The following is a 57,671-nucleotide window of genomic DNA, read 5'->3' as shown; positions in this document are numbered from 1 at the left end:
TGCTGGCTCCGGCACTGATCTACATCCTGATCATCGTGGCCTATCCACTGGTCGACACGATCATCCTCTCGTTCACCAATGCCTCGTTGCGCGCCACCTACGATTTTGTCGGTTGGGCCAATTACGAGCGCATCTTTGGGGCCGGAAATTTCACCGAGGTAATCATCCGCACCTTCGTGTGGACCTTCTTCTCGGTGTCGATGAAAATGATCATCGGCATGTGCGGCGCTGTGCTGCTCAATGCCGCCATTCCCGGCCAGATGGTCTTCCGCATCCTCACCATGCCGCCCTGGATCGTGCCCATGGCCATCGGCATCTTCATGTGGGGCTGGATGTATAACGGCCAGTTCGGCATGATCTCGGGCCTGTTGCAGAACTTCGGCGTCATCGACCGCCCCGTGGCGTGGCTCGCCTATGGCGACACTGCCTTCTGGGCCACCATCGTCACCGACGTTTGGATCGGCGTGCCCATGGTCACCATCTATTTCCTGGCCGCCATGCAGTCGATCCCGCGCGATCTGCATGAGGCCGCCTGGACCGATGGCGCTGGCCGCTTCTATCGCTTCCGCCGCATCACCGTGCCGCTGATGGTACCGGCAATCATCACGATGAGCCTGCTTTCGCTCATCGCCACCTTCAATTCCTTCGACATCATCTGGATCCTGACCCAGGGCGGTCCGTCCGGCTCGACCACCACGATGATTATCGACACCTACAAGACTGCCATGGGCTCTCGGAAGTATGGCGAAGGCGCTGCCCGCGCCGTGGTCATCTCGATCTTCGTGACCATGTTCTGCATCGTTTACTTCCGCGCCGTGCGCAAGCTCCAGCAGGGAGAGGCCAAATGAGCGACGTCGCCCGCACCACCGAAGTTGCCGCCGCCGAGAGCAAGGTCAGCATCAAGCCACAGGTCAAAACCCGGCGTGGCATGTGGTCTGCTTCCCGCCCGATGATCGACCGCTATCGCCTGATCGAGGTGATCGGGCTCTATGCCGGCATTGCGGTATTCCTGTTCTTCGTGCTGGCGCCCTTTATCGAAGGGTTCCTGGTGTCCCTGAAGCCTTTGGCGCAACTGTTCTCGACGCCCTATAGCTTCATTCCCAAGACATGGTCCTTCGATTCCTACGTCAATATGTGGACGTCGGTCCCCATGCTGGGCATGCACATTTTCAATTCCTTCTTCATCTCCACCGTTGTGACCATGATCGTGGTCGCCGTGGTGGTGCCGGGCGCCTACGCCTTCGCCCGCTTCAACTTTGCCGGGGCGGGCCTGCTGCTCGCCGGGTTCCTCGCCGTCAACATGTTCTCGGGCGCCGTGCTGCTGATCCCGCTGTTCCGCCTGATGCGGACCCTGGGGCTGCTCAATACTTATTGGGCCATGATCGTGCCGGGCGCCGCCTTTCTCATTCCCTCGTCTATCTGGCTGTTGCGCACCTATATGATGCGCATTCCGCGCGAGCTGGACGAGGCCGCCTGGGTCGACGGAGCATCGCGCCTCTATACCCTGCGTCGTGTCATCCTGCCGCTGGCCATGCCGGGCATCGTGGTGGTCGCCATCATGACCTTCATCGGCGCCTACGCCCAGCAGTTCATCTTCGCGCTGACCTTCAATTCCAAAACCGAATTCATGCCGCTGCCGATCGGGCTGTTCGCCTTCTTCGGCAAGCAGGAAGTGGTCTGGAATGAGCTGATGGCAGCCTCGTTCGTCGGAATCCTGCCGGTCATGATCGTCATCGTGTTCCTGCAGCGCTATCTCGTCGCCGGCCTGACCGCTGGTGCCGTGAAGCAGTAGAGAGCGTTTCCACTTCGGAAACAGGATCAACAAGGAGTTTGGAGCTGGTCGGGTGTTTCGGTGAAACACGAGGCAGCTTCGGAAAGGGCCGAGGGGCCCACATCAAGGGAGACTACCAAGTGAAAAAGACAATCGGTTTGATGGCCGTGTCCATGCTGGCTCTGGCCGGCGCCGCCCCGGCGGCCTTTGCCCAGGACAAGGAAATCACCTTCATCAACTGCGGTGACGAGCTGACTGCAGGCTATGCCGAACACTTCGCCGAGTGGGAAGCTGCCAATCCCGGCTTCAAGGTCGTGCCCGAAATCGTGGGCTGGGGCCAGTGCCAGGACAAGGTGACCACGCTGGCCGCTGCCGGCACCCCGGTCGCGCTGGCCTATGTCGGCTCGCGTACGCTCAAGCAGTTCGCCCAGAACGACCTGATCGTCCCGGTCCCGATGACCGAAGAAGAAAAGGCCGCCTACTACAACTATGTGCCCGACACCGTGACCTTCGATGGTACCCAGTGGGGCGTTCCGGTGGCCTTCTCGACCAAGGCGCTGTTCTGGAACAAGGACCTGTTCGAAGCTGCTGGCCTCGATCCGGAAACCCCGCCCAAGACCTGGGAAGAAAAGATCGCTTTCGCCAAGCAGATCACCGAGAACACCGATGCCGCCGGTTATGGCGCCGTCGCCAAGACCTTCGACAACACCATGCACCAGTTCCTGCACTGGGTTTACACCAATAACGGCCAGGTGATCGATGCCGATGGCAACATCACACTGAACTCGCCGCAGGTTCTGGCGGCCCTGACCGCCCTCAAGGACATCATTCCCTACTCGGAAGAAGGCCCGACCGCTTACGAGCAGAACGAAGTCCGTGCCATCTGGCTGGACGGCGGCGTCGCCATGATCGAAGCCTCCCCGGGTGCTGCCCTTCGTGCCGAAGAAGCCGGCATGAATTGGGGCGTTGCCAACCTGCCACTTGGGCCCGACGCCAAGGGTCCCGGCACGCTGCTGATCACCGACGCGCTGGCCGTGTTCAAGGGCACCGGTGTTGAAGAGCAGGCCATCAGCCTTGCCAAGTACATCACCGACGGCGACCGTCAGTGGGATGCGGAAATGGCACAGGGCCTGACCCCGCTGCGCCCGCTTCACTCCGATGAACTGGTTGCCGAAAAGCCCTATTGGGCGCCCTTCCTGGACGGCATCGAGTTCGGTGGCCCCGAGCCGCTGCTGACCGACTATATCGGCCTGCAGAACGTGATGATCGAAATGGTCCAGTCCGTCGTGACCGGCGCCGCCGAGCCTGCCGCTGCCCTTGAAAAGGCCGCTGCTGAACTCGAGCAGTACAAGTAACTTCGAGCCGGCCGAAAGGCACAATCGCTCCGGTGGAGCGATTGTAGGCGAGAAGGCCATGAGAGCTATGCTCGAATGGCACCTCCCGACCTCTAGCCGTCGCCCCTCGGGGCGGCGGCTTCCCAAACAAGCGTTTCCAGCAAAAGTTGCCACCGGTTTGCGGTTCGGAAACGCGACAACGAGATTTCATTCGCCGGAGACGCGAACCATGTCGCAGCTGAGCCTCAAGCACCTCGAAAAGAGCTTCAACGAAGCGCGCATTATCAAGGGCATCGACCTGGATGTGTCCGAGGGCGAGTTCGTGGTCTTCGTCGGTCCATCCGGTTGCGGCAAGTCGACCTTGCTGCGCATGATCGCCGGCCTCGAAGACGTCACCGCCGGTGAGATCGAAATTGGCGGCAACGTCGTCAACGACCTGCCGCCCGTGCAACGCGGCATCGCCATGGTGTTCCAGTCCTATGCGCTCTATCCGCATATGAGTGTCTATGAGAACATCGCCTTCCCGTTGCGCGTTGAGAAACTGCCCCAGGCCGAGGTCGAAAGCCGCGTCCAGGCCGCCGCCAAGGTGCTCCAGCTCGAAAGCCGTTTGCAGCACCGTCCCGGCCAGCTCTCAGGGGGCCAGCGCCAGCGCGTTGCCATCGGCCGCGCCATCGTTCGCCAGCCCAAGATTTTCCTCTTCGACGAGCCGCTGTCCAATCTCGACGCCGCCCTGCGCTCGGAAATGCGCATTGAACTGATGGAGCTGCACAAGCGCCTCGGTTCGACCATGATTTATGTGACCCACGACCAGATCGAAGCCATGACCATGGCTGACAAGATCGTGGTGCTCAATGCCGGCGAAATCAGCCAGATTGGTTCGCCCTTGCAGCTTTACCACAAGCCCGACAATCTGTTCGTCGCCGGCTTCATCGGTTCGCCCAAGATGAACTTCATCTCCGGCAAGGTGCGTGCCGCCGACGGCACCAAGGTTACCGTTGACCTGGGGACCCTGGGCGTCATCGAAGTGCCGCGTGCCAGCACCGAAGTGGCCGGCCAGGACGTGACGCTGGGTATCCGTCCCGAACACCTGACCCTCAACCAGGGCGAGTTCATCATCCAAACCACGCCAAACATCGTCGAGCACCTGGGCATCCACACGATTTCCTACTCGACGTTGCCGGGTGGCGAGAACTTCATTGGCCTGTTCGAGGGCGCACCCGACATCCAGGATGGCAAGCCGGTCCGTGTCGGCTTTGATGTCGCACAGGCGCATTTGTTCGACGCCCAGGGCCTGGCGGTCTACTAATCCGGTCGCACCGGTTGAGGGGGACGCGCGATGCTGGATATTGTTGGGCTGCTGCAAACCGAGAAGGACGCATTCACGCGTTCCGAACGGGCCCTCACCGAAATCGTGCTGGCCGATGTCGATAGCGTGCTCAAGATGAGCATTGTCGATCTTGCGGCGCAGGCGGAAGTGTCTCCGCCCACCGTCACCCGCTTTTGCCGGCGCCTTGGCTGCGACAGCTATGCCGATTTCAAGGTGCGACTGGCTCAGTCCCGCTTTGTCGGGCAACGTTATTTCGCCCCGGCGTCCGGCCCATCCAGCGTCCGCGAGATCGCCCAGGGCGTCGTCAACGGCATCCAGTCCACCATCTATGACGCCTTTGATCGCATCGATTTTGACGCCATCGAACGGGCGGCGGAATCGCTGTGCAAATCCAGCTTCGTGCTCAGCTTTGGCTCGGGCGGCTCGTCATCCATGATGGCCAATGAAGCCGAAGCGCGCCTGTTCCGTCTGGGGCTCAAGGTCACGGCATCGACCGACCACCAGGTGCAGATGATGCGCGCCGCCTCGGCGCCATCGGGCACGGTGCTCATCGCCTTCTCGCTCTCGGGCAATAATGTGCCCTTGGTCAAGGCGCTGTCGGTGGCCGGCGAATATGGCATGACCCGCATCGTGGTGACACGCCCCGGCTCGGTGCTGGCCGAGCAGGCTGATATTTTGCTGCCCGTACAGTGGCGCGAGAACCAGGACATCCTGCGTCCCACGCCCGGCCGCTACGCCTTCCTGGCGACGCTGGACATCCTCAGCCAGACTATTGCTGCCCGCCTCGGCTCCTCCGCCGTCGCCAGCATGCGCCGTATTAAACACCAGCTCGTCGTCAACCGTGACGGCGACGACGCCCAGCCGCTGGGGGATTGATGCAACGTGGTTCGGGGGTGCTTGCAGCCCGAAATCCATTCTGCGGCCCCACCCCACCCTCAATCCCTCCCCATCAAGGGGAGGGAGGCGCAGGCTGAGGCGCCAATGCTCATCGTCTCCCTCCCCCTTGTAGGGAGGGACCAAGGGTGGGGGTGTTGCGCCCGCCACCGTGCTCAGACTTCAATGACAGAGTTATTTCAATGGCTTTTTCCTTCTCCCTCGTCACCACCTGGTCCCCCGCAACCGATAGCGAGCCGCTTGGCTATGGTCTGGAGCTGACCAATACGGGCGATGCACCCGTCGCCAATTTTCAACTCGGTTTCTCCGGCCCTGCCCGTATCGATCCGCATGCAACGCTCGAGAACGGCAAGCTCCTGAGGCGTCTTTCCAACCACACGATGATCGCACCGCCCGACGGCTACGTGCTGCGGCCGGGTGAAACCTGGACCGCCACCGCCCGCGGCCTCTCTTATGGCCTCCGCCACTGGAGCGACGGCGCCAATTCAGCCTATGTTGTTCTCGAAGGTGGCGAGATCATCGCCATTCCGACGGCGCCGACCCAGGGCAAGGGCCACAATTCGCCCCTGCTCAAGGGTGCGGCGCGTTTCCCGGTTCCGGCCAAATCGCCAGCCCCGCATTCGATCATTCCCTGGCCCCGCCATGTCGATACCAAGGGCAGCCGCATTGCCCCGGTCGGTTTTGATTTGATGCCCGATGGCGAACTGGCGACCCGCGCCGCCGCCGCCTTTGCCAATCTCACCGCCGAACTGTTCCCGGTCGAGGCCATCGTCCGTCCGGCATCCGAAGCCGGCATGCCGGTTCATGTCATGGAAAAAGCAGGTTTCGGTCCCGAAGCCTATGAAATCACGTTTGCCGAAAACAGCGCCACGGTTTCGGCGACCACCCGCGCGGGTCTCTTTTATGGCCTCGTGACCCTGGGCCACATGCTGCGCGGCGCGCGGCAATATCCGGGCACCTTCACCTTCCCCACCGGCGGCGTGATCAGCGACGAACCGGGCTTTGAATTCCGCGGCAGCCATCTCGACGTGGCGCGCCAGTTCTATACCGGTGCCGAAGTCAGCCGTCTTATCCGGCTCATGGCCTGGAACAAAATGAACAAGTTCCACTGGCACCTGACCGAGGATGAAGCCTGGCGGCTTGAGATCGACGCCTATCCGGCGTTGACCGAAATCGCTGCCTGGCGCGGTCACGGCAAGGCCCTGCCGCCGCTGCTCGGCTCCGGTCCGCAGCCCACCGGCGGCTTTTACAGCAAGAAGGTTGTGCGCGAGATCGTCGCCCTGGCCGATGATCTGGCTATTGCCGTCATTCCCGAAATCGATATGCCGGGCCATTTCTACGCGGCGCTGCAGGCGCTGCCCGAATTGCGCGACCCCGATGAAAAGGGCGAGTACCAGTCGGTCCAGGGGTTCCCAAACAATAGCCTCAACCCGGCCCACGAGCCGGTCTATCGCTTCGTCGAAAAGGTCGTGGACGAAGTGCTCGAGCTGTTCCCCGCTGGCATTTTCCATCTCGGCGCGGACGAGGTGCCGCTGGCCGCCTGGTCCGGTTCGCCGCTCGCTCTCGATATGATCGAGAAGATGGCGGGCCCCGCCATGCGCAAGAAGCACGAAGCCCAGTTCAACCAGCTCGGCAACCACCATGGCGCCGACGAAATCGAGGGTTCGCCCACAGCCGTCATCCAGGCCGAGTTCATCCGCCGCGTCCACAAATATATCGCGTCCAAGGGCGCGGTGACCGGTGGATGGGAAGAAGCGGCGCATGGCGACGCGGTCGACAAGGCCACCTCCTATGTCATCGGCTGGCGCAATGTGGAGATCAATGCGGCGCTGGCCGAACGCGGTTTCGACATCGTCGTCTCGCCCGGCCAGCGCTACTATCTCGACATGGCCAATGGCGTCAGCTGGGCCGAGCCCGGCGCCGGCTGGGCCGGCTGGTCCGGGCCGCAGGAAACCTATGAGTTCGAGGCTCGCGCTGGTTTCTCCGATGAGGGCCTCAAGCATTTGAAGGGCATCCAGAGCTGCATCTGGTCGGAGAGCATGACCGACCGCGCCATCTTCGACCGCCTGGTCTTCCCGCGCCTCTCGGCCATCGCCGAAGCGGGCTGGACCCTGCCCGAACGCAAGAGCTGGGACCGTTTCAAGTCCATGGTCGGGCTGATGCCGATCATGTACGGCCACTGGTCTGCGGAGTAGGCACAGCTTTCCCTTCTTCCCTTGTGGGAGAAGGTGCCCGCAGGGCGGAGGAGGGGGCCGCAACACCCACAATGCCGCAAATGTTTGAAGCCACCGTGCAGAGCACTCGCCACTTATTCCTCTCCCCATCGGGGAGAGGGTGGATCGGGCGAAGCCCGAGACGAGTGAGGCGTATGTCGCCCGAGGCGCGAAGCCACTCAAAAGCCCTGCAATTCGAGCACAGCGCGCATGGCCTTGTCGTTTCAAATCTCTCCGCCGGGGAGATTTGCCCGGCGGGACAACGTCAAGCCCAGGGGTTCTCCACCATCGGCCAGATATCCTTGCGCGCCTTGCGGTAGTCCGTTTCCGCCGGCCTGTTGGGATAGGGTTTCCCCGCCGAGCAATAGACGATCTCCGAGGCGATCCTGGAAAACGAGTCGTAAAAATGGTTGGTCGACTTGATCAGCAGGATTTTGCGCGATTTCGGATCTATACCCAGGGCTGAAAACAGGCTCGGGTCAAAGCTTTGCGCCCGGGTGGAATTGAGGATCACATCGATCCCGTCGAAATGCACCCATGCGGCGTCGCCAAAAGGTGCGAAACTGTCGCCGAACTTCATCTCGGCATTGCGTTTGAGCCGCTTGACCGTGACACGCTTGTCGATGGGCTGACCGGTCATCGGTGCCGACTTGGCCCCGAAGCGCAATGGCACCACCGCGCCTTCGCCGGCGGCAAAACAAATCTGCACCGCAATCGGGTCCCAGATGGTGCCCACGGCAACATCGGTCGCGCCGCGCGCGATCAGTTCAGCAAGGATCACCGTGGCATCGCCCGCCGTGCCGCCGCCCGGATTGTCCCACACATCGGCAATGACAACCGGCCCTTTGGGCGCGGCCAGCGCGGCGTCCACGGCAACCACCTCATCCACCTGGCTGACCATGAAGGTGCCGCGCATGGCAAAGAGTTCGCGCCCGAGCTTTTCGGCCAGCGCCGCGCCCATATCGGCCCGATCATCAGTGATGGCAAGCAGTTTGGTGCCCATTGCCGGCACGTCACCGGCCATGAAGCCGTGCACCACCGAAAGTGAGAGCAGGCCCGGCTCGGACTTTTCGAGCGCCATGAGATTGTCGACGAACCCCCGCATCGGCTGCTTGGAGGTGGGAAAAACATCGATCATCCGGCAGTCGAAAATGCTCATCACCGGCTTGATCTCGCCTTTCAGCGCCCGCACGGCTATCGACCACAGGTCGCGCGCGCGGTCGACGAAATCGGTGTGCGGGAACTCCTTGAAATAAACAAAGAAGTTCGCGGCATCCGCCCGTTTGGCGGTGAGATGACTATGCGGATCAAGCTCGGCGCAGACCAGCACGTCCGGGCCGACAATGGCGCGGATACGGCTCAGCAGGTCCCCCTCGGGATCGTCATAGCCTTGCGCGACCATAGCGCCATGCAGGCCCAGCACCACCCCATCCACCGGCATGGCGGCGTGCAATTGGCCGATGATTTCGTCGCGCAGCTCCTCATAGGTTGCCTGCGCCACCAGTCCCGCCGGGTCGGCCCAGCTGGCCGTGCCCTCGATCAGGGTCCACCCTTCGCGGGCGCACACTTCTCGCCCGACGGTGATCGGCGCGGTGCACAGCGTTGGCGTTGCCGGATGCTGCCCCGGCTTGGCGTGCAGCGAGGCTTCGAACGCCCGCTTGTCGATGGCAATGGGCGAAAACGTATTGGTTTCGGTGGCAAGGGCAGCGGTGAAAATGCGCAAGGCTCTGAATTCCGAACTGAAATGGCGCAGAAGGATACCCCACGCTACACCAGTGGCCACGTAAGTTCACGTAAGAAATTTACATTTTGGGGCTGCATGGCCGCTGAAAATATGAAATTCTGGCGATAAATAGCATCGCAAAAGAAATTCACTTTCATAGGTGCCGAGATGGAGATGGAAATGCCGATCAAACGCTATGGCGCAGAAAAGTCCGGGGCCGGTGGCCAAAACCTGCCCTTCGCCCGGGCCGTCGAGGCCGGTGGCTGGCTCTATGTCTCGGGCCAGGTGCCCATGAAGGATGGCGAGATTGTCGGCACTGGCATCATCGAGCAGACGCACCTGACCATTAAGAACGTCATCGCCATTCTCGAAGAGGCCGGTTATGGGCTGGAGCATGTGGTGCGCTGCGGCGTCTGGCTCGATGACCCGCGCGACTTCTGGAGCTTCAACGCGGTCTACAAGTCCTACTTCGGTGAGCACCCGCCGGCCCGTGCCTGCGTGCAGAGCCATATGATGGTCGACTGCAAGGTCGAAATCGAATGCGTGGCCTATAAGGGGCCGTGAGGGTAGCGCACGCGGCCCCACCCCACCCTCATTCCCTCCCCATCAAGGGGAGGGAGGCGCAGGCGCCGGGCCAGTGTTCATCGTCTCCCTCCCCCTTGTGGGGAGGGATCAAGGGTGGGGGTTCTTATTGTGCAGGTGAACGACCAATGACAGCCAGTCCCTTCCGCCTCGACGGCAAGACAGTTCTGATTTCCGGCGCTGGTGGCGGCATTGGCCGCACCCTGGTGGAGACCTTTCATGCCGCAGGCGCCGAGGTCGTCGGCGCGGACCGAGACGCAACCCTGCTCGACGGACTGCCGCTCCTCCGCACGGTCCTCTTCGATCAGGCCGATGCCAAGGCCACCCGCGCCGCAATCGATGCCGACATTGCCGCCCATGGCGTGGTCGACGCCGTCATCGCCAATGCCGGCTTCACCCGCGCCGAACATCTGGGCCAGCTAAACGACGATATCTGGGCTAGCGAAATGGCCATCAATCTCGGTGGCGCCTATGCGCTGGTCGACTCGATCACCGCAGCCATGGCCGCGCGCGGCGCGGGCAATGTAGTGTTCATTTCCTCGGTCAACGCGCTCGCCCATTTCGGCAATCCGGCCTATTCGGCAGCCAAGGCCGGGCTGATTGCCTATGCCAAAGCCATCGCCGTCGAGCGTGGCGGGCAGGGGGTGCGCGCCAATGTGGTGGCGCCCGGCTCGGTCCGCACCCCAGCCTGGGATCACCGTCTCGCCGCCAATCCGAACCTGCTCGATAATGTGCTGCCGCACTATCCTCTGGGCCGCATGGTCAGCCCGGCTGAAGTCGCCAACGCTGCTCTGTTCCTTGCCTCCGACGCCGCTTCCGGCGTCACGGGTGTCACCATACCCGTGGATGCCGGTCTCACCGCCGGAAACCTTCGGTTCGTCAATGAAGTGCTGAGGGCGCAATGACCCATTTTTCCGAACTCGACACGCCCGCCGTCCTCATCGACCTCGACCGCGCCGACGCGAATCTCAAAAAGGCCCAGGCCGCTGCCGACAAGGCCGGCATCGCCTTGCGCCCCCATATCAAGACCCACAAGTTGCCGTTCTTCGCCAAGCGCCAGGTCGAATTGGGCGCCGTCGGCATCACCGTGCAAAAGCTGGGCGAAGCCGAGGTCATGGCCGACGCTGGCCTTTCCGACCTGCTGCTGACGTTCAACATCATCGGCGCAGCCAAGCTCCAGCGCCTCAAGGCCCTGCATGAGCGCGTCACCATCCGCACCGTCGCCGATAGCGCCGCCTGTGTCGCTGGCCTTGCCGGAACCTTCACCGATCCGGCCCGCCCTCTTGGGGTTTTCGTCGAATGCGACACCGGCATGGGCCGCTGTGGTGTGCAATCGCCCACTGCCGCGCTGGATCTGGCCCGCGGGATCATCGCCGCGCCGGGCCTGGCTTTCGCCGGGCTGATGACCTACCCCGCCGCCGGCAAATACCAGGCAGCAGCCCAATGGCTGGCCGACGCCAAAGCCTTGTTCGCCAGCGAAAACGTCGATCTGCCCACCATCACCACTGGCGGTACGCCTGACATATGGCACATGGACGAGGCGGCCCGCGTCGCCACCGAATATCGCCCCGGCACCTATATCTATATGGACCGCTCGCAGGTCGCCGCCGGTGCTGCCGACTTCGACGATTGCGCCCTGACGGTGCTGGCCACTGTCGTCTCGCGCCCCACCGAAACGCGCGTCATCATCGATGCCGGCTCCAAGGCGCTGACCAGCGATCTGCTCGGTCTCACCGGCCACGGCCATGTCGTCGAATACCCCGATGCGAAAGTGGTGGGTCTCAGTGAAGAACACGGCACGCTTGACGTTTCCGCCTGCGCCACCAAGCCCGAGATCGGCGACAGCATCCGTATCATCCCCAATCACTGCTGCCCGGTCACCAACCTCTTCGACCGCATCAATCTGATCCGCAACGGCGAACTGGTGGAGACTGTCGCGGTGGCCGCGCGTGGCAGGGTGGACTAAGTCCTCCGCTCCCTCCCGTGCGCCACCGCAAATTCCTCCTCCGGTGACAGAATAAGCTGATGGCGTCCGAAAAGGGCGAAATAGGCGATGCAAACGCCGAACCACAGCGCCACGCCGAATATGCCGGCACGATAAGTCGGGTCGCCCAGCTGGAACCACAGGGTAACTGCGGCGATCGTCATGGTCACGACCGCGCCGGCAATGCCGAAGGGATTGCGGAAGGGGCGTTCGATTTGGGGGAAGTTGCGGCGCAACAGGATGAAGCTCAGTGCCTGCATGATATAGCTCAGCATGGCGCCAAAGACGGCCATGTTGAGCAGCGTAAAGCCAATGATCGAGCCGCGGCTGTCTTCACCCGCGAGGAACCAGATAGCGCCGAGCACGCCCAGTCCGACGAGCGCCCCGAACACCATGGCCAGATGTGGGGTGCGGCGCTGGTCATGGGTGAGCGAGAGGAATGTTGGGAAATAGCCGGCGCGGCTCAGCGAATAGATTTGCCGCCCCTGGGCAAAGACCACCGTGTGGAAAGAAGCCACCAGCCCCATCACGGCCACCAGCGCCAGCACTTTGGCGAGGCCATCGCCATAAATGGCGCGGAAGCCGTCGAGCAGCGGTTCGCCCGAGCCGCCCAGCGCAAACGAGCCGACCCCGACCACCGCGGGATTGAGCGTCAGCACGGCCAGTGCTGACACCGAGAGCGTCAGGAAACCGAGGATAATGCCGCGCGGCATGTCGCGCTTGGGGTCCATGCTTTCCTCGGCAGCCAGTGGCAATTGCTCGATGGCAAGGAACAGCCAGACCGCGAAGGGCATGGCCATGAACACACCCATGATCCCATTGGGCAGCAGCGGCCCATTGCCCTCGGGCAATTCGACGCCGCCTGGCCCCACATTGAGCGCATAGCGGGCAAAGTCGATATTGGGCAGGGCGGAGATCCAGAACACGACGAGGCACGCCAGCGCCAGCAGGGTCACCAGCACGGTGACGCGAAAGCTCAGCGCCACGCCCCACATGTTGAGGCCCACGAACACAAGGTAGCACCCCACCCACCAGGCCGGCTGCCAGGCTTCGGGTGTCTCGAAAATGCCGGTCATATAGGAGCCGATGAAGAATGCGATGACCGCCGGGGCCAGCACATATTCGACATTTTCCGTCAGCCCGGTGAGGAACCCGCCCCAGGGGCCCATGGCAGTGCGGGCAAAGGAATAGGCGCCCCCGGTATGGGGCAGGGCCGGACTCATTTCGGCAATGGCAAACGTCAGGCCCAGATACATCAGCCCGACGATCAGCGTCGCCAGCAGCATGCCGCCCCAGCCACCCTGCAGCAATCCGCCGTTCCAGCCGGAAAAGTGCCCCGAGATCACGGCGCCGACGCCCAGCGCCCAGAGGTGCCAGGCATTGGCGTGGCGCACGAGTCCTCGCCTGTCGAAATAGGCCTTTTCGCGGTTGGCATAGGCCACGCCGCCTCTTCCGGTCTCAGTCATCGCCCTGCCCCCATTGCGTCCCGATGAGGGCAGGTGGCGCAAGCACGCCGCCCAAGTCAACGATTATTCCACCGCCTTGCGCGGCGCGCAGGGTCGTGGAACTCTCAAGACAAAAGAGGAGTCTTCAATGGCCGACCCGAACCAGCGCATCGCCGTATCCACCTGGTCCCTGCACCGCTATCTGGGCACGATCTACCCCCACGACTTGACCACCGATGCGATTGGCGACGGCGATGATACCTATGGCGAGGGCGAAGAATCCCTGCTTGGCCTGCCATCGGTCCTCGCCAATCATGGCTACAACCGCCTCGAACTGGTGTCCTTCCACCTGCGCAGCCGCGATCCGGTCTATCTGGGCGAATTGCGCGACCAGCTTCGTGTGTCGGGCGTGACCCTTCAGACCCTTCTCATCGACGCTGGCGACATGACCGACCCTGTCCATGGCGAGCGTGACACGCGCTGGATTGCCGGTTGGGTCGATGTCGCCAACGCGCTTGGGGCCGAAAATGCCCGCATCATTGCCGGCAAGCAGCGGCCGACCCCGCAAACCATCGCCCGCTCGGTGGCCGGCTTCAAGGAACTGCTGGCGGTCAATGCCGGCTCCCCGCTCAAGCTATTTACCGAAAATTGGTTCGACCTGCTCTCGACGCCCGATGCGGTGCACGAACTGCTGGACCGGCTCGAAGGGCAGGTCGGCCTATTGGCCGATTTCGGCAATTGGACCGGGCCGGACAAATATGAAGGGCTCAAGTCCATCTTCCCCCGGGCGGCGCTCTGCCACGCCAAGGCAAGCTTTGCCCATGGACAGCTCGACGAGGCCGATTATGGCCTCTGTGTCGCGGCGGCCGAGGAGGCAGCCTATGTCGGCCCCTATACGCTGATTTTTGATGCCGACCATCCGAGCGAATGGCAGGGCCTGGCGCTGGAACGCGATTTTATCTTCTCGCGCCTGGGGTAGGGCGAGGCCGCGCAAATGTGATCGCCGCGAAGCCAGTTGTTAAGGCTCGCGGGCGAATATGACGGCATGGTAACGGCGCCAAAACTCGACGCGATGACCGGACTTGCCCGCATTCCGCGGGCCGGTTCCGCATTGGTGCGCCTGCTCGACGCTACCCCCATCGGCATGATCCTCGCCTGCGAGGATGGCCGCATCATCTATGCCAATAGGGCCTTTGCGGCTGTGATGGGCTATCGCTGGAGCGAGGCCGCCCCGCTCAATGTGTTCGATCTTGTTCACCCCGACAATCGCAGCGACGCACGATTGCATTTTGACCGGCTGGCGCGGGGCGAGACGGATCAATACCGAGGCGAGCATCGCTGGCACCATGCTGATGGCACCGTGCTTTGGGTCATGGTGGCGGCAACCCTGTTCGAGGATCGGCCCGGCGCGCCGCGCCAACTCATCATCCAGATCACCAGCATCGAATTGCAGAAGAAGGCCGAGGAGGCGCTGGCCTATTCGGAAAGCCGCTGGAACTTCGCGCTGGAAAGCGCCCGGCAGGGCGTTTGGGACCACGACATTCGCAACGACACCATGTTCTATTCGCGCATGTGGCGCGTCATGCGCGGCATTCCACCCGAGGAAGAAGTGGATGGCGACCAGCAGCGATGGCTCGAGCGGGTGCATCCCGAAGATCGTCCGCACATCCTGGCCAATGTCGACAGGCAGGACATGGGCGACAGCGATTTCGACGCGCTTGAATATCGTGAGCGCAAGCGCGATGGCAGCTACGTCTGGATATTGAGCCGCGGCAGGCCAGTCGAGTGGGACGCAGAGGGTAACCCCATCCGCACCATCGGCACCGATACCGATATCACGCGCCTCAAGGTGATGGAGCAGGAGCTGGCGGCTGAAAAGGAAAGGCTGCGGGTGACGCTCGAAGCCATGGCCGATGGCATGATTTCCACCGATCTCAATGGCCAGGTCGTCTTCATGAATCCGGCCGCTGAAAAGCTCACCGGCCTGCGGGCATCGCTGGCCGTCGGCCGCGCCGTCAGCGATGTGTTCCGCCTGCGCAGCGAGCGTGACGATGGCGAATTGCCCTGTCCGGTGCGTGCCTGTCTCGACAGTGCCACCCAGATCAAGGCCGATGACGACAGCGTTCTTTGCGCCCATGATGGCCCGCAGCGCGATATTCGCTGTACCGCCTCTCCGGTGATGAGCGAGAATGGCGAGTTGAGCGGCGCCGTGCTGGTGTTCCAGGATGTCACCCAGAGCCGCGCCCTGCAGCGCCAACTGGCCCATTCTGCGGCCCATGATGACCTCACCGGCTTGCCCAATCGCGCCGCCTTCGAGCGCGCATTGTCCGATGCCATCGCGGCCGCGCGCCATGGTGCACGCGAGCATTGCCTGGTCTATCTCGACCTCGACCACTTCAAGCCCGTCAACGATACGGCGGGTCACGCCGCCGGCGACGCCTTGCTGCGCCAGGTAGCCCAGACCATCAAGGGCGTCTGCCGCAGCCACGACATGGCGGCGCGCATCGGCGGCGACGAGTTTGCGGTGATCCTTGAGGATTGCCCGATCAGCAATGGCCGCCAGGTTGCCGAAAAGATCGTCCGGGCCATTGGCGCGCTGGTGTTTTCCTGGGCCGGTCGCGAGTATCAGATCGGCGCCAGCGCCGGGGTGACCGTCATCGGTGGAACTCCTGCGTCGCCCCTTGGCTTCATGGGCGAGGCCGACGCCGCTTGCTACGCTGCCAAGGCCCAGGGCCGCAGCCGCGTCGTCGCCTTCCCGGATATGGGCTGAAGCGCCCTCAGCCGTAGTAGACGCTGATCAGCTGCCCGCCGATCTCATGCACCTTGATGTCCATCTCATAAATGCCGGAAAGCACGTCCGGCCGGATCATCTCCGAGGCGCTGCCCTGTGCGGCCACCTTGCCGTGCTTCATGGCGACGATATGGTCAGAATACCAGGAGGCGAAATTGATGTCGTGCAGGACAAGAACGATGGTCTTGCCCAACTCGTTCGCCGCCTGCCGCATCAGTTTCATCATGCCCATGGCATGACGCATATCCAGATTGTTGAGCGGTTCGTCGAGCAGCACATAGTCGGTGTCCTGCGCCAGCACCATTGCCACAAAAGCCCGCTGCCGCTGCCCGCCCGATAACTCGTCGAGAAAGCGGCCGGAGAGATCGCCGAGGTCGAGATAGTCGATGGCGCGATCGATATGCGCCTTGTCCGCCACAGTGAGCCGGCCTTTGGAATAGGGATAGCGCCCGAAGGAGACGAGATCGCGCACGGTGAGGCGCGCGGTCATGTGATTGTCCTGCCGCAGGATCGACATGCGCCGAGCCAGTTCGTCGCTTGGCGCGGTGGTGACATCGAGCCCGCCCACGGTCACGGTGCCCTTGTCCATGGCCATCAAGCGGCTGACCATGGAGAGCAGGGTCGACTTGCCCGCGCCATTGGGGCCGATGATCGAAGTGATCCCGCCCTGCGGCAGCTTGAGCGAGACGCCATCGACCACGCAGGACGCGCCGTAATTCTTGGTGACATTGCTGGTGACGATCATCGCGCCGACCTCCGCATGACAAGGGCGATAAAGACGATGCCGCCCAGAAATTCGATGATGATGGAGAGCGCCGTATCGAAGGCAAAGACTCGCTCCAGCAGGGTCTGTCCGCCGACCAGCGCAATGATGCCGAGCAGTACGGCAGCCGGTAGCACATACCGATGCTGCGACTGTCCGATCAGCGAATGGGCGAGGGTTGCGACCAGGAGACCAAAAAAAGTCACGGGGCCGACCAAAGCCGTCGAAACTGAAACCAGTACTGCCACCAATGAGAGAATGATGACCACCATGCGCTTGTAGTCGACGCCCAGATTGATCGCCTGGGCACGCCCGAGCGAGAGCACATCATAGGTATGCATGATCCTGAGACCCACGGCGCTGACCGCCAGCATGATCACGCAGGAAATACCCAGAAGCGTCGGATCGGTGGTGGCGAAACTGGCGAACATCGTGTCCTGCAACACGTTGAAGGCGCCGGGATCGAGCATGCGCTGCATCAACTGGCTGAGCGAGCGGAACAGCACGCCAAAGATGATGCCGACCAGCACCAGCAGATGCAGGCTCCGCTCCTCACCGAGAAACAGCCAGCGGAAGAGAAGGCCGGAGAACGCGACCATGACCAGCACTTCGACGACAAACTGCAATTGGCTGTCGATAGCGGTGAGGGCCCCCACGCCGAGGAAGAAGACGATGGCGGTCTTGATCAGCACATAGAGCGCGTCAAAACCCATGATCGATGGGGTGAGAATGCGATTATTGGTGACGGTCTGGAACAGCACGGTCGAGACGGCGACCGCATAGGCCACCAGGATCAGCCCCAGCAATTTCTTGCCGCGGAACGAGAGGACAAAGCTCCAGCTGCCCTTGGCGCCCAGCGTCATGAAGAGGGCAATGGAAATAAGCGTCAGGAACGTGAGGCCGATCAGCACGAGGGCCGGGCGACCGAGGCGCAGGCCCGAGGTGGACATCACTTGCTCGGTCATGACGCGCCCCGCGGGGTGCGCAGCAGCAGGTAGAGGAACATGGCGCTGCCCACCACACCCATGACTACCGCGATCGGGATTTCATAGGGGAAGCGGATGAGGCGCCCGGCAATGTCGCAAGCCAGAACCATGCCCGCGCCGCCGACTGCCACCCAGGGTACGGTGCGGCGCATGTTGTCGCCGATCATCAGGCTGACGAGATTGGGCACGATCAGCCCAAGGAAGGGGATGGAGCCCACCGAGACCAGCACCACAGCGCTAACCAGCGAGACGATGACGAGGCCCAGCATCATGACGCGCTGGTAGTTGAGCCCCAGATTGGTGGTGAAATCCTTGCCCATTCCGGCCACGGTAAAACGGTCGGCAGCGATATAGGCGGCAACGCAGCAGACGAGGCCAATCCAGAGCAGTTCGTAGCGGCCGCGCAGGACGCCGGAGAAGTCGCCCATATTCCACGCCAGCATCGAAGCCATGAGATTGGCGCGGTAGGCGATGAAGGCCGTGAGCGCGCCAATAATGCCGCCGAGCATGATGCCGACCAGCGGCACCAGCAGCACGTCGCGGAGCGGTACGGCACGCAGGACGCGCAGAAAGAGGGCGGTTCCCCCAAGCGCAAAGAGAGCTGAAACACCCATCTTGGCCATCAGCGGCCAGCCGGGCGCGAGGAGCGTGACGACAAGAAAGCCAAGAGCCGCGGATTCGGTGGTCCCGGTGGTCGATGGTTCGACAAAGCGGTTGCGCACCACCATTTGCATGACCAGGCCCGCAATGGCCATGGAGGCGCCGGCAAGGACGAGCGCGAGGGTGCGGGGAACACGGCTGATCAGCAGCACCTCCATGGCGCGCGAGTCGATGCCCCCGGCCAGAAGGCTTGGGATCGAGACGTCACTGACGCCGACAAAGACGCTCACCACGGCCAGGGCCAAGGTGGCGGCGAGGGCAAGTATGAGAGTGCGCAAGGTGGGGCCTTGATACGTCGAGGGCAATTGGGCAGAGCGGTCCTGCGCCCCCTCCCCCTTGAGGGGAGGGAATGAGGGTGGGGGTGTCGATGCACAGACTTGGCGTTTGTCCAAGGTTCCGACACCCCCACCCCAGTTCCGCTAAGTCCTGCGGACCAAGCTTCACCACCCTCCCCTCAAGGGGTGAGGGTGTGCAGGAGCCAATGACTTAGCCGTTGAGGCCAGCAAGGACCTGGTCGAGCAGCAGCATCACACCTTCGTAGCCATGCATCGAAATATAGGACGCCTGCGGATCGAGATTGACGATCTGGCCTTCCTTGGCGGCAGTGGTCTGGTTGAACAGTTCGTTGTCGAGCAAGGCTGCGGCGGCGCCGGCATTCTCGCCGGTGCCGGCGTCACGGTCGACCACGAAGACCCAGTCGGGGTTCACTTCGAGCAGGAATTCAAACGACACGGCGTCACCGCCATGGTCGCCATCGGCCACATCAGCCAGAGCGGAAGGCATGCCGATATTGTTGTAGATCCAGCTGACGCGCGAATCCGGGCCATAGACGCCGAGCTTGCCGGCATTGGTGACCAGAACCAGGGCGGTACCCTTGCCTTCGGCGGCTGCGGTTACTTCGGCCACCTTGGCGTCGAGAGCGGCATTGAGTTCGGTGGCCTTGTCGGTGAGACCAAAGATGTCGCCCAGCTTGGTCATGTTGCCCTTAACGCCGGCGACGATGTCGGCATTGTCGATCGAAAGATCGATTGTGGGCAGAATGTCCTTGGCGGTTTCAAATGCTTTGGCCGACCGCGCCGCGACAAAATAGACGTCGGCTTCGGAGGCTGCGATGCCTTCGAAATCGGGCTCGAACAGCGAGCCGATTTGCAGCGCATCGGCCGGGATACTGTCGGCGAGATAGCTTGGCGCATTCGACGACGGCACGCCAGCCACGGCAACGCCGAGCGCGTTGAGGTTATCAAACACCGCCCAATCCTGAGTGAGCACCTTGGCCGGCACACCCGGCAGGGTGACCTCGCCCTGCGGCGTCGCCACAATTTTCTCCTGCGCGAAGATTGCGGGAGCAAGAGCCAGCGAACTGGCAAACAGGGCTGCCACTAGGGCAGAAGTGCGCAAAAGCAAGGTCATCAGGTCAATCCGTTCCAGGGTTGGCGGTACTCGCGCCAAACTTGATGGCGCTTGTCCGGTTTCCTAGACTCGGAGTGTCCCTGCTGTCAAAAGAAAATATGACGGTGGAAGTCTGATTATTAGGCGGAGGGCAGGTAGGTCTCGCTTGCCAAGGCCACAAAGCTCTTCATGGCCGCAGAAAGCGGGCTCGACTTGCGCCGTGCAACGAGAAGCTGGCGCATGGCCCATGGCTCGGCCAGCGGCGCACAGACAAGGTCGGTGCCGGCCAGCAGATGCAGGCTTGTGGAGCGCAGGAAGCCAATGCCAAAGCCTGCTTCCACCATTCGCACCAGCGCCGGAAAGCTTTCCACGCGCAGCGCTTCGATCAGCGGATTGCCCTGCTTTTCGGCGGCTTCACTGAGTAGGCGATCAAGCGAGCCGGCGTGGTGGATGCCGACAATGGGATGCGGAATGACCGTGGCAAAGGCCACGGACTTGCGCGGCTCGATGGCGCTGGCCAGCGGGTGTTCGGGCGGCACCAGCACCCAGACCCTTTCGTCCTCGAAGGGTCGGATGTCGAAACGGGAGAAATCGTAATTGTCCGAAACAATGGCGATATCGGCCTGGCCCTCGTCCAGTGCCAACAGCGCTTTTGCCGCGCCCATTTCGGCAATGGCGATTTCGATGCCGGGATATTTTGCGGCAAACTTGGCGAGCAATTCAGGCAGTCGCCCGGTCAGCGCCGAGCTGGTGCAGGCCAGCCTGAGGCTTCCGCGCTGGCCAGAACCGAAATCATCCATGATGGCATCGAGGTCAGCAATCGAGCGCAGCACCGTGCGGCATCCCTCGGCATAGGCCTCACCCGCCTTGGTCAGCTTCACCCCATGCGCCGAGCGGTCGAACAGCACGACGCCCAACCGTCCTTCAAGGTCCGACACCCGGCGGCTGACGGCGGAAGAAGCGATACCTTCCCGCTCAGCCGCGCGGCCGATTGAGCCGGTTTCGGCCAAAAGCAGAATGAGGCGCGCCGTAACGCTATCGAATGATGCCATGTCGTCTCCCAGAGGCAACATAGCGATCAAGCGCCAAGGAGCAAGGACAAGCCGCGGGCGAAATAGAATAATCCAATGACGGTAACCACCCAGCGGGTCCAGGCCTTGAAGCCGTCGTCGCTCATGCGCTGCAGGATGTGATAGCCCAGGTTCGTGCCGGCAATGGCAAAGGGGGCCGCGACCAGCACCATCATCCACTCGCGGCCGCCCATGGCCGTGGCCAGCCCGCCATAGAATACCACCTTGGCAGCATGTGAGATCACCTGCGTTGCCGCCTTGGTGGCAATGATCTTGCGCCGGTCCATGGCGGTGCGGATGAAAAAGATATCGACCGCGGGGCCAGAGGCGCCCACCGCCAGGTTCAGCCCACCGCCCAGGAAGCCGCAGAGAAAGGCGTGATGTGGCTTGCTCGCATCAAGCGCCAGCCAGCCCTTGGGTATCCACACAAGGATCGGCATGAGGCCGATGGCAATGCAGACGGTCGCCAGGTCGGGGGTATATCGCAGCACAAACAGCGCCAGTGCCGCTGCGCCCAGCCCCAGGCAGATCACGCCCAGCACGTTCCAATCGATGTAGGTGCGCGAGAACCAGGCCCGCGATCCATTGGCGACGATCTGGATGGCACCCTGCACGGCAATGGCTGTGGTGACTGGCAGCGTGGCGAGCAGAATGGCCAGCAGCACCAGCCCGCCGGCCATGCCGAAAACGCCCGAAAGCGTCGAGGTCAGGAAAACGGAAAGGGCAACGAGCGCCAGGGTCAGCAGCGGGAACATGAATGGATCTCCTGCCATAGTCATGGGCCGACCGGGCGATTTCGCCTATCGCCGGTTCGGCATGGGGTCATGCCAGTGTCGTCTTTCTGTTGTAACGTTGCATTTTTTGCGCAATTTGCATCTTGAATGGAACGCGCAATGCGTTTTTTATGGTCGGGCGAGTTTTTTGATTTGCCCGATTGCCGGTCGACGGACCTCCCGCCTCCCCTATCGGGGCCCACCTAACTGAAGTCTGGATACTTCCTTGATTACCCTCAAGGCTGGCCGCGAGCGTTCGCGCGGCGATGCTCGGGACCATGTTGCAGCAGCCCATGCCGGCATTGGCATGGGGCCGCTCAAGCGCATCTCCCTCTACTCCCTGCGGCACCCGTTTCAGGCAAGCCTGGCCATCGGCGCAACAATCGTCGCCTCGATCCTGCAATTGTCCATTCCCCGCCTGCTTGGCCAGGCCATCGACCAGACGCAGACCGTGCTCAGCGTTGCCGGCGAGGGCGCACAGGAGGCTCTGATTTGGACCGCGGCTATCCTGCTGCTGGTGTCGGTGGCCCGCGGCGGCTTTACCCTGGTGCAGAACTACTTTTCGGAAAGCGTCGGTCACCACGTCGGCTACGAGCTGCGGCTGGCCTTCTACGACAAGGTGCAGCGGCTCTCCTACTCCTATCATGACCGGGTGCATTCGGGTGATCTGATCACCATTGGCCTGCTCGATCTCGATGGCTTGCGCATGTTCTTTGCCACCGGTCTTGTACGCACCGTGCTGCTGGCGGTGCTGATCGGGGTCGGCGCCTGGATGCTGCTCAGCACCGATCTGCTGCTGGGCTTTCTTGCCCTGAGCTTTGTGCCCTTTGTCGCCTGGCGCTCTTCGGTCGCGCAACTGACCCTGCGCGCCACCTGGTTGATTTTGCAGGAAAAGCTCTCGGTACTGACCCGGGTGATGGAAGAAAACCTCGGCGGCATTCGCGTCGTGCGCGCCTTTTCCGGCCAGAAGTTCGAGCTGCGCAAATTCGACGTGGCTTCAACCGATGCGCTGGAGCTGGCCCACCAGCGGGTGATGGTGCGCGTCAAGAACACCTCGATGATGACCTTTTCCTTCTTCGTCGCCATGGGCCTGGTGCTCTGGGTTGGCGGCAACAAGGTCATCGCCGGGGAGATCAGCGTCGGCACGCTGGCGAGCTTTCTGACCTTTATGACCATTCTGCAAATGCCCGTCCGGCAACTGGGGCTGATGGTCAATTCCTATGCCCGCGCCTCGACCTGCGGCGAACGCTTCTATGCCTTCCTCGATGCGCCCGTCGAAATCGAGGACAAGCCTGAGGCCGTGCCCCTCGAAATCTCCAAGGGCGTTCTGCGCTTCGAGGACGTTCATTTCACCTATCCTGGCGCCTCCGTGCCGACGCTGAACGGCATCAGCTTTGAGGCTCACGCCGGCCAGACGATTGGCATTGTCGGCGCGCCGGGCAGCGGCAAGTCGACCCTTGCCCACCTCATTCCGCGCTTTTACGACGTCACCGCCGGGCGCGTGACCCTCGACGGGCAGGACGTGCGCGATGTGACCCTGGCCAGCCTCCGCCGCTCGGTTGCCGTGGTGCAGCAGGATACATTCCTCTTCACCACCACCATCGAAAACAATATCGCCTATGGCGACCCCTGGGCGAAGGATCGCAAGATCGAACGTGCCGCCGAAAGCGCCCAATTGCATAATTACATCATGGGCTTGCCGGCCGCCTACGACACCGTCGTGGGCGAACGGGGTGTCTCGCTGTCGGGCGGCCAGCGCCAGCGCCTCTCCATAGCTCGGTCCCTCGTGCTCAAGCCCGCCGTCATGGTGTTCGATGACTCGACCGCCGCTATTGATGCCGGCACCGAACACCGCATCCGCTCGGCCATCCGCCGCTTTGCCAGCGACCGGGTGACCATGATCATCGCCCACCGCCTGTCTTCGCTCATGCATGCCGATACCATCCTCTTCCTCGAGGACGGCCGCATTGTCGAGCGCGGCAGCCACGAGGAACTGCTGGCCCTGGGCGGTAAATACCGCGCCCTCTACGATCTGCAGACCCGGCCCACCGACGATCTGGAGGCAGCCCAATGAGCGTGGTTCAAGAAGACGAACGCGACGTCGCGGCCTTTCCGGGCCAGCGCCCGCCACGCGCCTCCGTTGGCAGCCACCGCGTCGAGGAAGAGGTGTTCGGCAAGGCCTATGATCCCAAGACCGTGCGCCGCATCTGGGCCTATGTGAAACCTTACCGCCTCAAGATCTACCTCTCGGTGGCGGCGGTGCTGGTCTTTACCGCCACCCAGCTCGCCATTCCGCTCATCATCGGCAACGCCATCGACACGGGCCTTGTCGCCGGCGGCGATCCCGCCGCATTGACCTGGGCCGTTGGCGCCTTCGCCATAGCGGTGTTGTTCAATTTTGCCGCCTCCTGGGTACAGGAAACCCAGGTGGGCCAGGTGGCCGAGCATGTCCTGTTCGACATGCGCCGCGCCATGTTCGCCCAGCTCCAGGCCGTCTCGCTGAGCTATATGGACAAGACCGAGGTGGGCCGGTTGATGAGCCGCCTGCAGGGTGACGTCAATTCCATGCAGGAATTCCTCGAAACCTCCGTGATCTCGGTGGGCGATCTGGTGCTGCTGTTTGGCATCGTCGCGGTGCTCCTGAGCCTCGACCCCTGGCTGGGCCTTCTCACGCTCATCACCATGCCGGTGCTCTTCATCATCCGTATTTTTTGGCTGCCACCGGCCAAGCGAGCCTTCTGGGCGGCGCATGAAACCAATTCATTGACGGCCGGGGCCATGGCCGAGGGCATCAATGGCGTGCGCACGGTGCAGAACCTGGACCGCCAGAAGGTCAATTTCGACCTTTATGACGACAAGGCCTATCACAACCTGCGCACCCAGCTGACCGGCTCAAAATACGCTCAGGTCATGGTGCCCATCGTGGATAGTCTCACCGGCATTTCCATGGCCACGGTAGTGGTCGTGGGTGGCGCCATGGTGCTCAATGGCAATCTTCAGGTTGGCGTCATCGTTGCCTTCCTGTTTTACATCCAGCGCTTTTTCGATCCGATCCGCTCGCTCACCATGCAATATTCCATCATGCAGCGCGCCATGACCTCTGGCCGCCGTATCATCGAAGTGATGGACCTGCCGACGGTCATCGAGGACAAGCCCGGCGCCATCAGCCTGACTGGTGCCATGGACGGCTCGGTCGAATTCCGCGACGTCGTCTTCGGCTACGACCCGAAGCGCCCGGTGCTGAAAAACGTCTCGTTCAAGGTCAATCCGGGCGAAACGGTCGCCGTCATCGGCCCCACTGGCTCGGGCAAGACCAGCGCCATGGCGCTCGTCCATCGCTTCTATGAAGTCCAGTCCGGCGCCGTGGTCGTTGGCGGGCATGATGTGCGCGACATCACCCAGGAGAGCCTGGGTGAACAGGTGGCCATGGTGCTTCAGGAGCCGTTCCTGTTCACCGGCACCATTTTCGAGAACATCCGCTACAACAAGGCCTCGGCCACCCGCGACGACGTCATCGCGGCCGCCAAGGCGGTGGGCGCGCATGATTTCATCGCCCGTTTCGCCAATGGCTATGACACCATGCTCGAACAGCGCGGTTCCAACCTGTCGCTGGGCCAGCGCCAGCTCCTCAGCTTTGCCCGCGCGCTGGTGGCCGATGCAAAGATACTGGTGCTCGATGAGGCCACCGCCAATATCGACAGCTATACCGAGCGGCAGATCCAGAAGGCGTTGGAAATCCTGCTCGCCGGGCGCACCGGCATGGTCATTGCCCACCGTCTCGCCACCATCCGCGGCGCGGACCGCATCATCGTTCTGCAAAACGGCGAAAAGATCGAAGAGGGCAATCACGACCAGCTCATGGAACTGGGCGGGCTCTATTCCAAGCTCTACAACATGAACTATTCCAGCTTCGACGATATCCCCGACGAAATGGTAGCCCAGGCCAACGCCAAGGCGGCCAGTACTTAGCGGTATGAACCGCTCTTCTCCTCCCCTTCTCAGGGGGAGGCCGGGTGGGGGTTCTTGCTCTGCTCAACCCCACCCGTTTCGCTCATGTCCCATTCTGCCAAACCTGCTAGAAAGGCGCAAAACGGGAGTTCCGCCCATGCGCTTTGCCCTCGTCTGCGCCGCTGCCCTCTTTGTCTTCCCGGCCCATGCCGTCGATGTCCTGACCTTGGTCGGCAAGCTGGGCAGTCGCGACATCGTGGTAGAACTGACCCCGCCCGAGGCCGGCGCGGTGGCCGGTCGCTACACTTTCATGGATACAGGCGGTGATATTCCGCTGGTGGCCGTGTCTCACGATGCCAAGGGCTGGGTACTGCATGAAGAAGCCGAATGCGGCGAGGCCGATTGCACGCTCGATGACGCCGGCAAGGTCGTTGAGGCACCCACCGCCGCCGTCTGGACGCTCAGCTATGACCCGGACGCCTATGTCGCCGCGGGCACTCGCGCCGTGACCACTGGCAAGGCCAAGAGCCAGAAGCTCGAACTGATGGTCATGGCCTGGCGCGAACTGGGCCCGAGCGAAGAGACAACCGCCTTTGGCCTCCACGACCGTTCGGCCCAGTTCTCCTACATGCACGACTGGCCGCTCGACTGGAGCGGCGCCCCCTATGAGATGACCCTGCTCGACGTGCCGCTCGAGGAGGGTCCGGCCGAGGCCTTGGGCGATGCGACCTTCCGCATGGTCACCGACCCCCGCACCAAAGTCGCCTTCCCACGCGCCGTGGCGCTACCCGATGGCAGCCCGGTGGACCCGGCCAATGCCATCCTCGCCGACCGGCACTACCGGATGAACCTGGCCGCCATGGATTGCCTGGCGCTACGCTTTGCCAGCTATGGTATCGATAGCGAATGGGGCATGCGCGGCGGGTTTCTGGCCGACTACGACAATGAGACGGTGACCCTGTCCTACCTCTCGCCGCGTCTCGTCAGTTGGACCCAGTCCGGGAGCCTCTGGTGTACCGGCGCCCATCCCTACAATCACTTCGATAGCGACACTTACGACCTGAAAACTGGAAAGCCGCTCGACCTGCGGACCCTGTTCTCCGCCTGGGTGCCGCGCGAATATGGCGCCACGCCAGACCAGATCGCGGACACCGACCTCGCCCAGGAAAATCCCGATGCCTACCAATGGGGGCCGGACTTGGATCTCATCGCCTTTGTGCGGCAGCGCATGACAAGCGACATTTTAATGGGGGACGCCGAATTTGACGAGGCCTGCTACGGCGAACAGGCGATTGCCGAACATCTCGACATCCGCTTCGCCCCCGGCCCGTCAGCTGTGCTCACGGTCTCGGGCTACCCCCACGTCATGTCGGCTTGCACAACCGATCTGTTTACGGTGCCATTGGCCGAGATGGCACAGTTCCTGACGCCCGAAGCGCGGGATTATTTCCCGGAGATTGACCGCTAATCGGCGTTCAGCTCAGGATAGATCAGCGCCGAGCATTGCCGGTTATTGGCATCAAGCTTGGCCTGGTCCGCCGCTGAAACCAGGCCGGTGAACACGGGCTCCCACAGATCGTCCCGCTTCACCCCTTCCAGCCCGCACTGGCAATAGGTGGCGCAGAGCGCTGCCGTGGTGCCCCCATCCTCGCAGCTCATCTGGCACGAATTGAGAAAATCCAAGTCCCGGCTGGCTTCCTGCGTGCCCATGGCCATGGAAAGCGGCATGATGATCGCCAGCAGCAATGGCTGATGCACCAAATAGATGACGAGGCTCCACCGCCCCATCCAGCCCAGCCCCCGCGCACCGATACTGCGCGGTTGGATCGCGGCGATCCGCGCCTCCGCGACCGTCCCGCGGATCAGCCGCATCGCCACGACGCCCAGCAGCACCACGCCCAGCCAGGGAAACACCGGCACCAGATCATTGGTTGGCGGCGGCACCACCCAGAAGCCGATCCAGGAGAAGAGCTTTTCGTTGTAGAGCGGATCGGCAAACACGAAGGGCAGCCCAATGACCACAAGCGCCGCCAGCCCCGTCAGCCAGATCGGCGTGAACACAAAAGGCAGGGCGAGAAGGCTCGTGAGCGCAATGGCATGCAGCACGCCGAAATAGACAAGGCTGTCGGGAAAGGCGAACCAGGTCCCGAGCGTGATCAGCGCCGCCCCGCCCACCACCAGCAGCCATCGCCGCCAGAAGCTTTTCCAGCGCATCCCATCGCCATGCCCCAATACCAGCCCGACCCCGACCAGCACCATGAAGGCAAACAATATCGTCCGCGCAAACGCCACCCAGCCTGGATCAAAGCCCACATCGACAGGAATGAACCGGTAATAGGAGAGGTTCCAAGAGAGGTGATAGATCACCATGGCCACAATCGCGACGCCACGGGCGATGTCGATGACGGCGAGGCGGGGGCGTTTCATCAGCTCTGTATGTGCCACGGCATCCCCCTCATCCGGCGCTGCGCGCCACCTTCTCCCCGATGGGGAGAAGAATGAGCAGGCGAACCCCTCTTATTCCTCGCCCCATCGGGGAGAGGGTGGATCGGCCAAAGGCCGAGACGGGTGAGGGGGATGCCCGCAAAGTCACGGAACCACCTGCCTCACCACCGCCAGAAAATCCTCCCCATAGCGATCAAGCTTCCCCTGTCCGACGCCGGGCAGGTTGAGCATGTCATGGGGATGCTTGGGCTGGGCCAGCGCCATGGCGCGCAGGGTGGCATCGTGGAAAATCACATAGGGGGGCACGCCCTGCGCCTTGGCCAGCTGCGTGCGGACGTCGCGCAGCGCATCGAACAGCGGGCGGGCATGCTCGGGCACTTCCACCGATTTGCCGAGCGCGCGGCGCACCTCGACCGATTTCTTCGGGCGGTCCTTGCGCAGGGTGACGCTGCGCTCGCGCTTGAACACCTCATGAGCCGCAGCGCTCAGCGTCAGCGCGCCGTGATTGGCGTGGTCCACCACGATCAAACCCATGGCGGTCAACTGCCGCACCACCGATTGCCAGGCCCGCGCATCCAGTTCGCGGCCCTGCCCGAACACCTTTTGGTGTTGATGACCGAAACGGGTGACCTTTTCGGTCTCCTTGCCCAGCAGCACATCGATGATATGGGCGGCGCCAAAGCGCATGCCGGTGCGGTAGATCGCAGCCAGCGCCTTGATGGCGGCCTCGGTGCCGTCCCAGCTTTCCACCGGCGAGCGGCAGGTGTCGCAATTGCCACAACCGCCGGGATGCGCCTCGCCGAAATGGCTCAATATGGCCTGCCGACGGCACGACGCCGTCTCGCAAACCCCCAGCAGCGCATTGAGCTTGCCGTGCTCCAGCCGCTTGACCTCGTCGGGGGCATTGCCCTCGTCGATCATGCGGCGGCGCTGCACCACATCGGCCATGCCATAGCTCATCCAGGCGTCGGCGGGCTGGCCATCGCGCCCGGCGCGCCCGGTTTCCTGGTAGTAGGCCTCGATCGAGGCGGGCAGGTCCATATGCGCCACATAGCGCACATCGGGCTTGTCGATGCCCATGCCAAAGGCCACCGTGGCCACCATGCAGATGTTTTCCTCCTTGAGGAACGCATCCTGATTGGCGCTGCGGCGCTCGGCGCTGAGGCCCGCGTGATAGGGCAGGGCGGGGATGCCCTTGCCAGAAAGCCACTCGGCCACATCCTCGACCTTGGCCCGGCTGAGGCAATAGACAATGCCCGAGCTGCCTTTGTGCGCGGCGAGAAACGCCAGCAATTGCTCGCGTGCCTTGTCCCGCTCAACGATGGAATAGGAGATATTGGGCCGGTCAAAGCTGGTGGTGAACACCTGCGCCTGTTCCAGCCCCAACCGCTCGATAATGTCTTCGCGGGTGGTCGGGTCGGCCGTGGCCGTCAGCGCGATGCGCGGCACGCCGGGGAACAATTCCACGAGGTGTATCAGCTCGCGATATTCAGGCCGGAAATCATGGCCCCATTGGCTCACGCAATGGGCTTCATCGATGGCAAACAGCGCAATGTCTATGCCCGAAAGCATATTGGCAAAGCCCGGCGTCGCCACCCGTTCGGGCGCCACATAGAGCAGGTCGAGTTCGCCATTTCGCAACTTTCTGCGAACATCGGCGCTCTCTTCGGCGGTGAGCGAGGAATTGAGCGCAGCGGCCGCGACGCCCGCTTGCTTGAGCGCCTCCACCTGGTCACGCATCAGCGCAATCAGCGGCGAAATGACAATGCCGACGCCCGATCGGCAGATGGCGGGGATTTGGTAGCACATGGATTTGCCGGCCCCGGTCGGGAACAGCACCACGGCGTCGCCACCCTCGGCGACATGGTCGATCACATCGGCCTGTTGGCCGCGAAACGCCTTGTGCCCGAAAATGTCGCGCAGCACCGCAAGCGGGGTGGGCCGCTCGTGGCGATGGGGCGAGAACAGATCGATAGACTCAATGGCTTCCACCCGCCCTATGAATCACGGGGCGGGAGGGGAGGCAACCGGCGAGAGCTGGATTTGAGGTCCTACCCCCCGATGATCTCGCCACCATTGGGATGCAGCACCTGCCCTGTCATGTAGGAGCTTTCATCGCAGGCCAGGAACAAGTGACTTGTCGCCACCTCATTGGGTTGACCGGGGCGCTTGAGAGGCTGGGTCGCTCCAAATTCGGCCACCTTGTCGGCCGGAAAACTCGCCGGGATCAACGGCGTCCAGATCGGCCCCGGCGCCACGCCATTGACGCGAATTCCCTTCTCCGCCAATTGCCCGGAAAGCGAGCGGGTGAAAGCGACGATGGCGCCCTTGGTCGAGGCATAGTCCACCAAAGTCGGCGAGCCGCGATAAGCCGTGACCGAGGTGGTATTGACGATTGACGCGCCCTCTTTGAGGTGCGGAAGGGCAGCCTGGGTCAGATACATATAGCCAAAGAAATTGGTCTCGAAGGTTTGCCGCAACTGTTCTTCGGTAATGTCGGTGAGCTCGGTCTGCATGTGCTGCTCGGCCGCATTGTTCACCAGCACGTCCAGTTGACCAAACTGCTCGATGACCTGACCGATGACGGTGTCGCAAAAGGTCTTGTCGCCCACGTCCCCGCGGAGCAGCAGCGCCTCCTTGCCCTCGGCTTTGACGGCCTCGGCGGTGATGACCGCATCCTCGGTTTCCTCGAGGTAGACCAGCGCCACCTCCGCGCCTTCGCGGGCAAACAGCACTGCGCAGGCTCGGCCAATGCCGCTGTCACCACCGGTGATGATTGCGACCTTGCCCTTGAGCCGCCCATTGCCTGGGAACTTGGGCATATAATCGGGCTTGGGATGCATTTCCGTTTCCCGCCCTGGCTGATGGTCCTGCGTCTGGGGTGGATTCATCTGTTCTGGCATGGCTTGTCTCTTTCATTCGCGTTGAGCCCAGTGCCCCACCCTTGATTGCTCCCGACAAGGGGGAGGGATGGAGGGTCGGGTGGCTCTTTAGTGATGCGGACGCTGCTCTTCGTTGCGTTTGCGGGTCTCTGCGGCTTTCTTGGCAGATGCGGAGCGATCCGATGCTGGCCGGCTGGCGGAAGCCTCGCCGCCCTTTTTGCCGCCCTTGTGGGCTGCCGGGTGATCAGTGTGCTTGCCGCGACCGGAACCCGATTTCTTGCCTCCGCCGTCGTCCTTGTTGACCGTAGCCCAGGCCCGGCGCTCAGCCTCATCCTGGCTCACGCCCTTTTTCTCGTAGCCTTGCTCGATGTGTTCGGCCTTGCGCTTCTGCTTGTCGGTATAGGCGCTCTTGTCACCTTGGGGCATGGGATCTCTCCTGCTCGAAACACGAGGCGCGGCGCGGGTGAGACAAAGGCCTGGGTCAGGTTGAATGACTGATGCGGGAAACCGGAAAAACCGCACCAAAAGCCCTATATCACCACGTCCGGTTGACGCGCGCCGGCCAGATCGGGGTAACGGCGATCATGCGATCGAGTTGCCTTGCTGCCGATCACAAGTCGGGCTGGGCCACGCGCATGGGCCTGCTGAGAAATGGCGAACCGCTCTTTACGAACCGCCACGGCGTGTCGGCGCCCTTGGTGATGCCGATGCGCGGGCCGATGGCAATCTCATGATCGGCATCGGCGGGGTGCAGCGCAAAGGGCGCCGCGTCGAGCGCCAGCCCATTTTGCCGGAGGTCCACGCCCAGCGCCTCGGCCAGCTTGCCGGGTCCCGAGCACAATTGCTTTAGCCCAACCCCGCCTCGCCGCTCCGCCATGGCATCGAGTCCCTCAAGCGGCTCGAGCGCCCGGATCAGAACGGCGCTGCCGCGCTGGCAGACGAAATTGAGGCAATAATGGATGCCATAGATCTTGTAGACATAGGCATGGCCCGGCGGTCCGAACATCACCTCATTGCGCGGCGTCGGCCCGCGAAAACTGTGCGATGCGGGATCGTTCTGATCATAGGCTTCCACCTCGACAATGGTCCCGCCGACCCCCTCGTGCAGTAGCCTCGCCCCGATGAGATCGCGGGCAATGTCAATGACGGGTCGGTTGAAGAAGCTGCGCGGAATCATGGCGCCACGCTAACGTCGGAGCAGCGCGCGTGCCAGTGCGCCATTGGATGCTCCGCGCCGAACAATGCCTTCGCAATGCCTCCCTTTGTCCAAACAGGCATTGGGTCTACATCTGGAGCCGACACGCTCGTTCCCATTTTGAGGTCGAAATGATCGACACATCCGTCCAGACCAATGTTCGGTCCAAGCCCATCCTGCCCCTCGCCACCACGCTTGGTCCCGTCCACATCGCCGTCACCGATCGCGCCAGGGCTCTTGCCATCTGGCAGGACGTTGTCGGCCTCGACATTATCCAGGAGCGCGGCAATGCGCTCCATTTGGGCGCTGGCGGCAAGGTGCTGATCGTGCTCGAAACCGGCGCCACCGCCCCGGTCGTGCCGCGCAGCATCGGGCTTTATCACGTCGCCATTCATGTGCCGCAGCGCGTCGACCTGGCGCAGATGGCCGTCCGCGCGCTTCAGCGCAATGTGCGGATCTCGCCCACCGATCATCTGGTCTCCGAGGCGATCTATCTCTGGGATCTCGACGGCAATGGCATTGAGATCACTTTTGAAACCCCCGAGCGCGGTACGCTAGGCGATCCCGACAAGGGCCAGACTTATGCCGTCACAGCCGAGGGAGCGCCCCATTCGGGCCGCGAACCCATCGATCTCGACGGCTTGCTGGGGGAACTTGGCCCTGACCCGGTTCTCGCCCAGCGCATGCCTTCGGGCACCCGCATCGGCCACGTCCATGTGCATGTCAACGACCTGCATACCGCCATGGACTTTTATCGCGACACCATCGGCTTTGCCGGCTTCCTCTTGATCAAGTCCTTCGGCATGGGCGATGTCGGGCTCGACTACATGCCCCATACGCTGGCCTTCAACATCTGGTCCGGCCCCAATGCGACCCTGCCGCCTGCCGGTACCGCCGGTCTTCGCTGGTTCACCATTCGTCTCCCCGATGCGCAAAGCCTTGCGGCCCTCAAAGCCCGCCTCGAACAAGCCGGCGCCCCGCTCGAGGTGGTCGGCAACGACCTTGAAACCCGTGATCCCTCCGGCAATCGTATCCGGCTCGAACTGGCAGCATGATCCGGGGCCACGCGGGGTTGACCCGGGGGCTCTCCACTTGCGATCCATGCAGTGAGTGAGCCCTCCAACCCCAACCATCGGAGCCAGGCATGCAATCGTACAAAGACGTCATCCAATTCTGGTTTGTGGACCACGGCCAGGATGACTGGTTCGGAGGCAAGCCCGAATTCGATGCGGCTCTGGCCGAACGCTTTGCCGATCTCCACCCCAAGGTGGCGCGCGGCGAGGCCTGGGCTTGGCGCGAGGAACCCGAGGGCCGGCTGGCCGAGATCATCGTGCTCGATCAGTTCTCCCGCCAATTGCATCGCGGCAGCCCCGTCGCCTTCGCGCAGGACAAAATGGCCATCGTTCTGGCGCAGGAAGCGATCGCCGGTGGCCACGACATGGCGGTAGACCGGCAATGGGTCCTGTTCTTCTACATGCCCTTCATGCATGCCGAATCCCTGGTCATCCAGAACGAGGGCGTGCGCCTGTTCGAGGCCATGGACAATGAATACCTGCTAAAATTCATGGTCGATCACCGCGATACTATTGCCCGCTTCGGCCGCTTTCCCTTCCGCAACAAGGCGCTGGGGCGCCAGAGTACGCCCGAGGAGCTCGCCTATATGCAAGAGCAGGGCGACCGGGTTTTCTGAATCCGCCACCCGTAAAAAGGGGCGCCGAAGCGCCCCCCGTTTGCTTATGCCACCAGCCCCTTGGTCAGCTCCAGCGCCTGGCGTTCGAAGAGGCGCCGGTAGATGCCGCCACTGAGCCGGATCAAGGCGGCATGGTCGCCTTCTTCGACGATCCGTCCCTTGTCGAACACCAGCAGCCGATCGAGCGCCCGCACGGTTGAGAGGCGATGCGCGATCACCAGCGTCGTACGGCCCTGCATGAGCCGCTCCATGGCCTGCTGGATCATCACCTCGCTTTCGCTATCTAGGCTCGATGTCGCCTCGTCGAGAATGAGGATCGGCGCATCGGCGAGGAAGGCCCGGGCAATGGCCACACGCTGGCGTTCACCCCCCGAAAGCTTCACCCCGCGCTCGCCCACCATGGTCTCATATTGCTTGGGCAGGCTCATGATGAACTCATGGGCATTGGCCTGTTCCGCCGCTTCCATGATCTGCGCGCGGCTGGCGTCGGGCCGGCCATAGGCAATGTTCTCCGCCAGTGTGCGATGAAACAGGATCGGCTCCTGCTGCACGATGGCGATCTGGTTGCGCAGCGAGGCCTGCTGGTGCTCGGCAATATTCTGCCCATCAATCGTGATGGCGCCGTCTTTGACGTCGTAAAGCCGCTGGATCAGCTTGACGAATGTCGTCTTGCCCGAGCCCGAATGGCCCACCAAACCGACCCGTTCACCTGGCTTGATCTCGACTGAAAAGTCGCGATAGAGCGGCGTCGGATGCGCCCCATATTGGAAGGTGACGTTCTCGAAACGGATGCCGCCCGCACCAATGGCAATGGGTGTGGCGCCAGGCCTGTCGTCAATTCCCAGCGGCATTGACGTCAGTGCCACCAGCTCTTCCATGTCATTGACCGAACGCTGAAGGTTGCGAATGTGCATGCCCACGTCGCGCAGATAGCCCTGCAACACGAAGAACATGGCTAGCACGAAGGTGATGTCGCCCGGGCTCGCCAATCCCCGCGTCCACATGAACAGGCCCGTGCCCAGGATGCCGGCCTGCATCGAGACCATCATGAAGCCCTGGATCGTGCCGTTGAGCGTGCCGCGCTTCCACGTCCGGCGCGTCCGGCTGTCCCATTTCGAAAGCACATGGCGCATCCGGCCTTCTTCGCGCGCCTCGGCGCCAAAGGCCTTGACCACGCTGTTGCAGCTCACCGCGTCGGCCAGCGCCCCGCCAAGCCGTGTGTCCCAGGCATTGGCCAGGCTCGCTGCTGGGGCGACATAGCCCATGGACATGGCAATGGTGACGCCGATGTAGATCAGCGAACCAATGGCAACGATTAGCCCCATCACCGGCCAGAACGAGCCAAGGAGGATCGAGGCCCCGGCCAGCATCACGACCGATGGCAGTAGCGCCACCAGAAGGATGTCATTGAGCGCATCGAGCGCCCACATGCCGCGCGTCACCTTGCGTACGGTCGAACCGGCAAAGCTGTTGGCGTGCCAGTCCGTTGAAAAGCGCTGCACACGGTGGAAACCGTCATTGACGATGTCGGCCATCATCTTGAGCGTCAGCTTGATGATGCGGTGGAAGATGAAAAAGCGCAGCACGACGCTGGTCAGCCCCAGGCCAACCACCACGGCAAAGGCCCTCAGGGCGTCGCTGGTTGCCGAATTGTCATTGCCGGCAATGGCATCGACAATGCGGCCGGAAAACAGTGGCACCATCACTTCGGCCAAGGTCGAGGCGATCACCAGGCCACAGATCATGACAATGCGAACCGGCTGGCGGCGCCAATGGGCAAAGGTGAAGCCGAGCACATTGCGGAAGGCGTCGGCGGGAAACAGGCGCTTCTTGCGACTCATTTTTGCGTCCGGCGCCGTTCTCCGGCCACCGGTTCCTTAAAAGGAGAAAAGAAAGACGCAGCGGAGCCGAAATCAGGCGACCTGAAGCGGTCGGCTTTGCTGCTGGGGAATACGGAAAAAACCGCGTGCGATCAGGCCAAAAAGGCGGACCGCGGGGAGCAAGGACCTAAGGTCGGCGCTTGCCCGCTGGGGGAGAATACATAAATGCTGTCATGCAACGCCTCCCCTGAATTTGAAATTGAAGCGGCGAACGATTTGTAACCAAACCGTTCGGTCTTGCCAATGGCGCAAACGTGAAGAGGGGGCCGTGTGATGCAAATCGGCCACGGAGACGTGCAGGTGTGTGCCGCCGGCGCTTCGCGTCGGCGGCACGCTAGCTGGGGCTATCCACTTGGAAAATCACCTTAACAGCCAAGGTATCCTCGCCTCCAAATCCGTCCCGCATACTGCGTCTCATCTCTCCTGTGAAAGGGCGGACTGCAGCGAACGGTTGCGGGAGGGAAAGCCGGGCGTGGGGCAGTCGCGTGCCGCCACGGTCTGGCGCGGCGGTGGATGAGAGTTCGGTTTCTGTCGACGCAAGTCGACAGTGACAGCGCGTGCCACTGGGCGGGTGTATCGGACAGTTCGCCAGGGTCCACCCTAACGCGAAACTTCGATCCGTCCCGCCGGGCAAATCTCTCCGGTGGAGAGGAGGCGAGAAGGCCATCAGCGCTACGCGCGAATGGCTAGCGTCCCGAGACGGTCTTCGTTTCGTTCCTACTCTATGCTTTGGGACGAAGATCGTCTCGGGACCCCGTTCTATCCATTTCACCGGAGGCCGTGTGGCCGTCCGGCGCAGGGTCGCGGCTCAATCAATCCATGGGCCGGGCGCCCGGCGCCACCATGCCGCGGGTCTGGAGCTGTGCATAGGCCAGCGCAAAGGAGAAGGCGCCGAACATGGCGAAGACGGCGGTAAGCATGACAATATTGCTCATGGGCATTGGAAAACCTCCTGGTCGAGCCCTCATTTTGCATCCGGTGCCCGGCCCGGCTTTGATCAGGGTCAAGCAATTTTGCGATTTGGCCGGGGGTGGCGTGCCAGCAAACTCGGCGCTAGGCTCCGCCCAATCGATTCAAGAGCAAGAAGGCTTTTTGCCCAATGAGCAATTCCCCCATAGATCCGGTCAAACTCGACAAGCTCGGCGAAGTCGCCATCAAGGTCGGGCTGCAGTTGGCCGAGGGCCAGGACCTGATCATCACCGCCCCGATGACCGCTGCCCCATTGGTGCGCCGCATCACCGAGCACGCCTATAGGGCCGGCGCGGGTCTGGTCACCACGATCTATTCGGATGAAGAGGCCACCCTTTCGCGCTTCCGCCATGCCAAGGATGCCAGCTTTGATCGCGCCGCCGGCTGGCTCTATGCGGGCATGGCCGAAGCCTACAGGAACAATGCTGCGCGCCTCGCCATTTCGGGCGACAACCCGATGATGCTGGCCAGCGAAGATCCCGACAAGGTTTCGCGCGCCAATCGCGCCAATTCCGCCGCCTATCGCCCGGCGCTGGAATTGATCACCGGCTTCGACATCAACTGGAACATTGTCTCCTATCCCACACCCAATTGGGCCAAGCTGGTCTTCCCCAATGATCCCGAGGATGTCGCGGTGGCGAAGCTGGCCGATGCCATTTTCAAGGCATCGCGCGTCGATCAGCCCGATCCCATCGCCGCCTGGAAAGAGCACAATGCCAATCTCAAGGCGCGCTGGACCTGGCTCAACGGCAAGAATTTCGCCTCGCTCAAATACAAGGGGCCGGGTACCGACCTTTCCGTCGGCCTGGCCGATGGCCATCGCTGGAAGGGCGGCGCGTCCGAGGCCAAGAATGGGGTCACCTGCAACCCCAATATCCCCACCGAGGAAGTCTTCACTACGCCCCATCGTCTGCGCGTTGAAGGCACCGTGGCCGCCACCAAGCCGCTGTCGCACAATGGCACGCTGATCGAGAACATCCAGGCCCGCTTTGAAGAAGGCCGGCTGGTCGAGCTCAAGGCCACCAAGGGCGAGAACGTCTTCAACAAGGTGCTCGACACCGATGAGGGCGCCCGGCGTCTGGGCGAAGTGGCGCTGGTGCCCCATTCCTCGCCCATCTCGGCCTCGGGCATTCTCTTCTACAACACGCTCTACGACGAAAACGCCAGCTGCCACATCGCCATGGGCCAGTGCTATGCCGACTGTTTCGAAGGCGGCAAGACCCTGACCCCCGACCAGATCTTCGCCCAGGGCGGCAACAAGAGCCTCATCCACATCGATTGGATGATCGGTTCGGACCAGGTCGATATCGACGGCATCCACGCAGATGGCTCCAGCGAACCCGTCATGCGCAAGGGCGAATGGGCGTTCAGCGTTTAACGCTCACCTGATGGCACTCCACCCTCTTTCCCTCCCCCTTGTGGGGAGGGAAACGTAGCTGGCCGCAGGCCGCAGCGCAGCTCGGGTGGGGTTGTCGGGCCCTTCACTCCCCCTCCAACGCCAAGAATTCCTCGGCACTCAACACGATTTTCCTGTCGATCTTGCCGATTTCGTCCTCGTTCTTGCCCTCATAGTCGAGACCATGCAGCACGGTGCGGATGGCATTCAGGCGCAAGCGGTTCTTGTCATTGGCGCGAATGACGGTCCAGGGCGCATGCTTGCAATCGGTGCGCTTGAGCATCCGGTCCCGCGCTACCGAATATTCCTCCCACAGCTCAAGTGCCTTCATATCGACCGGTGACAGCTTCCAGGTTTTGAGCGGGTCATGTCGACGGTCGTGGAAACGCTTCAACTGCATTTCCCGGCCGATTGAAAGCCAGAGCTTGAAGACTTTGATGCCGTCATTGGTGAGGCGCTTTTCGAACTCGGGCGCTTCCTCGAGGAAATGCTCGGTCTGCTCGGGAGTACAGAACCCCATGACCGGCTCGACCACCGCACGGTTATACCAGGAGCGGTCGAACAGCATCATCTCGCCGGCCGCCGGCAGCCAGTCGACATAGCGCTGGAAATACCATTGCGTGCGTTCCCGATCATTGGGCTTGGGCAGGGCGACGATGGAGGTGTAGCGCGCGTTGAGATTTTCCCGGAACCGCTCGATGGTTCCGCCCTTGCCGGCAGCGTCACGCCCCTCAAACAGGATTACCGTCCGGGTGCCCGCCTTGGACATATGCGCCTGGTGCAGCACCAACTGCTTTTGCAGCGCATACATGGCCGTGTCATACTCGTCATCGTCGAGCTTGTCTTCGTATGGATAATTGCCCGACCCTAGCGCTGCCTTCTTGATGGACTTGGGCAGTTCAGGATCGTTGATGTCAAAGCCGTCGATGGGGTCGGTCACGCTGTCTCTCCACTGTCACACAGAGCGTGCTATGAACCTGCCTCCCGCGCAAGTGGCGGGGCCAGAGCATTGATTCGACCTCCGAATATGGACCACGCCCCGCCCCAGCGACTGACGAGCAGGCCAGCCACCATGCTGTCGCGCCTTGCCGGACAGGCGCCCTTGCTGCTGGGATTGGCCGGCTTGATAGCCGGTTTTGTCGCCATTGGCGGTCTGCGGATCGATGTGGCGCTTCTGGGCTATCTGGTGCTGGTCGGTTTTGTGGCCTTGCTGCCCCAACCCGTGGTGACCCTGACCCGCACCGTCGAAGTGCAGCCGGTCGCTTCTGTCGCCCCGGCCGGCGACGACATGCTCCCCGCTTTTGTCGAGGCCCTGGGCGATCCCTGCCTGGTGCTCGACAGCCGAGCCGAGGTCCTTCATCGCAATGGCGCCGCCGCGCGGCAATATCCGAGCCTTCAGCCGGGCCGGGTGCTGACCCTGGTCATGCGCAATCCCGATATGGTCGCTTCCATTGAAGCGTCCCTCCGCACCGGCGAGGCGCGCAGCTTTGAACTGCACGAGACCCTGCCGTCCGAAACCTGGGACCGCATCGTCGTCGCGCCGCTCCGTCGCCCCGACCGCGACTGGTTTGCCGATGAAAACCGGCAATTGCTGGTGACCTTCCAGAGCCTGACCGAACTCAAGCGTGTGGATGCTCTGCGCACCGATTTCATTGCCAATGCCAGCCATGAATTGCGCACGCCGCTCGCCTCGCTGGTGGGGTTCATCGATACCTTGCTCGGCCCCGCCGCCCGCGACGCAGAGGCGCGCGAAAAGTTTCTCGGCATCATGCGGACCCAGGCCGATCGGATGAGCCGCCTGATCGATGATCTGCTCAGCCTCTCGCGCATCGAGATGCACCAGCATGTCCGCCCCACTGGCTCTGTCGATCTCAGTGCCCTGCTGCGCGAAGTGCGCGAGGGCCTGCAGACCCAGGCCAAGGCCGCCGATATCCAGGTGGTACTGACCATGCCACAAGCGCCGGTGACCGTGACTGGTGACCGTGGGCAGCTCTATGAGGTGTTCGAAAATCTCATCGACAATGCGATCAAATATGGCGCCGACGGCAAGAGTGTCGAGGTGACATTGGTTCAGGTTGATCGCTCGGGCCTGAGGCACATGGTCAGCGTCGTCGATCATGGCCCCGGCGTCGAGCCCGAACACGTGCCGCGCATGACCGAGCGCTTTTATCGCATAGATGCCGAGGTCAGCCGCAAGAAGAAGGGCACCGGTCTCGGGCTTGCCATCGTCAAGCACATCATCCAGCGCCATCGCGGCCAGATGAGTATCAAGTCCAAGCCCGGCGAGGGCCTGCGCGTCGAAGTGCTGCTACCCTGATATCGCCCGCGGCGCGACATTGCGCTCAATCGAGGTAACCAGACCTTAAGCCAAACCCCTTCCGATTGTGGACGTTTTGCCGCTCCTTTCGCACAATCAGGCTGCACAGGAGCGCCTGCATGAAGACCATCTGGCCCGCCGCGACACTTGCCATTGTGATCACCAGCTACTTTGCCTGGAGCAGCTACTCGACCCCGCCTGTCCAGGAGGATCGTCTCGAAGACTGTCACCGCATGGCCGGCGAGTTCCAGGCCATTCATGCCAGCGGCGGCACAATATCGTCGGAAATGCTGGGCGATGCCCGCGGCTGTGCGATCGCCTTTGGGCGCGACTGGGCATCGCAAGGGGGCGAGCGCGCCGCCCAGTTGCGCGCCGAAGGCGCCCAGCGCATTCAGTAGATGGCGCAACAAAAAGGGCGCCCGGAGGCGCCCATTTTGGGTCATCAGGATGAAGGCGCTTAGCGGCGCTTGCGATCCATCTGGTGATAGGCCCGACGCGAATGAAAGTCGCAATAGGGACCGGTCTCGAGACTATGCTGTCCGCAGAAGTAGAAGTCCTTGCTCAGCGGATCGCCAATCGGCCACTTGCAGGTGTGTTCATTGAGCTGCAGCAGGTTGAGCCGCTTGTCCTCGGGGATGAACAGTTCGGCAGCGGCGGGCGCCACGTAAAGCTGTGCGTCCATCTCAGGGGTGACAGCCAGGGCCGTCGCACCCATCACCTGGGGCCGGGACATGGAAATCCGCGGCTTGGCGCTCATCTGGCTCACGCTCGACGAGGCGCTCGCAACCCGGCGTGGCGCCGAGGGACGAGCTGCGGCAGGACGAGCGCGCGGCGCAGTGTTGGTGGGCTTGGCACGGGCCGACAGCTTCAGGCGATGCACCTTGCCGATCACGGCATTGCGCGTCACCCCGTCGCCAAGTTCAGCCGCAATCTGGCTGGCACTGAGCCCTTCCATCCAAAGCTTCTTCAAAAGTTCGACGCGCTCGTCAGTCCAGCCCATCGATTGCGCTCCTGAAACCATCGACAAAACAGAATCCTTCATTGTGCTGCCAAAATGGCCTGGCAGCCTTGCGACTCTACAATTCGTATGTTGAGCGGGTCCGCCGCACGAGATATCGTGTCCCCAACGCCTTTGAGGTTACGCCATCGCGGGAATCAGGATCAAGAGTCGGGGGGGATTTTCCCCGATTATTCATAGGTTAATTTTACGCTAACAATCCCTGAGTCAAATCAGACACTTGCGCCGTGACTCATTGACTTTGCGGGTAATTTTCGCCTATTTCTCGGCACCAAACGCGCGGCCGAGAGGGCGCGTTTTTGATTTCTGTGGCAGCTTTGCCACGCTCCTTGCATCGTCGTTTCCAACATGAGGGAATTCGCAATGTCTGCGCTCTACGGCACTTATGCCCGGTCCGATCTCGCTTTCGAGCGGGGCGAAGGCATGCGCCTGTATGACCAGCACGGCCGAGAATTCCTCGATTTCCATTCCGGCATTGCCGTCAATGCGCTGGGCCATGGCGACCCGCACCTGGTTGCCGCGCTCAAGTCGGCCGCCGACAAGGTGTGGCACACCTCCAATGTCTTCACCATTCCCGAGCAGGAACGGTTGGGGCAGCGGCTGGTCGACGCCACCTTTGCCGATAAGGTGTTCTTCACCAATTCGGGCGCCGAGGCGCTGGAATGCGCCATCAAGACCGCCCGGCACTACTTTTTTGCCAAGGGCGAGCCGGATCGCTACGAGGTCATCGCCTTTACCGGCTCCTTCCATGGCCGCACCATGGGCACCATCGCTGCCGGCGGCAATCCAAGCTATCTCGAGGGCTTTGGCCCACCGATGCCTGGCTTCAAGCACACCGCGCCCGGTGATCTTGATGCCGTCCGGGCGCTGGTCGGCCCGCAAAGCTGCGCCATCCTGATTGAACCCGTGCAGGGCGAGGGCGGTGTCACCGCCATGAGCGCGGAATTCCTCCAGGGTCTGCGCCAGATCTGCGACGAAAACGACATGCTGCTCATCTTTGATGAAGTGCAGTGTGGGTTTGGACGCACCGGCCGGTTCTTCGCCTTTGAATGGGCCGGCATCACGCCCGACATCGTGGCGGTAGCCAAGGCCATTGGCGGCGGCTTCCCGCTGGGCGCATGCCTTGCCACCGAGGCCGCGTCTGCGTCCATGGTGCCCGGCACCCATGGTTCCACTTATGGCGGCAATCCCCTGGGCTGTGCCATGGGCAATGCCGTACTCGACCGTATTCTGGCGCCCGGTTTTCTCGATCACGTCGCCCAGATGGGCCAGCGGCTCGCCTGGCATTTGCAGCAATTGGCGCAGAAATATCCTGATTATGTGCTCGAAATGCGCGGCAAGGGCCTGCTCGCCGGCGTCAAGATTGCTCCGCCGGTACGCGATTTCGTGGCGCGCCTGCGCGACGACCACCAGCTGCTGACCATCGGCGCCGGCGACAATGTGTTGCGCCTGCTGCCCCCGCTCATCGTCACCGAAGCCGATATCGAGGAAGCCATGGCCAAGATCAGTGCCGCTTTCGACGCCATCGAAGCCGAGACGGCCTCGACCGCCGCAGCGGGCTGACCGGCATGTTGGTCTTCTACCATTTTGGACGCCGCCGAAGCGGCCTGTTCCCTCCGCCCCGGTGGAGCGCTTCCAGCAAGAGTTGATCGACTTTTGCGGTTCGGAAGCGCGACCCGCCAGATCAGGCGAAGCGACCAGCTGCGGCCTTCGGGCCATCCCGATTTTTGAAGCGTCATAAAAGGAGCCCGGCCCATGACGACGACCGGCACCCCGAACCATTTTCTGTCTATCGATGATTTCTCCTATGCCGAGTTGCGCGGCATGCTCAATCAGGCTGTTGCCCTCAAGCAGCGACTAAAGGATGGCGACCGGCCCCAGCTCCTCAAGGACAAGGTGCTGGCCATGATCTTCGAGCGCCAATCGACCCGTACCCGCGTCAGCTTCGACGTTGGCATGCGCCAGCTCGGTGGCGAGACCATCATGCTTTCCGGCCAGGAAATGCAGCTCTCGCGTGAAGAGACGCTGGAAGACACAGCCAAGGTCATGAGCCGCTATGTCGATGCCATCATGATCCGCATCCTCAGTCATGCCGATTTGCTTGAGCTGGCGGGGGGCGCCACGGTGCCTGTCATCAATGGTCTCACCCGTCGCGCCCACCCCTGCCAGATCATGGCCGACCTCATGACCTTCGAAGAGCATCGCGGCGATATCCGCGGCGCCAAGGTCGCCTGGGTCGGTGACAGCAACAATGTGCTGCATTCATGGGTCAACGCGGCCGAGCTGTTCGGCTGCCAATTGACCATTGCCGTGCCTGATGAATACAGCCCTGAAAAGGACCTGATGCAGGACATCAAGCGTGCCGGCAGTGCTGTGCGCCTGATCGAGGATGCGCGCGAGGCGGTCGAGGGAGCCGACCTGGTCATCACCGATACCTGGGTGTCCATGGGCGATGTGGATGCTGCCGAGCGCCGTCGGGTCTTGAAACCTTATCAGGTCGACACCAGTTTGATGGCTTTGGCGAATAAGGACGCCCTTTTCATGCACTGCCTGCCCGCGCATCGCGGTGACGAGGTGACCGACGAGGTAATCGACGGTCCCCAGTCGGTGGTGTTTGATGAGGCCGAAAATCGCCTTCATGCCCAGAAGGCCATTTTGTGCTGGGCCTTCGGGGTCGAAACGAACTAGCAGCTCCCTGCCTGCTGACAGCCTGCCTGTTCCGTCCCGCCTCACGGGAGCGGCATGGGCGGGCCGTTGCCAGAGAGGTAGCGCGTTTCGGCTCGAGGGCGTAGCCTTGAGAAAGAGAATGAAATGACCGCGGAAATGACCATGACCGACAACCTGCTCTCCAGCCTCGGCCTTGATCGCCCCGAGACCGGGGACGACGCCGTGGTGCCCTTTACCCTTGATAAGCTCGACACCCGTGGCCGCATCGTCCGCCTGGGCACGGCGCTCGACACTATCCTGTCCCGCCATGATTATCCCCTGCCGGTGGCTCGCCTCTTGGGTGAGGCCGTGGTGCTGTCCGCGCTGATCGGGTCTTCGCTCAAGTTCGAGGGGCGCTTTATCCTGCAGACGCAGACCGACGGCCCGGTGAACCTGATCGTGGTCGACTTCGACGCGCCCGACAGCATGCGCGGCTACGCCCGCTTTGATCACGATGCGCTGCTCAAGGCTGCGGAAGCGGGCAAGACCAGCCCTGCCGACCTTTTGGGCAAGGGGCATCTGGCCATGACCATCGATCAGGGTGCGCACACCGAGCGCTACCAGGGCATTGTAGCCCTTGATGGCTCTTCGCTCGAAGATGTTGCCCATGCCTATTTCATGCAGTCCGAACAGATCCCCACCCAGGTGCGGCTGGCCGTAGCGCAAATGTCGACGCGCGGCGATCATCGCCCGCGCTGGCGTGCCGGCGGCATGCTGATCCAGCACCTGCCGCCCAATGGCCTGTCGATGATGGCGGATCTGCCGGGCGACGGCAATTTCAACAATCCCAATTCTGCCGACCCCGATTTCGTCGAGGCCGATGGCTGGGCCGAGGCAAAGGCCCTGCTGGGCACCGTCGGCGACCTGGAGCTGACCGATCCGGATCTATCGCCCGAGCGGCTGATGTTCCGGCTCTATCACGAGACCGGCGTAAGGGTATTTCCGCCCCAGGATCTGGTGGAACGCTGCACCTGTTCGGCCGACCGCATCGAAGACATGCTGGCCAATAGCTTTTCCGAACAGGAGCGGCAGGACATGGCGGTCAATGGCGAAATCGAAGTGGTCTGCGAGTTCTGCTCGGCCGCCTATCGGTTCAACCCGCATCACTTTCACTGAGCCATTTTTTCCTTTGCAGTACTGGCGTTAGCTCCCAGGCGCCAGTATTGCGGCCCTTGCCTTATTTAAAGAACAAGGCCAATGTCCGCGCGAGTTCAATCGGCTGGGGGATATGCCGGGATGAATGCCGACTTAATGTCGACCATAGAAAGTATCCAGCATCAAACCAGCTCGGATGCGATCCTCAATGTCATGTACGCCGCCCTTGGCGAATATGGCTTCGAAAGCTTCATTGTTTCCGGCCTGCCAGACCCCGGGGTGGATGTTCGTCCCTTTGTCCTGCTCTCGGGCTGGGATGACGAATGGTACGAACGCTACACGAGCAAGGGCTATGTGCATCTTGATCCCGTGGCGCGGAACTGCTTTTCCACCACGCTGCCGTTCGACTGGTCGGACGCCCCCTATGACCGCGAAAACGACGCTGCGGCGCGGCGGGTTATGCAGGAAGCGCGCGACTTCGGCATGGATGAAGGCTTCTGCGTGCCCGTGCATATGGAAGGGGGCATGCAGGGCGTGGTGTCGCTGGTCGGCAAGACCGCGCATCTCGACGAGAAGGCCCGCCTCGAGCTGCATATGCTTTCACTCTATGCTCATGGCCGCCTGCGCTATCTCAATAGCCCTCTCAGCCGTCCCGTCGTTCGACGCGGCATTACCCCGCGTGAGGCTGAAATTCTCAAATGGGCCGCCACCGGCAAGACTGCATCCGAAATTGCCGACATCACCGGCCTGACGCCCCGCACCATTAATCAGCACTGTGAGAACGCGCAAAAGCGCCTGGGCACGAATAATCGCCTGCATACGGTGGTCGAGGCGATAAGACACAAGCTCATAACGCTATAATTCTGGGATAATCTTCAGCCTCTTGGGATATTTACCAATTTCTTAACAGCGCTCGCCTGTGCCTAATGCTCCCCATGCGGGGCCGAGGTCTCGGGGGGCAGAGCGATGAAATTGCATATCGTCCGCGATCCGGCGGACTTGCAGAGCCGTGAGCTGCTTGAGCAGAATTTCCTGCTGCGACACCGAGTTTTTGTCGAGCTGGAGGGTTGGGAAGCCCTTCGCCGACCCGATGGGCGCGATGTCGATGCGTTTGATAACGCCGATGCGACCCATCTTCTGATTACCGATTCAGCTGGAGCACTGGTGGGCGGTTCGCGCATCACGCCGCTGGATCGACCGAACTTGCTGCAGACTGTCTTTAACGGGTTAGTGCATGGAGAACTCCCCGCCCATCCTTCGCTTGGGGCCGACTGGACACGTTTCTACGTTCATCCTGATCGACGCGAAGGCCGGCGGCGCGCGCCCGAGTCTGCAGCCCTTTTCTGCGCGGTGATGGAGTATGCCCTTTCCCAAGGGCTGAGCTACATCACCTTTGTGTCTTCGATCTACATGCTTGAGCATGGCACCGCTGTCGGTTGGCGGATCACCCCGCTTGGCGCGCCGGTGATGAGCGATGGCAAGCCCACCATTGCCGCCTGGATCGAAGTTTCCGAACAGGCCCTGAGCAATGTGCGTCGGGTCACCGGCATCAGCCGAGCCCTCATGCCAGGCGACCGTTCCCCCCCGGTGACCGCCCCCGGAAATGCTGGTTTTTACGTGAGGTAGGTCTCATGTCCGAGGCCACCCGCCTGATGCAGGCCCTGCTGGGGCCCGGGACCAGCGTGCCCGAGGCGCAGGCGGCGCTCGAGGAAGCTTTACTCTCGGAAGCCGATCCTATGCTCTGGTGCGCGATCCAGCTTGGTCTCTCGGACGCCGAGATCATGCGCCGTGCAGCCACCTGGATGGATTTGGCCTATTTCGACGGCGTCCCGCGTGGCGCCCAGGTGAAGATCAAACCGCGGCAGCTCGAAATGCTGGGTGAGGTGCGCCTTTTTCGCCTGCGTATCCTTGATCGTGAAGTTGCCTTCGCGGCTCCCGACTTCTTCGGAGTCTTGCGGCTGGCTCAAACCCGCCAGAACCGGCCGGAACTGCGTCGTCTGCTCTGCCTCGTCCCGCCGTCTGCCCTGCGGGACTTCATGGTCCATCACGCCGGCGACGCGCTGATCGATGGCGCACGCCAGACCATGACCCGATACTGGCCACATGCGGCAGCCCAGCTCGACCTGACAAGTCCGGTCCGCAAGGGCTTTGTCATCTTCCTTCTGGTGCTGGCCGCCTTGGTCATTCTGGCGCCGCTCCTCGGGCAGGGCTGGCTCGCCCCCCTCTGGATTGCCCTCGTGCTGTTGCCCGCGACCTTGCGGCTTCTGGCACTGGCCATGCCACCCGAACCGGTCCACCGCGCCGATTCCAGGGAGGACCGGTCATCATTGCCCGTCTATACCGTGCTCGTGCCGCTGCGCGACGAGGCCAATATGGTCGCGCAATTGGTGGCAACGTTGGGCCGGCTGGACTATCCGCCCGAAAAGCTCGACATCATCTTTGTGGTCGAGGGCCGCTCTCCCGCCACGGTGCGCGCCGTGCGCCAGCACCTGGGCGATGTCCGGTTCTCCCTGCTGGTGGTGCCCGATGCCATGCCGCGCACGAAGCCAAAGGCCCTCGATTTTGCGCTGCCTCTGTGCCGCGGTGAGTTTCTCGTGGTCTTCGATGCCGAGGACCGGCCGGAGCCAGACCAGTTGCGACGGGTTGTTGCCCAATTCCGACGGCAAATCGATGTTGCCTGCATCCAGGCGCGGCTGGTCATCGACAACGGTGGGGAAGGGGCATTGCCAGCCATCTTTGCCGGCGAATATGCCGGGCTTTTTGCCGTGCTGCTGCCGGCGCTCGCCCGCTGGGGGCAAGTCATGCCGTTGGGCGGGACCTCCAACCACTTCCGCACCGAAACCCTGCGCCGGCTCGGTGGCTGGGACGCTTTCAATGTCACCGAGGATGCCGATCTTGGCGTACGGCTGGCCCGCCGCCAGTTGCGCTGCGCAACCACGACGTCTCGCACCTATGAATCAGCTCCGGTCGGGGTGGCGCCCTGGATGGGTCAGCGCACCCGATGGATGAAGGGCTGGATGCAGACCTATGTGGTGCACAATCGGCGCCCCGACAAATTGCTGGCCGACCTGGGCTGGCAGGGCACGCTCATGCTGCAGATCATCCTCCTGGGCATGCTGCTCTCGCCGCTGCTCTATGTGGGATATGCCGTGGTGCTGCTTGTCCTGGCGTTCAAAGGGCAATTGGCCTGGCCGGAAGCATCGATCTGGCCCATTGCCTGCACGGCCGTGCTGGTCATCGGCCATGCCGTGGCCATCACCACCAATGTCGTTGGCCTGCGTCGAACCGGCCAGAGCCATTTGATGGGGTGGCAGGCCTTGCTGCCGGGCTATTGGCTGCTCATCGGGCTGGCGACCCTCCTGGCGCTGCGCGAGTTTACGCTGCGCCCATTCCACTGGTTCAAAAGTCCGCATGTCGCCTCGGCAATGCCCGCGCCAATGCCAGCGGCCGAGCCCCTGCCGGCTCAAGCGGTCGGGAAGAGGGCCCAGCGCCTTGGCCGAAAGGCGATCCTTGATCGCTCGACGGCCGGGTGATCGAAGGGCAGGTCGATCTCGACCCGATGTTCCGAGCCACCAAGTTCCAGTTCCACGCGGCGTGTGCCGCCCACCCTGCGGCTCGTGGCGACGGTGCCGCTCAGCGCTGCGTCGTCATCGACCAATTCCACATCGTGCGGACGGAAAAACAGCCGCTGCGCCCCCGGTGCCCCCGTTGCGGCAAGGCCCAGCGGCCGGCCGGCTAGCGACACGCCGCCATTTTCGAGCGACACCGGCAATTGACTGGATTCGCCGATGAAGCCGAAGACAAAGGGTGAGGCCGGCGTGTCATAGACGCTGTCGGGCGTTCCCACCTGTTCGATCCGGCCCTGGCTCATCACACAGAGCCGGTCGGCCAGCTCCAGCGCCTCTTCCTGGTCATGGGTCACGAACACCGTCGTGTGCCCGGTGCGATCATGGATTTCGCGCAGCCATTTGCGCAATTCACGGCGCACCTGCGCATCCAGGGCGCCAAACGGCTCATCCAGCAGCAATACACGCGGCTCGATGGCCAGCGCCCGCGCCAGTGCCACGCGCTGGCGTTGCCCGCCCGAAAGCTGGCTCGGATAGCGCTTTTCAAGGCCCGACAATTGCACGAGGTCGAGCAATTCCATGGCCCGGCGCCGGATTTCGCCCATGGGCGGCCGCGTGGCGCGGGGACGGACCTTGAGGCCAAAGGCGACGTTTTCCAGAATGCTCATATGCCGGAACAGCGCATAGTGCTGGAACACGAAGCCGATATTGCGCTCCTGCACACTCTTGTCCGAAGCGTCTTCCTCGCCAAACAGGATGCGTCCGGCGGTGGGGCGTTCAAGGCCGGCGATAAGGCGCAGCAGCGTGGTCTTGCCCGAACCCGACGGCCCCAATAGCGCGATCAGTTCGCCCGAGCGGATGTCGAGCGAAACATCATGCAGCGCCGGGAACCGGTCGAATTCCTTGCGGACGTTTTCTACGCGAACTTCCATCATGCATCCCAAAGGCAGCCTGTTGGCCGTATTCGGAACAATTTCACCCCGACCGCAAGGGGCTTTGCGGGGCAAGGCCATGAATTTTTCCCCTTGAGCAGCCCCCGCGCCAAATTCTGCCAAGTTTGCCCGCTTTGGCAGGACAGTGCTCGCCGCCCCCGAAGCCTTGCTAACATGTTGAAAATGTTACGCCTTGGTTATTTTCCGTCTGTTCATGCCCAGGCCATGCTGAGGCAATGTGCCAGCGGGCATGGTGTCCTTGTTCACAACAAAGGACTTCTCCCATGAACAAGATCATCCTTCCCGCCGTCCTTGCAGCCCTCGCCATCACGGCCGCCGCTCCGGCTTTTGCCAACGAAGACAAAGTGTTCGATCATTCGAGCGTCTACGTGACCCAGGACATTGCCGCCCAGGGTTTCAACGTCGTCAATGTCGAGGAATGGGGCGAGTATGTCGTTGCCACCGTGGTCGACGCCGAAGGCCATTCAAGCTTCAAATATTTCGATCCCGACACGCTGACCCTCGTCCGCTGATTTCCCAAGGGGGGCGGCTTCGGCCGTCTCCTTCTATAGAGTGACGAGCGACCGCCCGTTGCAACTGCCACTGAACTGGGCTCAAACTCTGCTGACCTGTCGGATCAAACCGGCAGTCATGGAGGAACGCGCGGTCTTGCTCGCATCAATTCGTCGACGCCATATCTGGCTGGCCGTCCTGACCCTGACGGTTGTTTCGTGCCTGGCGCTGGGCGCCTGGCGCGTGGCCTATGTGCGCGGCCTTGGCGAAGTTGAGCGGCAGGTGCAGGACCGCCTGACGGTCAATCTGCGCTCCGTTGAAAGCGAGATCGAGCGCTTCCGCTATCTTCCCGGCGTCATCGGCGAGGACGAACGCATCCTGGCCATGCTTGAGGGTCCCAGCCGCGCCGCGGTCGAGGCCGCCAATCAATATCTGCAAACGGTCAGGGCGATGTCCGGCGCGGACGAGCTCTATGTTCTCGATCTGGCCGGCGATACGCTGGCCGCCAGCAACTGGAACGAGCCGGGCAGTTTCGTCGGGCACAATTACGCCTTCCGCCCCTATTTTTCCGATGCCATGCTCACCGGCTCCGGTCGCTTCTATGCGGTGGGCGTCACCACCGGCAAGCCAGGCTACTTTCTCTCCAGTCGCATCAATCGGGGTAATCGAGCCATCGGCGTCGTGGTCGCCAAGGTTGACATGGGACCCCTGGCCCTCACTTGGGCGGCGGCGGGCGAAATGAGCGCCATTGCCGACCGCGAGGGTGTGATCTTTCTGTCCGGCGATCCCCGCTGGACCTACCGCCCCCTGCAGGAGTTGGATCCCGGCACTGTAATGCGCCTCGAAGAGCAGCGCCGCTACGACGGTATCGACATTGCGGCCGCTTCGCCGCTGGCGCCGACGGCAGGCAGCAATGCCTCAAGCCTGTTCATCGGTGAAGATGAGCGGCACCTGCTGGCACGCCGGGCGGTCGAACCCGACGGCTGGCAATTGCTCTCGGCCCTGCCGCTTGAGCCGGTTGAACGAGAAGCCCGATTGATTGGTGGGCTGGCGGCGCTGGTCGCTGTCCTGGGGCTCGGCGCCTGGCTGCTGTTCAATCAGCGCGCCCAGATCACCCGCTTCAAGCTTGATCAGAATGCCGTGCTCGAAGAACGCGTCGCCGAACGCACCAAGGCACTGGCTCATGAAGTGGAGACACGCCGTCGCGCCGAGGCCGAATTGCGCGCCACTCAGGAAAATCTCATCCACGCCGCCAAGCTCGCCGCTCTCGGTCGCATGTCCGCAGCCATTGTGCACGAGGTCAGCCAGCCCCTTTCCGCCCTCGACAATACATTGGCAGCCGCGGATCTGCATGCACAGCGCAATGCGCCCGGCGAAGTGCGGCGCCTGCTCGAAGGTGGCCGCAGCCTGTTGCGCCGCATGCAGCGCACGATCAAGCATTTGCGCAGCTTTTCCTCGCGCCGCGATCCCGGGCCACCCGAGCCTGTGCAACTGGCCGGTGTGCTCGATGCGGCCATGGATATCTTGACCCCCCAGGCGCGCGATGCCGGCGTCATGGTCACCGCTGTGTCCGAGCCGGGCCTGCCCGCAGTCGCCGGCAATGCCATGCGACTTGAACAGGTTTTCATCAATCTGGTCCTAAACGCCATCGAGGCGACGGCGGCCGCTGGCAATAGTGCGGTCACCCTGATCGCGCGCACCGAGGGCGGGGGGGTTATCGTCGATATTGCCGATACCGGCACGGGCATTCCCGACACAGTGCGCGAGCGGCTGTTCGAGCCCTTCTTCACGACCAAGAAAAGTGGCGAAAGCCTCGGGCTGGGCCTGTCCATTTCGCGCACCCTGCTTGAGGAATTCGGCGGTTCTCTCCGTTTCGAGCCCGGTGCCGATGGCGGCACGTTGGCCCGCGTGGCCCTGCCGCTCTATCAGCCGTCGGCGGTCCCCAAGCCATTGGTGTCGGCATGAGCCGCGGGCGGGTGCTGTTTATCGATGACGAGGCAGAACTCTGCGCGGCCGCCGAGGAATGGCTTGGCGTCTGCGGTTTTACCGTCACCAGTTTCACCGTTCCCGCTGACGCCGTGGCCAGGGTCGATCCCTCGGGGCTCGACTGCGTCGTGACCGATGTGCGCATGCCCGGCATGACCGGCATTGCGGTGCTCGAGCATTTCCGCGCCATCGCGCCAGACCTGCCGGTAGTGCTGCTCACCGGCCATGGCGATGTGCCGCTGGCAGTGGAGGCCATGCGCAGCGGGGCGCATGACTTCATCGAAAAACCATATGACGCCGAACTGCTTGTGGCGGTGCTGGATCGTGCCGTCGAGCGGCGGCGCTTGGGGCGCGAACTGGTCCGGCTGCGCCAGGCGGCGGGCGGCGCCGAACTCGAAGACCGGCTGGTGGGCCTGTCCCAACCCATGGTCGCGCTGCGCCAGAGCGTCCTGCAACTGGCCGATATCGATGTCGATGTGCTGGTAACCGGCGAAACCGGCACCGGCAAGGAAGTCATTGCCCGTGCCCTCCACGATTTCGGAAGCCGTGCCAAGGGTCAGTTCGTCGCCATCAACTGTGCCGCTATTCCCGAAACCGTCTTTGAAAGCGAGATGTTCGGCCATGCCCGTGGCGCCTTCACCGGCGCTGCGGCGGAGCGCATCGGCAAGCTCGAATACGCCAAGGGTGGAACGGTTTTTCTCGACGAGATCGAATCCATGCCCCTGGGCCTTCAGGCCAAGGTCTTGCGCGCCATCCAGGAGCGCTGCATCGAGCCCCTGGGCAGCAATGCCTCACGCGCCATCGACGTCCGCTTCATCGCCGCCAGCAAGGTCGATCTGCGCGCTGAAAGTGAAGCCGGCCGCTTCCGCCCCGATCTCTATTTCCGCCTCGCCACGGTTGAACTTGCGGTGCCGCCGCTGCGCGAGCGCCGCGAAGATATTGCGCTGCTTTTCAATCTCTTTGCCAGCCGGGCGGCACAGCGCTTTGCCATGCCCCAGACCGGCGAACCAAACCTGCCGGCAAGTCACCTCGCCTCCAATTGGCCGGGCAATGTGCGCGAGCTCAAGGCCGTGGCCGAACGCGCGGTCCTTGGCGTCGGACAAAAATGGACGGGGCAGGGGGATGTGCCTGGCGAACAGACGCTAGCCGACAAACTCGCCAGTTTTGAAGCCCGGATGATCGACGAGGCTTTGCGCGCCGCCCACGGCTCCACCGCCATTGCTGCCGAAACCCTTGGCCTGGCCCGTCGCACGCTGAACGAGAAAATCGCGCGCTACGGCCTGCGTGCCGATGCCGACCTCGATAGCTGACCCGGTCTGGCGGATTTCCGCTCCGGCTCCCTGCCATCTGGCGGATTTCCGCCTGGACTGGGCAGGGCCACTGGGCCTGAGCCCCGCAACACAAGGGTTCGGTAATCTGGCACGCCGATTGCTAAGGTGGAGGCAGTCCCGTCGCGTGGAGGTGGCGGGGCACACATAAAACATGCTTTGGGAGGATCTTCGCATGTCATTCAGTCCCGCTCGTCGCGTTGCAACCCTTGTCGCCGGCGCCGTCATGGCCGTCAGCGGCAGCGCTGCCGTCAACGCCCAGGAGTTCATCAACATTCTTACCGGCGGCACGTCCGGCGTTTACTATCCGCTCGGCGTGGCGCTCTCAGAGCTCTATGCTGAAAACATCGATGGCGCCCGAACCCAGGTGCAGTCGACCAAGGCCTCGGTCGAAAATCTCAATCTGCTGCAGCAGAAAAAGGGCGAACTGGCCTTTGCTCTGGGCGACTCGGTCAAGTCCGGCTGGGATGGGCTTGAGGAAGCCGGCTTCCCCGCCCCCCTCACCGAACTGCGCGCCATCGCCGCCATCTACCCCAATTATGTCCAGATCGTCGCCTCGGCCGAAAGCGGCATTGAAACGCTCGAGGACCTCAAGGGCAAATCCATCTCTGTCGGCGCCCCGGCTTCGGGCACCGAGCTCAATGCCCGCGCCATCTTCGCTGCCGCCGGCATGAGCTACGACGACCTGGGCAAGGTCGAGTTCCTGCCCTATGCCGAATCCGCTGAGCTGATCAAGAACCGCCAGCTTGACGCAACGCTGCAGTCTTCGGGCCTGGGCGTCGCCTTCATCAAGGATCTCTCGGCCACCATGGACATCACCATCGTGTCCATTCCAGCCGAGACCGTAAACAGCATCGGCGCGCCCTACATCGCCTCGGTCATTCCTGCCGGCACCTATGACGGTCAGGACGCTGACGTCCCCACCGCCGCCATCGGCAATATCCTGGTCACCCACGCGGGCGTCAGCGACGAAACCGCCTACCAGATGACCAAGCTGATCTTTGAGAATCTCGACCGGTTGAAGGCTGCCCATGCCGCTGCCAATGGCATCGATCCGGCCACCGCCACGCAGGGTCTTTCCATCCCGCTGCATCCGGGTGCCGAACGCTATTATCAGGAAGCCGGCCTGCTCTAGCACTCTGGTGATATCCGCCAGCGGCCGCCCCGTCGCCTCCCTCCCCCTTGTGGGGAGGGAATGAGGCGGGGCATCGGTCCCAAGCGAGAGGGTGTGCCTGAGCTCTTCGGCACAATACTATCAATATCTGCGAGTCCTGGGGAGGAAACTCGATGACCACTCTATCGGCGGCAAAGCTGCCCGAACCGGCCACGGCTGAAGAAGCCGTCGAGGGCCTGCCGCCCGGCTTCGGCGCCGGCGTCCTGGGCCGGATTGCCTTTTTCATCGCCATCGCCTTTGCCTTGTTCCAGCTCTGGACCGCAGCCTATGGCACCCTGCCCAGCCAGGTGGTGCGCGCCATGCATGTGGGCTTCCTGTTGCTGCTCGGCTTTGGCCTTGTCGGCAATCTGATCGCCAAAACCGCCTGGAGCCGTGCCTTCTATTGGACGCTCGCCGTGCTCGGCTTTGGCACCGGCCTTTACAACTGGGTGTTCTACGCCGATCTGCTCAAGCGCAGCAGCTTCCTGACCATGCCCGACCTGATTGTCGGCTCGCTGGTCATCGTTCTGGTCTTTGAAGCGGCCCGACGGCTCATGGGCCTGCCGCTCATCATCATCTCCGGCCTCTTCCTCGCCTACTGCTTCTTCGGGCAATACATGCCTGGCCCCTTCGTCCATCGCGGCTATGATTTCGCGCAGATCGTCGAGCATTTTGGCTTCGGCACGGAAGGCATCTACGGCACCCCCATCTATGTCTCCTCCGCCTACATCTTTATCTTCGTGGTTTTTGCCGCCTTCCTCGAACGCGCCGGCATGATCCGCCTGTTCAACGACTTTGCCCTCGGGCTGGTCGGCGGCTGGCGCGGCGGTCCGGCCCAGGTCTGCACGCTGTCCTCGGCGCTGATGGGCACCATTTCCGGCTCGGGCGTTGCCAATGTGGTGGCCAGTGGTCAGTTCACCATTCCGCTGATGAAGCGCTTCGGCTTCCGTTCGGCCTTTGCCGGTGGCGTCGAGGCAACCTCCTCGATGGGCGGGCAGATCATGCCCCCGATCATGGGCGCTGTGGCCTTCATCATGGCCGAAACTCTCGACGTGCCCTATAGCACCATCGTCATCGCCGCCCTGATCCCGGCCATTCTCTATTTCGCCACCTGCTTTTGGGTGGTGCATCTGGAATCGGGCAAGGCCGGCCTGCGCGGCATGAACAAGGCCGACTTGCCCAACCCCTGGCATGCCGTGCGCGATCACTGGCCGCTGGTGCTGCCGCTGGCCGCGCTCGTCTACTTGCTGTTCGCCGGCTATACCCCGATCTTTGCCGGCACCATGGGCCTGGCGCTGGTCGTCGTTCTCATTCTGGGCACGCCGCTTGCCGCTGCCATCGGCCCCCGTGCCTTTCGTTATGTGTTCTGGATTGCCCTGGGACTGGCCGCCGCCGCCTTCATTCGCTTCGGCGTCAACCTTCTGATGCTGGTCATTGGCGCGTTGGTATTGGCCTGTGTGTTCGTCAAGGGCGGCAGGGAAACCCTGGGCATCGTTCGTGACTCGCTGGCCGAAGGCGCGCGCAATGCCCTGCCGGTCGGCGTAGCCTGCGCCATTGTGGGCATTGTCATCGGCACCCTGACCCTCACGGGCATTGCCTCAACCTTCATCGGCGCCATCATCGCCATTGGCGAAAACAACCTCTTCCTCTCACTGGTGCTGACCATGCTGACCTGCCTGGTGCTCGGCATGGGCATCCCCACTATCCCCAATTACATCATCACCTCGTCCCTGGCGGGGCCGGCGCTGCTCGAATTGGGCGTGCCCCTGCTCGTCAGCCACATGTTCGTGTTCTATTTCGGCATCATGGCCGATCTGACCCCGCCGGTGGCCCTGGCCTGCTTTGCCGCCGCCCCCATGGCCAAGACCTCGGGGCTGAAGATTTCCGTCCAGGCGACCAAGCTGGCCGCCGCCGGGTTCATCGTCCCCTTCATGGCCGTCTATACGCCCTCCCTGATGCTGCAGGACGGTGGCGCCATTGCCGCCCAGTTCGGCTATCCGGTGGAAGTCGTCTACATCATCATCAAGACCGTGCTGGCCATTGGCCTGCTCGGCGTGGCCGTGGTTGGCTTCCTTGTCGGCCCGGTCGGCCGGCTTGAGCGGCTGGCAGCCTTTGGCGTCAGCATTCTCCTGATGCTGGCTTTGCCATGGACTGATGAATTGGGCTTCGCCTTGGCGCTGCTGCTGGTCGGCCAGCACTGGTGGCGCATGCGGCCGCCGCCCAGGGCCGCGGCGTCCTGATGCTCTGCGTGGCCTCGGCCGGGGCCATTGCAGCCCTGGCCGTATCCAGCTTCAGCCTCGGTTGGACCCATTCGGTCGAAAAGACCCAATGGCAAGAGCATTGGGTGGTGCAGGCAGAAACCCTCCAGCTGGTGCAAGCCAGCGTCGAGGGACCGGGGGCGGGGATTGCCGTCCCGCCAGATGCTGTCTGGGACGAGGGGCGCTGGACCTATGTGCCCTCGCTTCCGCCTCTGCCTGAGCTGGTTCTGGCGGCTTCCGGCATGACCCCCAGCCCCTGGACCCTCTGCCTGCCCGACGGTAACTGCCGATCCTTGGGGGGCGAGGCCGGGGAACCGGTGCGCATCTGGGTCGCGCCATTATGCGAGCCGCAATAGCGCAACGTGCTGAAAGCCCTGCAAACACGGGGGTTTGGATGAGGTTATGCACATCACCAGGTCGGGGCCCGAAAGAAATGTCATCTTTCTTTCATGAGGGGTGTTGACGCGGAAATGGGCCTCCCCTATAACCCCGCTCGTTGACGACGCAAGTGCCTCCGGGCGCTTCCACTGACAACGATCCTGACAGGGCAGACGATCTGCCGGTTCGCCGGACAGGAAGTCATGTTCCCTAGTGGAATTCAGAGAGTGCAAACTCTCTCCGACGTTGTAGCCCTCGCGGGCACTGGGTCAGCTCTTTGACATTGTGAAGATTGAAGAAAGAGAAACGTG

49 protein-coding genes (1 of these 49 running past the window's edge) are annotated in these 57,671 nt (G+C 62.6%); 31 read left to right on the top strand and 18 right to left on the bottom strand.

Going from position 1 to position 57,671, the window contains the following annotated elements; all coding sequences use genetic code 11:
* The 6 genes from NIM87_RS16540 to NIM87_RS16515 all read left to right on the top strand — a co-directional run.
* A protein-coding gene (locus tag NIM87_RS16540) for a carbohydrate ABC transporter permease (RefSeq protein WP_254675809.1) crosses the window boundary here: on the top strand, positions 1 to 848 show its 3' portion. 40 nt of this gene lie to the left of the window's left edge; the window shows 848 of its 888 coding nt (coding positions 41–888); its start codon lies beyond the left edge, outside the window; the stop codon is at positions 846 to 848.
* A gap of 80 nt (positions 849 to 928) precedes the next feature.
* Positions 929 to 1,792 (top strand): carbohydrate ABC transporter permease, encoded by an 864-nt coding sequence (locus tag NIM87_RS16535; protein WP_254675899.1) that lies wholly within the window; start codon positions 929 to 931, stop codon positions 1,790 to 1,792.
* Between the two features lie 140 nt (positions 1,793 to 1,932).
* Positions 1,933 to 3,126, top strand: a complete 1,194-nt coding sequence (locus tag NIM87_RS16530; protein WP_254675898.1) for an ABC transporter substrate-binding protein — start codon at positions 1,933 to 1,935, stop codon at positions 3,124 to 3,126.
* Positions 3,127 to 3,334: 208 nt separating this feature from the next.
* Positions 3,335 to 4,411 (top strand): ABC transporter ATP-binding protein, encoded by a 1,077-nt coding sequence (locus tag NIM87_RS16525; RefSeq protein ID WP_254675808.1) that lies wholly within the window; start codon positions 3,335 to 3,337, stop codon positions 4,409 to 4,411.
* A gap of 30 nt (positions 4,412 to 4,441) precedes the next feature.
* Positions 4,442 to 5,308 (top strand): MurR/RpiR family transcriptional regulator, encoded by an 867-nt coding sequence (locus NIM87_RS16520; protein WP_254675807.1) that lies wholly within the window; start codon positions 4,442 to 4,444, stop codon positions 5,306 to 5,308.
* Between the two features lie 200 nt (positions 5,309 to 5,508).
* Positions 5,509 to 7,521 (top strand): beta-N-acetylhexosaminidase, encoded by a 2,013-nt coding sequence (locus NIM87_RS16515; RefSeq protein WP_254675806.1) that lies wholly within the window; start codon positions 5,509 to 5,511, stop codon positions 7,519 to 7,521.
* A 283-nt stretch (positions 7,522 to 7,804) separates the two neighbouring features.
* On the opposite strand, the gene NIM87_RS16510 is transcribed toward NIM87_RS16515, so the two are convergent.
* A complete protein-coding gene (locus tag NIM87_RS16510; RefSeq protein ID WP_254675805.1) occupies positions 7,805 to 9,262 on the bottom strand; it encodes a M81 family metallopeptidase in 1,458 nt (485 codons plus the stop codon).
* A 180-nt stretch (positions 9,263 to 9,442) separates the two neighbouring features.
* On the opposite strand from NIM87_RS16510, the gene NIM87_RS16505 reads away from it, so the two are divergent.
* The 3 genes from NIM87_RS16505 (at position 9,443) to NIM87_RS16495 (ending at position 11,810) form a co-directional block, all read left to right on the top strand.
* On the top strand, positions 9,443 to 9,826 hold the full coding sequence (locus NIM87_RS16505) for a RidA family protein (RefSeq protein ID WP_254675804.1): 384 nt from the start codon (positions 9,443 to 9,445) through the stop codon (positions 9,824 to 9,826).
* 146 nt (positions 9,827 to 9,972) lie between these two features.
* Entirely contained in the window at positions 9,973 to 10,749 is a 777-nt protein-coding gene (locus NIM87_RS16500) for an SDR family oxidoreductase (RefSeq protein WP_254675803.1), read from the top strand.
* Positions 10,746 to 11,810: a D-TA family PLP-dependent enzyme gene (locus tag NIM87_RS16495; protein ID WP_254675802.1), complete on the top strand. Its 1,065-nt coding sequence runs from the start codon at positions 10,746 to 10,748 to the stop codon at positions 11,808 to 11,810. The genes NIM87_RS16500 and NIM87_RS16495 overlap by 4 nt, the downstream gene beginning before the upstream one ends.
* Here the strand turns inward: NIM87_RS16495 and NIM87_RS16490 are convergent.
* A complete protein-coding gene (locus NIM87_RS16490; RefSeq protein ID WP_254675801.1) occupies positions 11,807 to 13,294 on the bottom strand; it encodes an amino acid permease in 1,488 nt (495 codons plus the stop codon). The genes NIM87_RS16495 and NIM87_RS16490 overlap by 4 nt on opposite strands.
* Positions 13,295 to 13,421: 127 nt before the next feature.
* Between NIM87_RS16490 and NIM87_RS16485 the strand changes: the two genes are divergently transcribed.
* Together NIM87_RS16485 and NIM87_RS16480 are read left to right on the top strand one after the other, a co-directional pair.
* Positions 13,422 to 14,252, top strand: a complete 831-nt coding sequence (locus NIM87_RS16485; protein WP_254675800.1) for a sugar phosphate isomerase/epimerase family protein — start codon at positions 13,422 to 13,424, stop codon at positions 14,250 to 14,252.
* A 36-nt stretch (positions 14,253 to 14,288) separates the two neighbouring features.
* A complete protein-coding gene (locus NIM87_RS16480) occupies positions 14,289 to 16,043 on the top strand; it encodes a PAS domain S-box protein (protein WP_254675799.1) in 1,755 nt (584 codons plus the stop codon).
* A 7-nt stretch (positions 16,044 to 16,050) separates the two neighbouring features.
* On the opposite strand, the gene NIM87_RS16475 is transcribed toward NIM87_RS16480, so the two are convergent.
* From NIM87_RS16475 to NIM87_RS16450, 6 genes are all read right to left on the bottom strand, one after another.
* Entirely contained in the window at positions 16,051 to 16,809 is a 759-nt protein-coding gene (locus tag NIM87_RS16475; protein ID WP_254675798.1) for an iron ABC transporter ATP-binding protein, read from the bottom strand.
* Positions 16,806 to 17,792 carry an iron chelate uptake ABC transporter family permease subunit gene (locus tag NIM87_RS16470; protein WP_408640092.1) on the bottom strand — a complete coding sequence of 329 codons (987 nt, stop codon included), beginning with the start codon at positions 17,790 to 17,792 and terminating at the stop codon, positions 16,806 to 16,808. The genes NIM87_RS16475 and NIM87_RS16470 overlap by 4 nt, the downstream gene beginning before the upstream one ends.
* Positions 17,789 to 18,751 carry an ABC transporter permease gene (locus NIM87_RS16465; protein ID WP_254675797.1) on the bottom strand — a complete coding sequence of 321 codons (963 nt, stop codon included), beginning with the start codon at positions 18,749 to 18,751 and terminating at the stop codon, positions 17,789 to 17,791. The genes NIM87_RS16470 and NIM87_RS16465 overlap by 4 nt, the downstream gene beginning before the upstream one ends.
* A 208-nt stretch (positions 18,752 to 18,959) precedes the next feature.
* Entirely contained in the window at positions 18,960 to 19,883 is a 924-nt protein-coding gene (locus NIM87_RS16460; protein WP_254675796.1) for a siderophore ABC transporter substrate-binding protein, read from the bottom strand.
* A 119-nt stretch (positions 19,884 to 20,002) separates the two neighbouring features.
* Positions 20,003 to 20,914, bottom strand: a complete 912-nt coding sequence (locus tag NIM87_RS16455; protein WP_254675795.1) for a LysR family transcriptional regulator — start codon at positions 20,912 to 20,914, stop codon at positions 20,003 to 20,005.
* A gap of 26 nt (positions 20,915 to 20,940) precedes the next feature.
* A complete protein-coding gene (locus NIM87_RS16450) occupies positions 20,941 to 21,687 on the bottom strand; it encodes a sulfite exporter TauE/SafE family protein (protein WP_254675794.1) in 747 nt (248 codons plus the stop codon).
* A gap of 325 nt (positions 21,688 to 22,012) precedes the next feature.
* Here NIM87_RS16450 and NIM87_RS16445 point away from each other — a divergent pair, with 325 nt between their 5' ends.
* The 3 genes from NIM87_RS16445 (at position 22,013) to NIM87_RS16435 (ending at position 27,121) form a co-directional block, all read left to right on the top strand.
* Entirely contained in the window at positions 22,013 to 23,779 is a 1,767-nt protein-coding gene (locus NIM87_RS16445; protein ID WP_254675896.1) for an ABC transporter ATP-binding protein, read from the top strand.
* Positions 23,776 to 25,674, top strand: a complete 1,899-nt coding sequence (locus NIM87_RS16440; RefSeq protein WP_254675793.1) for an ABC transporter ATP-binding protein — start codon at positions 23,776 to 23,778, stop codon at positions 25,672 to 25,674. Before NIM87_RS16445 ends, NIM87_RS16440 begins: the two co-directional genes overlap by 4 nt.
* Before the next feature lie 136 nt (positions 25,675 to 25,810).
* Positions 25,811 to 27,121 carry a hypothetical protein gene (locus NIM87_RS16435; RefSeq protein ID WP_254675792.1) on the top strand — a complete coding sequence of 437 codons (1,311 nt, stop codon included), beginning with the start codon at positions 25,811 to 25,813 and terminating at the stop codon, positions 27,119 to 27,121.
* Here the strand turns inward: NIM87_RS16435 and NIM87_RS16430 are convergent.
* The 5 genes from NIM87_RS16430 to NIM87_RS16410 all read right to left on the bottom strand — a co-directional run bounded on the left by NIM87_RS16430 (position 27,118) and on the right by NIM87_RS16410 (position 32,157).
* A complete protein-coding gene (locus tag NIM87_RS16430) occupies positions 27,118 to 28,098 on the bottom strand; it encodes a DUF1624 domain-containing protein (protein ID WP_254675791.1) in 981 nt (326 codons plus the stop codon). The genes NIM87_RS16435 and NIM87_RS16430 overlap by 4 nt on opposite strands.
* A gap of 144 nt (positions 28,099 to 28,242) precedes the next feature.
* Positions 28,243 to 30,090 carry a DNA helicase RecQ gene (gene recQ / locus NIM87_RS16425; RefSeq protein ID WP_254675790.1) on the bottom strand — a complete coding sequence of 616 codons (1,848 nt, stop codon included), beginning with the start codon at positions 30,088 to 30,090 and terminating at the stop codon, positions 28,243 to 28,245.
* A gap of 59 nt (positions 30,091 to 30,149) precedes the next feature.
* Complete coding sequence (locus NIM87_RS16420; RefSeq protein ID WP_254675789.1) at positions 30,150 to 31,001, bottom strand: SDR family oxidoreductase; 852 nt, start codon at positions 30,999 to 31,001, stop codon at positions 30,150 to 30,152.
* Positions 31,002 to 31,088: 87 nt separating this feature from the next.
* On the bottom strand, positions 31,089 to 31,406 hold the full coding sequence (locus tag NIM87_RS16415; RefSeq protein WP_254675788.1) for a plasmid stabilization protein: 318 nt from the start codon (positions 31,404 to 31,406) through the stop codon (positions 31,089 to 31,091).
* A gap of 184 nt (positions 31,407 to 31,590) precedes the next feature.
* Complete coding sequence (locus NIM87_RS16410) at positions 31,591 to 32,157, bottom strand: DNA-3-methyladenine glycosylase (protein WP_254675787.1); 567 nt, start codon at positions 32,155 to 32,157, stop codon at positions 31,591 to 31,593.
* A gap of 149 nt (positions 32,158 to 32,306) precedes the next feature.
* Here NIM87_RS16410 and NIM87_RS16405 point away from each other — a divergent pair, with 149 nt between their 5' ends.
* Both NIM87_RS16405 and NIM87_RS16400 read left to right on the top strand, forming a co-directional pair.
* Positions 32,307 to 33,230 carry a VOC family protein gene (locus NIM87_RS16405; protein ID WP_254675786.1) on the top strand — a complete coding sequence of 308 codons (924 nt, stop codon included), beginning with the start codon at positions 32,307 to 32,309 and terminating at the stop codon, positions 33,228 to 33,230.
* 89 nt (positions 33,231 to 33,319) lie between these two features.
* Positions 33,320 to 33,865 (top strand): DUF924 family protein, encoded by a 546-nt coding sequence (locus NIM87_RS16400; RefSeq protein WP_254675785.1) that lies wholly within the window; start codon positions 33,320 to 33,322, stop codon positions 33,863 to 33,865.
* A gap of 44 nt (positions 33,866 to 33,909) precedes the next feature.
* On the opposite strand, the gene NIM87_RS16395 is transcribed toward NIM87_RS16400, so the two are convergent.
* Entirely contained in the window at positions 33,910 to 35,706 is a 1,797-nt protein-coding gene (locus tag NIM87_RS16395) for an ABC transporter ATP-binding protein (RefSeq protein WP_254675784.1), read from the bottom strand.
* A gap of 851 nt (positions 35,707 to 36,557) precedes the next feature.
* Positions 36,558 to 36,686 carry a hypothetical protein gene (locus NIM87_RS18625; RefSeq protein ID WP_269468123.1) on the bottom strand — a complete coding sequence of 43 codons (129 nt, stop codon included), beginning with the start codon at positions 36,684 to 36,686 and terminating at the stop codon, positions 36,558 to 36,560.
* Between the two features lie 158 nt (positions 36,687 to 36,844).
* Here NIM87_RS18625 and NIM87_RS16390 point away from each other — a divergent pair, with 158 nt between their 5' ends.
* Positions 36,845 to 38,092: an aminopeptidase gene (locus tag NIM87_RS16390; RefSeq protein WP_254675783.1), complete on the top strand. Its 1,248-nt coding sequence runs from the start codon at positions 36,845 to 36,847 to the stop codon at positions 38,090 to 38,092.
* A gap of 103 nt (positions 38,093 to 38,195) precedes the next feature.
* On the opposite strand, the gene ppk2 is transcribed toward NIM87_RS16390, so the two are convergent.
* Positions 38,196 to 39,050, bottom strand: coding sequence for a polyphosphate kinase 2 (gene ppk2 / locus NIM87_RS16385; protein ID WP_254675782.1), 855 nt, complete (start codon positions 39,048 to 39,050; stop codon positions 38,196 to 38,198).
* Positions 39,051 to 39,182: 132 nt separating this feature from the next.
* On the opposite strand from ppk2, the gene NIM87_RS16380 reads away from it, so the two are divergent.
* Together NIM87_RS16380 and NIM87_RS16375 are read left to right on the top strand one after the other, a co-directional pair.
* Positions 39,183 to 40,427, top strand: coding sequence for a sensor histidine kinase (locus NIM87_RS16380; protein WP_254675781.1), 1,245 nt, complete (start codon positions 39,183 to 39,185; stop codon positions 40,425 to 40,427).
* Between the two features lie 119 nt (positions 40,428 to 40,546).
* Positions 40,547 to 40,825, top strand: coding sequence for a hypothetical protein (locus NIM87_RS16375; RefSeq protein ID WP_254675780.1), 279 nt, complete (start codon positions 40,547 to 40,549; stop codon positions 40,823 to 40,825).
* Between the two features lie 59 nt (positions 40,826 to 40,884).
* On the opposite strand, the gene NIM87_RS16370 is transcribed toward NIM87_RS16375, so the two are convergent.
* The gene (locus tag NIM87_RS16370; protein WP_254675779.1) at positions 40,885 to 41,427 is read right to left on the bottom strand and encodes a GcrA family cell cycle regulator; all 543 of its coding nucleotides are present in this window, start codon (positions 41,425 to 41,427) and stop codon (positions 40,885 to 40,887) included.
* Positions 41,428 to 41,808: 381 nt separating this feature from the next.
* On the opposite strand from NIM87_RS16370, the gene NIM87_RS16365 reads away from it, so the two are divergent.
* The 6 genes from NIM87_RS16365 (at position 41,809) to NIM87_RS16340 (ending at position 48,779) form a co-directional block, all read left to right on the top strand.
* Positions 41,809 to 43,008: an aspartate aminotransferase family protein gene (locus NIM87_RS16365; protein WP_408640091.1), complete on the top strand. Its 1,200-nt coding sequence runs from the start codon at positions 41,809 to 41,811 to the stop codon at positions 43,006 to 43,008.
* A 192-nt stretch (positions 43,009 to 43,200) separates the two neighbouring features.
* Complete coding sequence (gene argF, locus NIM87_RS16360) at positions 43,201 to 44,133, top strand: ornithine carbamoyltransferase (RefSeq protein WP_254675777.1); 933 nt, start codon at positions 43,201 to 43,203, stop codon at positions 44,131 to 44,133.
* Positions 44,134 to 44,256: 123 nt separating this feature from the next.
* Positions 44,257 to 45,267, top strand: coding sequence for an Hsp33 family molecular chaperone (locus NIM87_RS16355; protein WP_254675776.1), 1,011 nt, complete (start codon positions 44,257 to 44,259; stop codon positions 45,265 to 45,267).
* A gap of 135 nt (positions 45,268 to 45,402) precedes the next feature.
* Positions 45,403 to 46,107 (top strand): helix-turn-helix transcriptional regulator, encoded by a 705-nt coding sequence (locus tag NIM87_RS16350; RefSeq protein ID WP_254675775.1) that lies wholly within the window; start codon positions 45,403 to 45,405, stop codon positions 46,105 to 46,107.
* Between the two features lie 105 nt (positions 46,108 to 46,212).
* Positions 46,213 to 46,872, top strand: a complete 660-nt coding sequence (locus tag NIM87_RS16345; RefSeq protein ID WP_254675774.1) for an acyl-homoserine-lactone synthase — start codon at positions 46,213 to 46,215, stop codon at positions 46,870 to 46,872.
* Positions 46,873 to 46,877: 5 nt separating this feature from the next.
* Positions 46,878 to 48,779 (top strand): glycosyltransferase, encoded by a 1,902-nt coding sequence (locus tag NIM87_RS16340; protein ID WP_254675773.1) that lies wholly within the window; start codon positions 46,878 to 46,880, stop codon positions 48,777 to 48,779.
* Here NIM87_RS16340 and NIM87_RS16335 read toward each other — a convergent pair.
* The gene (locus NIM87_RS16335; protein WP_254675772.1) at positions 48,710 to 49,744 is read right to left on the bottom strand and encodes a sulfate/molybdate ABC transporter ATP-binding protein; all 1,035 of its coding nucleotides are present in this window, start codon (positions 49,742 to 49,744) and stop codon (positions 48,710 to 48,712) included. The two genes, NIM87_RS16340 and NIM87_RS16335, sit on opposite strands and share 70 nt — an antisense overlap.
* A 284-nt stretch (positions 49,745 to 50,028) precedes the next feature.
* Here NIM87_RS16335 and NIM87_RS16330 point away from each other — a divergent pair, with 284 nt between their 5' ends.
* From NIM87_RS16330 to NIM87_RS16305, 6 genes are all read left to right on the top strand, one after another.
* Positions 50,029 to 50,277 (top strand): hypothetical protein, encoded by a 249-nt coding sequence (locus NIM87_RS16330; RefSeq protein WP_254675771.1) that lies wholly within the window; start codon positions 50,029 to 50,031, stop codon positions 50,275 to 50,277.
* A gap of 136 nt (positions 50,278 to 50,413) precedes the next feature.
* Positions 50,414 to 52,222 carry a sensor histidine kinase gene (locus NIM87_RS16325; RefSeq protein WP_254675770.1) on the top strand — a complete coding sequence of 603 codons (1,809 nt, stop codon included), beginning with the start codon at positions 50,414 to 50,416 and terminating at the stop codon, positions 52,220 to 52,222.
* A complete protein-coding gene (locus NIM87_RS16320) occupies positions 52,219 to 53,553 on the top strand; it encodes a sigma-54-dependent transcriptional regulator (protein ID WP_254675769.1) in 1,335 nt (444 codons plus the stop codon). Before NIM87_RS16325 ends, NIM87_RS16320 begins: the two co-directional genes overlap by 4 nt.
* A gap of 193 nt (positions 53,554 to 53,746) precedes the next feature.
* Complete coding sequence (locus tag NIM87_RS16315) at positions 53,747 to 54,706, top strand: TAXI family TRAP transporter solute-binding subunit (RefSeq protein WP_269468122.1); 960 nt, start codon at positions 53,747 to 53,749, stop codon at positions 54,704 to 54,706.
* 152 nt (positions 54,707 to 54,858) lie between these two features.
* Positions 54,859 to 56,964 carry a TRAP transporter permease gene (locus tag NIM87_RS16310; protein ID WP_254675768.1) on the top strand — a complete coding sequence of 702 codons (2,106 nt, stop codon included), beginning with the start codon at positions 54,859 to 54,861 and terminating at the stop codon, positions 56,962 to 56,964.
* The gene (locus NIM87_RS16305) at positions 56,925 to 57,338 is read left to right on the top strand and encodes a DUF1850 domain-containing protein (protein WP_254675767.1); all 414 of its coding nucleotides are present in this window, start codon (positions 56,925 to 56,927) and stop codon (positions 57,336 to 57,338) included. Before NIM87_RS16310 ends, NIM87_RS16305 begins: the two co-directional genes overlap by 40 nt.
* Positions 57,339 to 57,671 lie beyond the last annotated feature (333 nt).

Origin of the sequence: Devosia ureilytica (assembly GCF_024273195.1) — a bacterium.
Classification (GTDB): Bacteria; Pseudomonadota; Alphaproteobacteria; order Rhizobiales; family Devosiaceae; genus Devosia; species Devosia ureilytica.
The sequence above is the reverse complement of the archived record's forward strand: the minus strand, read 5'-3'. Positions and strand labels throughout refer to the sequence as shown.

Bases quoted from the DNA above. Each gene is read 5' to 3' on its own strand.
- NIM87_RS16365 (WP_408640091.1), top strand. From the start codon at position 41,809: ATGTCTGCGCTCTACGGCACTTATGCCCGGTCCGATCTCGCTTTCGAG.
- NIM87_RS16520 (WP_254675807.1), top strand. From the start codon at position 4,442: ATGCTGGATATTGTTGGGCTGCTGCAAACCGAGAAGGACGCATTCACG.
- NIM87_RS16395 (WP_254675784.1), bottom strand. From the start codon at position 35,706: ATGAGTCGCAAGAAGCGCCTGTTTCCCGCCGACGCCTTCCGCAATGTG.
- NIM87_RS16350 (WP_254675775.1), top strand. From the start codon at position 45,403: ATGTCGACCATAGAAAGTATCCAGCATCAAACCAGCTCGGATGCGATC.
- NIM87_RS16370 (WP_254675779.1), bottom strand. From the start codon at position 41,427: ATGGGCTGGACTGACGAGCGCGTCGAACTTTTGAAGAAGCTTTGGATG.
- NIM87_RS16315 (WP_269468122.1), top strand. From the start codon at position 53,747: ATGTCATTCAGTCCCGCTCGTCGCGTTGCAACCCTTGTCGCCGGCGCC.
- NIM87_RS16445 (WP_254675896.1), top strand. From the start codon at position 22,013: ATGGGGCCGCTCAAGCGCATCTCCCTCTACTCCCTGCGGCACCCGTTT.
- NIM87_RS16440 (WP_254675793.1), top strand. From the start codon at position 23,776: ATGAGCGTGGTTCAAGAAGACGAACGCGACGTCGCGGCCTTTCCGGGC.
- NIM87_RS16485 (WP_254675800.1), top strand. From the start codon at position 13,422: ATGGCCGACCCGAACCAGCGCATCGCCGTATCCACCTGGTCCCTGCAC.
- NIM87_RS16420 (WP_254675789.1), bottom strand. From the start codon at position 31,001: ATGCCAGAACAGATGAATCCACCCCAGACGCAGGACCATCAGCCAGGG.
- NIM87_RS16515 (WP_254675806.1), top strand. From the start codon at position 5,509: ATGGCTTTTTCCTTCTCCCTCGTCACCACCTGGTCCCCCGCAACCGAT.
- NIM87_RS16400 (WP_254675785.1), top strand. From the start codon at position 33,320: ATGCAATCGTACAAAGACGTCATCCAATTCTGGTTTGTGGACCACGGC.
- NIM87_RS16450 (WP_254675794.1), bottom strand. From the start codon at position 21,687: ATGTTCCCGCTGCTGACCCTGGCGCTCGTTGCCCTTTCCGTTTTCCTG.
- NIM87_RS16530 (WP_254675898.1), top strand. From the start codon at position 1,933: ATGGCCGTGTCCATGCTGGCTCTGGCCGGCGCCGCCCCGGCGGCCTTT.
- NIM87_RS16460 (WP_254675796.1), bottom strand. From the start codon at position 19,883: ATGACCTTGCTTTTGCGCACTTCTGCCCTAGTGGCAGCCCTGTTTGCC.
- NIM87_RS16495 (WP_254675802.1), top strand. From the start codon at position 10,746: ATGACCCATTTTTCCGAACTCGACACGCCCGCCGTCCTCATCGACCTC.
- NIM87_RS18625 (WP_269468123.1), bottom strand. From the start codon at position 36,686: ATGCCCATGAGCAATATTGTCATGCTTACCGCCGTCTTCGCCATGTTC.
- NIM87_RS16405 (WP_254675786.1), top strand. From the start codon at position 32,307: ATGATCGACACATCCGTCCAGACCAATGTTCGGTCCAAGCCCATCCTG.
- NIM87_RS16335 (WP_254675772.1), bottom strand. From the start codon at position 49,744: ATGGAAGTTCGCGTAGAAAACGTCCGCAAGGAATTCGACCGGTTCCCG.
- NIM87_RS16455 (WP_254675795.1), bottom strand. From the start codon at position 20,914: ATGGCATCATTCGATAGCGTTACGGCGCGCCTCATTCTGCTTTTGGCC.
- NIM87_RS16355 (WP_254675776.1), top strand. From the start codon at position 44,257: ATGACCGCGGAAATGACCATGACCGACAACCTGCTCTCCAGCCTCGGC.
- NIM87_RS16345 (WP_254675774.1), top strand. From the start codon at position 46,213: ATGAAATTGCATATCGTCCGCGATCCGGCGGACTTGCAGAGCCGTGAG.
- NIM87_RS16470 (WP_408640092.1), bottom strand. From the start codon at position 17,792: ATGACCGAGCAAGTGATGTCCACCTCGGGCCTGCGCCTCGGTCGCCCG.
- NIM87_RS16505 (WP_254675804.1), top strand. From the start codon at position 9,443: ATGCCGATCAAACGCTATGGCGCAGAAAAGTCCGGGGCCGGTGGCCAA.
- NIM87_RS16415 (WP_254675788.1), bottom strand. From the start codon at position 31,406: ATGCCCCAAGGTGACAAGAGCGCCTATACCGACAAGCAGAAGCGCAAG.
- NIM87_RS16340 (WP_254675773.1), top strand. From the start codon at position 46,878: ATGTCCGAGGCCACCCGCCTGATGCAGGCCCTGCTGGGGCCCGGGACC.
- NIM87_RS16330 (WP_254675771.1), top strand. From the start codon at position 50,029: ATGAACAAGATCATCCTTCCCGCCGTCCTTGCAGCCCTCGCCATCACG.
- NIM87_RS16500 (WP_254675803.1), top strand. From the start codon at position 9,973: ATGACAGCCAGTCCCTTCCGCCTCGACGGCAAGACAGTTCTGATTTCC.
- NIM87_RS16410 (WP_254675787.1), bottom strand. From the start codon at position 32,157: ATGATTCCGCGCAGCTTCTTCAACCGACCCGTCATTGACATTGCCCGC.
- NIM87_RS16490 (WP_254675801.1), bottom strand. From the start codon at position 13,294: ATGACTGAGACCGGAAGAGGCGGCGTGGCCTATGCCAACCGCGAAAAG.
- NIM87_RS16320 (WP_254675769.1), top strand. From the start codon at position 52,219: ATGAGCCGCGGGCGGGTGCTGTTTATCGATGACGAGGCAGAACTCTGC.
- NIM87_RS16435 (WP_254675792.1), top strand. From the start codon at position 25,811: ATGCGCTTTGCCCTCGTCTGCGCCGCTGCCCTCTTTGTCTTCCCGGCC.
- NIM87_RS16375 (WP_254675780.1), top strand. From the start codon at position 40,547: ATGAAGACCATCTGGCCCGCCGCGACACTTGCCATTGTGATCACCAGC.
- NIM87_RS16525 (WP_254675808.1), top strand. From the start codon at position 3,335: ATGTCGCAGCTGAGCCTCAAGCACCTCGAAAAGAGCTTCAACGAAGCG.
- NIM87_RS16535 (WP_254675899.1), top strand. From the start codon at position 929: ATGTGGTCTGCTTCCCGCCCGATGATCGACCGCTATCGCCTGATCGAG.
- NIM87_RS16380 (WP_254675781.1), top strand. From the start codon at position 39,183: ATGCTGTCGCGCCTTGCCGGACAGGCGCCCTTGCTGCTGGGATTGGCC.
- argF (WP_254675777.1), top strand. From the start codon at position 43,201: ATGACGACGACCGGCACCCCGAACCATTTTCTGTCTATCGATGATTTC.
- NIM87_RS16310 (WP_254675768.1), top strand. From the start codon at position 54,859: ATGACCACTCTATCGGCGGCAAAGCTGCCCGAACCGGCCACGGCTGAA.
- NIM87_RS16390 (WP_254675783.1), top strand. From the start codon at position 36,845: ATGAGCAATTCCCCCATAGATCCGGTCAAACTCGACAAGCTCGGCGAA.
- NIM87_RS16475 (WP_254675798.1), bottom strand. From the start codon at position 16,809: ATGATCGTCACCAGCAATGTCACCAAGAATTACGGCGCGTCCTGCGTG.